Annotated in this window: 50 protein-coding genes and 1 pseudogene (1 of these 51 running past the window's edge); 29 read left to right on the top strand and 22 right to left on the bottom strand. The window is 65.8% G+C overall.

Features of this window, described 5'->3' with window-relative positions:
• The 4 genes from ISS20_RS04715 to ISS20_RS04730 all read right to left on the bottom strand — a co-directional run.
• Positions 1–895 (bottom strand): TIGR03915 family putative DNA repair protein (locus ISS20_RS04715; protein ID WP_291434184.1); only part of this gene is annotated, 895 nt, incomplete at its 3' end.
• A 15-nt stretch (positions 896–910) separates the two neighbouring features.
• Entirely contained in the window at positions 911–2,185 is a 1,275-nt protein-coding gene (locus tag ISS20_RS04720) for a putative DNA modification/repair radical SAM protein (RefSeq protein WP_291434186.1), read from the bottom strand.
• Between the two features lie 136 nt (positions 2,186–2,321).
• Positions 2,322–3,167: a class III extradiol dioxygenase family protein gene (locus ISS20_RS04725; protein ID WP_291434188.1), complete on the bottom strand. Its 846-nt coding sequence runs from the start codon at positions 3,165–3,167 to the stop codon at positions 2,322–2,324.
• A 119-nt stretch (positions 3,168–3,286) separates the two neighbouring features.
• A complete protein-coding gene (locus ISS20_RS04730) occupies positions 3,287–3,637 on the bottom strand; it encodes a protocatechuate 4,5-dioxygenase subunit alpha (protein WP_291434189.1) in 351 nt (116 codons plus the stop codon).
• 58 nt (positions 3,638–3,695) lie between these two features.
• Here ISS20_RS04730 and ISS20_RS04735 point away from each other — a divergent pair, with 58 nt between their 5' ends.
• Entirely contained in the window at positions 3,696–4,637 is a 942-nt protein-coding gene (locus tag ISS20_RS04735; protein ID WP_291434192.1) for a LysR family transcriptional regulator, read from the top strand.
• A 9-nt stretch (positions 4,638–4,646) separates the two neighbouring features.
• On the opposite strand, the gene ISS20_RS04740 is transcribed toward ISS20_RS04735, so the two are convergent.
• On the bottom strand, positions 4,647–5,522 hold the full coding sequence (locus tag ISS20_RS04740; protein WP_291434194.1) for a gamma-glutamyl-gamma-aminobutyrate hydrolase family protein: 876 nt from the start codon (positions 5,520–5,522) through the stop codon (positions 4,647–4,649).
• A 293-nt stretch (positions 5,523–5,815) separates the two neighbouring features.
• On the opposite strand from ISS20_RS04740, the gene ISS20_RS04745 reads away from it, so the two are divergent.
• The 3 genes from ISS20_RS04745 (at position 5,816) to ISS20_RS04755 (ending at position 11,820) form a co-directional block, all read left to right on the top strand.
• Positions 5,816–9,391 (top strand): TonB-dependent receptor, encoded by a 3,576-nt coding sequence (locus tag ISS20_RS04745; RefSeq protein WP_291434197.1) that lies wholly within the window; start codon positions 5,816–5,818, stop codon positions 9,389–9,391.
• Complete coding sequence (locus ISS20_RS04750) at positions 9,363–11,381, top strand: adenylate/guanylate cyclase domain-containing protein (RefSeq protein ID WP_291434198.1); 2,019 nt, start codon at positions 9,363–9,365, stop codon at positions 11,379–11,381. Before ISS20_RS04745 ends, ISS20_RS04750 begins: the two co-directional genes overlap by 29 nt.
• Before the next feature lie 85 nt (positions 11,382–11,466).
• Positions 11,467–11,820, top strand: coding sequence for an HPF/RaiA family ribosome-associated protein (locus ISS20_RS04755; protein WP_291434200.1), 354 nt, complete (start codon positions 11,467–11,469; stop codon positions 11,818–11,820).
• A 183-nt stretch (positions 11,821–12,003) separates the two neighbouring features.
• Here ISS20_RS04755 and ISS20_RS04760 read toward each other — a convergent pair whose 3' ends face one another.
• Both ISS20_RS04760 and ISS20_RS04765 read right to left on the bottom strand, forming a co-directional pair.
• A complete protein-coding gene (locus ISS20_RS04760; RefSeq protein WP_291434202.1) occupies positions 12,004–12,969 on the bottom strand; it encodes a PDR/VanB family oxidoreductase in 966 nt (321 codons plus the stop codon).
• Positions 12,966–14,021, bottom strand: a complete 1,056-nt coding sequence (locus ISS20_RS04765; protein ID WP_291434205.1) for an aromatic ring-hydroxylating dioxygenase subunit alpha — start codon at positions 14,019–14,021, stop codon at positions 12,966–12,968. The genes ISS20_RS04760 and ISS20_RS04765 overlap by 4 nt, the downstream gene beginning before the upstream one ends.
• 270 nt (positions 14,022–14,291) lie before the next feature.
• Between ISS20_RS04765 and ISS20_RS04770 the strand changes: the two genes are divergently transcribed.
• From ISS20_RS04770 to ISS20_RS04805, 8 genes and pseudogenes are all read left to right on the top strand, one after another.
• The gene (locus ISS20_RS04770; protein WP_056742974.1) at positions 14,292–15,068 is read left to right on the top strand and encodes a GntR family transcriptional regulator; all 777 of its coding nucleotides are present in this window, start codon (positions 14,292–14,294) and stop codon (positions 15,066–15,068) included.
• Positions 15,069–15,210: 142 nt separating this feature from the next.
• Positions 15,211–16,398 (top strand): annotated as a pseudogene (locus ISS20_RS04775) (ABC transporter substrate-binding protein); the annotation flags it as partial.
• Between the two features lie 244 nt (positions 16,399–16,642).
• Positions 16,643–17,515: a branched-chain amino acid ABC transporter permease gene (locus ISS20_RS04780; protein WP_060984885.1), complete on the top strand. Its 873-nt coding sequence runs from the start codon at positions 16,643–16,645 to the stop codon at positions 17,513–17,515.
• Positions 17,515–18,510, top strand: a complete 996-nt coding sequence (locus tag ISS20_RS04785) for a branched-chain amino acid ABC transporter permease (protein WP_291434214.1) — start codon at positions 17,515–17,517, stop codon at positions 18,508–18,510. Before ISS20_RS04780 ends, ISS20_RS04785 begins: the two co-directional genes overlap by 1 nt.
• A 1-nt stretch (position 18,511) precedes the next feature.
• Positions 18,512–19,285: an ABC transporter ATP-binding protein gene (locus ISS20_RS04790; protein WP_291434216.1), complete on the top strand. Its 774-nt coding sequence runs from the start codon at positions 18,512–18,514 to the stop codon at positions 19,283–19,285.
• Positions 19,278–20,003 (top strand): ABC transporter ATP-binding protein, encoded by a 726-nt coding sequence (locus ISS20_RS04795; RefSeq protein WP_291434218.1) that lies wholly within the window; start codon positions 19,278–19,280, stop codon positions 20,001–20,003. The genes ISS20_RS04790 and ISS20_RS04795 overlap by 8 nt, the downstream gene beginning before the upstream one ends.
• An 8-nt stretch (positions 20,004–20,011) precedes the next feature.
• The gene (locus tag ISS20_RS04800; protein WP_291434220.1) at positions 20,012–20,989 is read left to right on the top strand and encodes a tripartite tricarboxylate transporter substrate binding protein; all 978 of its coding nucleotides are present in this window, start codon (positions 20,012–20,014) and stop codon (positions 20,987–20,989) included.
• A gap of 68 nt (positions 20,990–21,057) precedes the next feature.
• Positions 21,058–21,972 carry an NAD(P)-dependent oxidoreductase gene (locus ISS20_RS04805; RefSeq protein ID WP_291434222.1) on the top strand — a complete coding sequence of 305 codons (915 nt, stop codon included), beginning with the start codon at positions 21,058–21,060 and terminating at the stop codon, positions 21,970–21,972.
• A 118-nt stretch (positions 21,973–22,090) separates the two neighbouring features.
• Here the strand turns inward: ISS20_RS04805 and ISS20_RS04810 are convergent, their stop codons facing one another.
• The gene (locus tag ISS20_RS04810; RefSeq protein ID WP_291434224.1) at positions 22,091–23,056 is read right to left on the bottom strand and encodes a LysR substrate-binding domain-containing protein; all 966 of its coding nucleotides are present in this window, start codon (positions 23,054–23,056) and stop codon (positions 22,091–22,093) included.
• 169 nt (positions 23,057–23,225) lie between these two features.
• Here ISS20_RS04810 and ISS20_RS04815 point away from each other — a divergent pair, with 169 nt between their 5' ends.
• From ISS20_RS04815 to ISS20_RS04850, 8 genes are all read left to right on the top strand, one after another.
• Positions 23,226–23,918: a substrate-binding domain-containing protein gene (locus ISS20_RS04815; RefSeq protein ID WP_291434226.1), complete on the top strand. Its 693-nt coding sequence runs from the start codon at positions 23,226–23,228 to the stop codon at positions 23,916–23,918.
• A 35-nt stretch (positions 23,919–23,953) separates the two neighbouring features.
• Positions 23,954–24,988, top strand: a complete 1,035-nt coding sequence (locus ISS20_RS04820) for an amidohydrolase family protein (protein WP_056742987.1) — start codon at positions 23,954–23,956, stop codon at positions 24,986–24,988.
• Position 24,989: 1 nt separating this feature from the next.
• Entirely contained in the window at positions 24,990–25,673 is a 684-nt protein-coding gene (gene ligK / locus ISS20_RS04825) for a 4-carboxy-4-hydroxy-2-oxoadipate aldolase/oxaloacetate decarboxylase (RefSeq protein WP_056067987.1), read from the top strand.
• A gap of 90 nt (positions 25,674–25,763) precedes the next feature.
• The gene (locus tag ISS20_RS04830; RefSeq protein WP_291434231.1) at positions 25,764–26,768 is read left to right on the top strand and encodes a tripartite tricarboxylate transporter substrate binding protein; all 1,005 of its coding nucleotides are present in this window, start codon (positions 25,764–25,766) and stop codon (positions 26,766–26,768) included.
• Positions 26,769–26,803: 35 nt separating this feature from the next.
• Complete coding sequence (locus ISS20_RS04835; RefSeq protein ID WP_291434233.1) at positions 26,804–27,733, top strand: amidohydrolase family protein; 930 nt, start codon at positions 26,804–26,806, stop codon at positions 27,731–27,733.
• Between the two features lie 4 nt (positions 27,734–27,737).
• The gene (gene ligA / locus ISS20_RS04840) at positions 27,738–28,178 is read left to right on the top strand and encodes a protocatechuate 4,5-dioxygenase subunit alpha (RefSeq protein WP_291434235.1); all 441 of its coding nucleotides are present in this window, start codon (positions 27,738–27,740) and stop codon (positions 28,176–28,178) included.
• 2 nt (positions 28,179–28,180) lie between these two features.
• The gene (locus tag ISS20_RS04845) at positions 28,181–29,047 is read left to right on the top strand and encodes a class III extradiol dioxygenase subunit beta (RefSeq protein WP_291434238.1); all 867 of its coding nucleotides are present in this window, start codon (positions 28,181–28,183) and stop codon (positions 29,045–29,047) included.
• Positions 29,048–29,060: 13 nt separating this feature from the next.
• Positions 29,061–30,014: a Gfo/Idh/MocA family oxidoreductase gene (locus tag ISS20_RS04850; RefSeq protein WP_291434240.1), complete on the top strand. Its 954-nt coding sequence runs from the start codon at positions 29,061–29,063 to the stop codon at positions 30,012–30,014.
• A 232-nt stretch (positions 30,015–30,246) separates the two neighbouring features.
• On the opposite strand, the gene ISS20_RS04855 is transcribed toward ISS20_RS04850, so the two are convergent.
• Together ISS20_RS04855 and ISS20_RS04860 are read right to left on the bottom strand one after the other, a co-directional pair.
• Positions 30,247–31,563: a flavin-dependent oxidoreductase gene (locus ISS20_RS04855; protein ID WP_291434242.1), complete on the bottom strand. Its 1,317-nt coding sequence runs from the start codon at positions 31,561–31,563 to the stop codon at positions 30,247–30,249.
• A 277-nt stretch (positions 31,564–31,840) separates the two neighbouring features.
• Positions 31,841–32,950, bottom strand: coding sequence for an FAD-dependent oxidoreductase (locus ISS20_RS04860; RefSeq protein ID WP_291434244.1), 1,110 nt, complete (start codon positions 32,948–32,950; stop codon positions 31,841–31,843).
• Positions 32,951–33,341: 391 nt separating this feature from the next.
• Here ISS20_RS04860 and ISS20_RS04865 point away from each other — a divergent pair, with 391 nt between their 5' ends.
• Complete coding sequence (locus ISS20_RS04865; RefSeq protein WP_291434246.1) at positions 33,342–34,352, top strand: aldo/keto reductase; 1,011 nt, start codon at positions 33,342–33,344, stop codon at positions 34,350–34,352.
• Positions 34,353–34,496: 144 nt separating this feature from the next.
• Here the strand turns inward: ISS20_RS04865 and gap are convergent, their stop codons facing one another.
• The gene (gene gap / locus ISS20_RS04870; protein WP_291434248.1) at positions 34,497–35,495 is read right to left on the bottom strand and encodes a type I glyceraldehyde-3-phosphate dehydrogenase; all 999 of its coding nucleotides are present in this window, start codon (positions 35,493–35,495) and stop codon (positions 34,497–34,499) included.
• Positions 35,496–35,586: 91 nt separating this feature from the next.
• The gene (gene tkt / locus ISS20_RS04875; RefSeq protein ID WP_291434249.1) at positions 35,587–37,674 is read right to left on the bottom strand and encodes a transketolase; all 2,088 of its coding nucleotides are present in this window, start codon (positions 37,672–37,674) and stop codon (positions 35,587–35,589) included.
• 123 nt (positions 37,675–37,797) lie between these two features.
• Here tkt and ISS20_RS04880 point away from each other — a divergent pair, with 123 nt between their 5' ends.
• The 4 genes from ISS20_RS04880 to ISS20_RS04895 are packed head-to-tail and all read left to right on the top strand — an operon-like array spanning position 37,798 to position 41,160.
• Positions 37,798–38,187: an S-adenosylmethionine decarboxylase family protein gene (locus tag ISS20_RS04880; protein ID WP_291434251.1), complete on the top strand. Its 390-nt coding sequence runs from the start codon at positions 37,798–37,800 to the stop codon at positions 38,185–38,187.
• Positions 38,184–38,960: a nucleotidyltransferase family protein gene (locus tag ISS20_RS04885; RefSeq protein ID WP_291434253.1), complete on the top strand. Its 777-nt coding sequence runs from the start codon at positions 38,184–38,186 to the stop codon at positions 38,958–38,960. Before ISS20_RS04880 ends, ISS20_RS04885 begins: the two co-directional genes overlap by 4 nt.
• On the top strand, positions 38,957–40,354 hold the full coding sequence (locus ISS20_RS04890; RefSeq protein ID WP_291434255.1) for an aminopeptidase P N-terminal domain-containing protein: 1,398 nt from the start codon (positions 38,957–38,959) through the stop codon (positions 40,352–40,354). The genes ISS20_RS04885 and ISS20_RS04890 overlap by 4 nt, the downstream gene beginning before the upstream one ends.
• A 14-nt stretch (positions 40,355–40,368) precedes the next feature.
• On the top strand, positions 40,369–41,160 hold the full coding sequence (locus ISS20_RS04895; RefSeq protein ID WP_291434257.1) for a CPBP family glutamic-type intramembrane protease: 792 nt from the start codon (positions 40,369–40,371) through the stop codon (positions 41,158–41,160).
• 339 nt (positions 41,161–41,499) lie between these two features.
• On the opposite strand, the gene ISS20_RS04900 is transcribed toward ISS20_RS04895, so the two are convergent.
• The 8 genes from ISS20_RS04900 to ISS20_RS04935 form a co-directional block, all read right to left on the bottom strand.
• Positions 41,500–43,086, bottom strand: coding sequence for a gamma-glutamyltransferase family protein (locus ISS20_RS04900; RefSeq protein WP_291434259.1), 1,587 nt, complete (start codon positions 43,084–43,086; stop codon positions 41,500–41,502).
• Between the two features lie 19 nt (positions 43,087–43,105).
• Positions 43,106–43,942: a sulfite exporter TauE/SafE family protein gene (locus tag ISS20_RS04905; RefSeq protein ID WP_066784088.1), complete on the bottom strand. Its 837-nt coding sequence runs from the start codon at positions 43,940–43,942 to the stop codon at positions 43,106–43,108.
• A 12-nt stretch (positions 43,943–43,954) separates the two neighbouring features.
• Positions 43,955–45,010, bottom strand: coding sequence for an ABC transporter ATP-binding protein (locus ISS20_RS04910; RefSeq protein WP_291434263.1), 1,056 nt, complete (start codon positions 45,008–45,010; stop codon positions 43,955–43,957).
• 10 nt (positions 45,011–45,020) lie between these two features.
• Positions 45,021–45,962, bottom strand: a complete 942-nt coding sequence (locus ISS20_RS04915) for an ABC transporter ATP-binding protein (protein WP_291434265.1) — start codon at positions 45,960–45,962, stop codon at positions 45,021–45,023.
• Positions 45,959–46,861, bottom strand: coding sequence for an ABC transporter permease (locus tag ISS20_RS04920; protein ID WP_291434267.1), 903 nt, complete (start codon positions 46,859–46,861; stop codon positions 45,959–45,961). The genes ISS20_RS04915 and ISS20_RS04920 overlap by 4 nt, the downstream gene beginning before the upstream one ends.
• On the bottom strand, positions 46,851–47,837 hold the full coding sequence (locus ISS20_RS04925; protein ID WP_291434269.1) for an ABC transporter permease: 987 nt from the start codon (positions 47,835–47,837) through the stop codon (positions 46,851–46,853). Before ISS20_RS04925 ends, ISS20_RS04920 begins: the two co-directional genes overlap by 11 nt.
• 13 nt (positions 47,838–47,850) lie before the next feature.
• The gene (locus ISS20_RS04930) at positions 47,851–49,476 is read right to left on the bottom strand and encodes an ABC transporter substrate-binding protein (protein WP_291434270.1); all 1,626 of its coding nucleotides are present in this window, start codon (positions 49,474–49,476) and stop codon (positions 47,851–47,853) included.
• Between the two features lie 122 nt (positions 49,477–49,598).
• Positions 49,599–50,276, bottom strand: coding sequence for a GntR family transcriptional regulator (locus ISS20_RS04935; RefSeq protein WP_291434272.1), 678 nt, complete (start codon positions 50,274–50,276; stop codon positions 49,599–49,601).
• A gap of 369 nt (positions 50,277–50,645) precedes the next feature.
• Between ISS20_RS04935 and pyk the strand changes: the two genes are divergently transcribed.
• Positions 50,646–52,082: a pyruvate kinase gene (gene pyk, locus ISS20_RS04940; RefSeq protein ID WP_291434288.1), complete on the top strand. Its 1,437-nt coding sequence runs from the start codon at positions 50,646–50,648 to the stop codon at positions 52,080–52,082.
• A 13-nt stretch (positions 52,083–52,095) separates the two neighbouring features.
• Here the strand turns inward: pyk and ISS20_RS04945 are convergent, their stop codons facing one another.
• Together ISS20_RS04945 and ISS20_RS04950 are read right to left on the bottom strand one after the other, a co-directional pair.
• Positions 52,096–52,656, bottom strand: a complete 561-nt coding sequence (locus tag ISS20_RS04945) for a phosphatase PAP2 family protein (protein ID WP_291434274.1) — start codon at positions 52,654–52,656, stop codon at positions 52,096–52,098.
• Complete coding sequence (locus ISS20_RS04950; protein WP_291434276.1) at positions 52,649–53,410, bottom strand: phosphatase PAP2 family protein; 762 nt, start codon at positions 53,408–53,410, stop codon at positions 52,649–52,651. The genes ISS20_RS04945 and ISS20_RS04950 overlap by 8 nt, the downstream gene beginning before the upstream one ends.
• A 103-nt stretch (positions 53,411–53,513) precedes the next feature.
• Between ISS20_RS04950 and ISS20_RS04955 the strand changes: the two genes are divergently transcribed.
• The 3 genes from ISS20_RS04955 to fba form a co-directional block, all read left to right on the top strand.
• Entirely contained in the window at positions 53,514–54,218 is a 705-nt protein-coding gene (locus tag ISS20_RS04955; RefSeq protein ID WP_099732317.1) for a response regulator transcription factor, read from the top strand.
• Entirely contained in the window at positions 54,215–55,606 is a 1,392-nt protein-coding gene (locus tag ISS20_RS04960) for a histidine kinase dimerization/phospho-acceptor domain-containing protein (RefSeq protein WP_291434277.1), read from the top strand. Before ISS20_RS04955 ends, ISS20_RS04960 begins: the two co-directional genes overlap by 4 nt.
• A 91-nt stretch (positions 55,607–55,697) precedes the next feature.
• A protein-coding gene (gene fba, locus ISS20_RS04965) for a class II fructose-bisphosphate aldolase (protein WP_291434280.1) crosses the window boundary here: on the top strand, positions 55,698–56,738 show its 5' portion. 24 nt of this gene lie beyond the right edge of the window; 1,041 of the gene's 1,065 nt are visible here — the first part of the coding sequence; the start codon lies at positions 55,698–55,700; its stop codon lies beyond the right edge, outside the window.

Genomic DNA, 56,738 nt, shown 5'->3' on the forward strand with positions numbered 1-56,738 from the left:
GCGCTGGACTGAGTGGCGCACCACCAGCGGGCAGCGCACGGGGTGTCGTTGTCCCCGCAATGCGCCTGCGCGGCACGGTGGCTTCGGCCTCCACCATCTGCCCGCTGCGCTCGTGCGCCGTCTGCGCCAGCTCGGTGACGAGCGCCGCCTCGGGCAGGTTGCGCCAGTAGCGCGTGGGCATCTCTTTTTTCATCATGGCCAGCTTGAGCCGCGCGGGGTTGAAGATGTGGCGGTAGTAGGTGAGCCACAGCGCCTCGCCCGCATCGGGCGGCGGTGCGTCGCTGCGCTGCGCGCCGGGGCCGGTGTGCAGCTGCTGCCCGTCCCAGCGCACGCTGGCGTCGGGTGTAAGGATGGCCCAGCGCATCTGCGTGAAGCGGCGGATGAAGAAGCCCGCGTTGGCCACGGTGATGTAGTGGTCTGGCTCGAACCAGGCCATATGCAGAGTCTGGCCATCGGGCTCCACCACAGGCCGAAAGCGCACAAAGGCGTGCATCTTGTGGATGTCCCGCCGCACGCTGCGGACCATGTGGTGTGCCAACATGCGGTCGGCGTCCAGCGGGTCGTGCCGCGCGGCTTCGGCTTCGTTGCCGCCCAGCGCCATGCGCCACAGCAGGCGGTACATCAGCGCAAAGCGGGCGGGGTCGCGGTGCAGGATGAGCTGCTCACACAGGTGCACAAAGTCGGGGGGCACGCGTAGCGGCAGCGCATCGGGGGCTGGGCTGGGCAAGGTGTCGCTGGCAGCAGGCTCGAGCGCGAAGAGGTCTTCAGCGGCATCCGCCTGGCAGCGCCAGTCCACCGCCTGGGGAGGCACGTTGGCTTGCACCAGGGCGCGTGCCGCTTGGCGAAAACCGGGCCAGTCGGTGGCGTGGTCCAGCGTGATGGTGTGGCGCTGCATGCGGGCCTCTCCAGCTCAGAACAGGCTGCGCTGCACCGGCGGCGGCGTCAACTGCGCGGCGAGGTCGGCAGCGTCCAGCGCACGGCCGGGGCGGTAGTCGGCCGCCTCCACAAAGGGCAGCACTTTTTTCAGCGGCACGTGCAGCCGCGCCAGGTCCGCATGCCGCAGGCGGCGCACGCGGCGGGCGGCCAGCAGGCGGTCCACCGTCTGCACGCCAAAGCCGGGCACGCGCAGCAGCAGTTCGCGCGGGGCGGTGTTGAGGTTGACCGGAAAACGCTCGCGGTGCGCCAGCGCCCAGGCCAGCTTGGGGTCCATGTCCAGCGCCAGCATGCCCACTTGGGAGGGCGGCACGATCTCGTCGTGGGTGAAGCCGTAAAAGCGCATCAGCCAGTCGGCCTGGTACAGCCGGTGCTCGCGCACCGTGGGTGGTGCGGCCAGCGGCAGGGCGTGGGCCGCGTCGGGGATGGGGCTGAAGGCTGAGTAATACACGCGCCGCAGCTGGTGCGCGCCATACAGCCGCGCGCTGGTGGCGAGGATGGTGCGGTCGCTGGTGGCATCGGCCCCCACGATCATCTGCGTGCTCTGCCCGCCTAGCGCGAAGTGCGGCACGCTGGCGCGGCGTGTGGTGCGCGACTGCGGCATGGACACGATGGTCTGCGCGGCTTGCTCCTTGCGGGCCGCACGCGATTCGCCAATGTGCACCGCCATGCGGGCCATGGACCGGTCGATGGCGGCGCTGTCTTTCTCAGGAGCCAGAGCCTTCAAGCCCTCGGCGGTGGGCAGCTCGATGTTGATGGAGAGGCGGTCGGCATAGCGGCCGGCGCGTTCCATCAGCTCGGGCGATGCGTCGGGGATGGTCTTCAAGTGGATGTAGCCGCGAAAGTCGTGCTCTTCGCGCAGCACGCGGGCCACCTCCACCACCTGCTCCATGGTGTAGTCAGGGCTCTGGATGATGCCGCTGGAGAGGAACAGCCCCTCGATGCAATTGCGGCGGTAAAAGTCCAGCGTGAGCCGCACCACCTCATCGACCGTGAAGCGCGCCCGGGGCACGTTACTGGTCACGCGGTTCACGCAGTACAGGCAGTCGTACTGGCAGAAGTTGGTGAGCAGAATCTTGAGCAGGGAGATGCAGCGCCCGTCCGGCGCGTAGCTGTGGCAGATGCCCATGCCCTCGGTCGAGCCCATGCCGCGCCCGCCCACCGAGTTGCGCGGCGCAGCGCCGCTCGATGCACACGAGGCGTCGTACTTGGCGGCGTCGGCCAGGATGGCGAGTTTGGACTGTAAATTCACTGGATGAATTTACAGTATTTTGATTGCCTGACGCCAGTCTGGGGTCAAGCGATGTCTGCTGCTTGCTCCTAATTTGATAGCTTCAGGTGCTTGTAAATCAAGCGCTTGCAGTCAAAAACCCCCCAAATCTGCTGGATTACACCGTTTCGAGGGCCATCACCGCCGTGGCCGTGTTCGAAATGGGGATGTGGTAGTTGCTGTGCACCCGCCGCACGCCCGCGCTGGCGGTGGACAGCGCCCCGCGCATCGCCAGCCACATCAGCAGCTCCACGCCCTGGGTGCCGGTCTTTTCCACCAGCTCGTGCACGCTGTACTGCGTGGCCCATTCGGGGTTGGTGGTCAGGCTCTCGATGAACTGCAGGTCAAACGCCTTGTTGATAAAGCCTGCGCGCTCGCCATCGAGCTGGTGGCTGAGGCCGCCCGACGCAATCACCGCCACCTTCTTGTCGCTGTCCCAGCTCTGGATCGCCTGGCCCACGGCCTTGCCCAGCGCGTAGCAGCGTTTGGCCGAGGGCAGCGGAAACTGCACGGTGTTGATGCACACAGGGACCACCGTCACCGGGCAATCGCCCTCGGGCCAAAAGAGCTTGAGCGGCAGCGTGCAGGCGTGGTCCACCAGCATCTCCTGGCAGGTGGTCACATCAAACTCCTGGTCGATCAGCGTGTTGATGAGGTGCCACGACAAATCCACCTCGCCTTTGAACGGCGGCAGCGTGGGGATGCCCCAGCCCTCGTCGGCGTTGTTGTATTGGGCCGCTGCGCCCACGGCAAAGGTGGGCATCTTGTCGAGGAAGAAGTTCAGGCCGTGGTCGTTGTAGAACATCACCACCACGTCAGGCTGCTTCTCGCCCAGCCACTGGCGGATGGGCGGAAAGCCGTCGAAGAAGGGCTTCCAGTACGGCTCGTTTTGCAGGCCCTTGTGGATGGCGTTGCCAATGGCCGGGATGTGCGAGGTGCCGAGGCCGCCGATGAGTTGTGCCATTTCGTTTTCCTGATGAAGGTTGTTGTGGCGTGTGTTGTTCAGGCGGCGCCGGGCCGCCCCAAGCCGCCTGAGGCCCCCCTGGGGGGCAGCGAACCACACGCAGTGGGGAGCGTGGGGGCTCAGTCTTTTCCTGCGGCCACGAGCATGGCCTTGAATTCGTCTTTGGTCATGCCCGTCTGCTGCGCGCCGATGTCCTGCATGTCCAGCTTGAAGATGCCGGCAAACTTGGCCAGGTAGTACGCGTTGCCGCCCGCGGCAATCAGCTGCAGAACGTTCTTGGCGCGGATGGCGGCGGCCTGCTGCTCGTTCAGACCGTACTTGCGCATGTACGCCTCTTCGTCGGCCACAAAGGCCTTGCGGTTGGCCTCAACGTTGAACGAAAAGCACATCTTGTTCAGCGCATAGCCCTTGCGGGCTTGGTCGCCATCGAACGGCGTGGTGCCGGGGATCGGGGGGTTGCGGGAAGGCATGGAAGTCTCCGGGTCTTGATGTAAGTCAGTCCGCAGTGTCGCGACGCCATTGCCAAAGATGAAGCCTGAAAACATCATCGAATGCATGAGCAATTTCGATGGATCAGCGCTGGACGGCCACCTGCTGAAGCTGCTGCTGGCGGTGCTGGAGACGGGCAGCATCACGGCGGCGGCCGAGCGCCTGGGCGTGACCCAGTCGGCGGTGAGCCACTTGCTCGACAAGTTGCGCGCCATCACCGGCGACCCGCTGTTTGTGAAACGCGGGCGCGGCATCGTGCCCACCGCGCGCGCCGAGGCCCTGGCCCAGCCCGCGCGCGACATGCTGCACCAGATGCAGCTGTTTGCCCAAGGGGCCGAGTTTGACCCTGCAGCGTGGCAGGCCGAGATGACGATTGCGGCCAACGACTTCCAGCGTGATTTGCTGCTGCCCGCGCTGGCGGCCCGCCTGCGCTGCGCAGCGCCGGGCGTCACGCTGCGCATCGTGCCCAGCGGCGCGCCCAGCGCGGAGCTGCTGCGGTCTGATGCATGCCAGCTCGTCATCAGCCCCCGTCCGCCCGAGGGCACCGACATCGTGCAAAAGCGCTTGTTGGAAGACCAATACCGCGTGTTCTATGACCCGGCCGTGCGCAGCGCTCCGGCCTCAGAGGCGGAGTACCTGGCGGCGGACCACGCCACGGTGGCTTACGAGGCGCACCGGGGGCTGGAACTGGACCGGCAACTGGAAGCACGTGGCGTGCGCCGCCGCTTGGTGGTGCGCGTGCCGGGCTTTGCTGCGCTGCCAGCGTTTGTGCGGGGCACTTCGCTCCTCACCACCGCGCCGTCGCTGATGGGGCGCACTGCATTGGCTGCGCTGGCGGGTGTACCGGTGCCTGTGGCCTGCCCCAGCCTGCCCATGTACCTGATCTGGCATGTGCGCTACCAGCAGGACGCGGCACACCGCTGGCTGCGGGCGCAGCTGCAGGATGTCTCGGCCGCTGTGTTGCCTGTGGAAGGAGCCTGACCCGCAGGGTCAGTCGCGCTGCCGTGACAGCGCCTTGCGCAGCCGCCGCGCCGCCCGCTCCCGCAGCGATGGCGCGGGGCGCGACACAGGTCGCGGGTGCGCCTTGGCCTGCTCACAGGCCGCCAGAAAGTCATTCAGGATGGCCGTGTCGTCCAGCGTATCCGATCCCTGCTTGTGGAACTCCGGGTGCCACTGCGTGGCGGCGATGTAGCCGCGCCCTGGCGCGGGTTGGAGGCGGATGGCTTCGGGCACTCCGTCGGGCTCGCTCAGGGCCTCAACCACAAACTCGGGCGCCACGCGTTTGATGCCCTGGTGGTGAATGCTGTTGACCCGAGCGCGTGGCGTGTTGGGGTACAGCTTGGCCAGGTGCGAGTCGGGAAGGATCTGGATGTCGTGGAAATGCTGGTCGTAGGTGGTGGCGTTGCGGTGCTGCTGCGCGCCGGGGTGCTGTGTCTCGATGTCCTGGTACAGCGCGCCGCCAAAGGCCACGTTGATGAGCTGCAGGCCCCGGCACACGCCGAAGATGGGCTTGCCCACCTGGGCAAAGGCTTTGACCACGGCCAGGTCGTACAGGTCGCGCACGCGGTCGCCCACCCACTCCTCGCGCAGGGGCTCCTCGCCATAGTTGCCCGGCCACACGTCGGCGCCGCCGTGCATCACGATGCCGTCCAGCCATTCGGCATAGTGGTCCAGCGTCACATCGCCACGTGCCGTCTCGCCCGTGGGGCAGGGCACCATCACCACCATGGCACCGGCCGACATCAGCCAGTGGGCGATGGACTGCTCGACGTACTGCAGCGTCTTGCCCTTGAACAGCGGGCGCGCAGGGTCGGCGTGTTGAAAGCAGGCGGACAGGCCAATCTTGAGGCGGGGGGCAGCAGGCATGTGGGAAAGCTCCGGGCAGCGCTTGTGCGCGCGATCAGTGCAGTTGTAGCACCGCGCGCCCTACGGCGTCTGTAGGAAAGGGCCGTGCGGAGCGCCGCCGCGCCCTCCCCGGGTTGACGGGGCGCGCCATCTGTCACAACCTGCTGCGAAATGTGGCTTTCTTCATGAATTGTGTCTGTATGGCTCTTGGGGGCTGGCGAATTTTGTGGGGGTGCTGGCCATAATTTCGGCTCACCCAGCGCGAGGGAGGGGCGCCCGGTGGAGCGATGCATGCCTTCCCCGAAAGCAGAAAAATGTCCCATCCAAGATTCCGTTTGTCCGCCGTGGCTGCGCTGGTGGCCGCGACAGCGGTCGCCTGCCCGCTGGTGGCCCAGGCCACCGTGCCCGCCGGTGCGGCGGCCGAGATCATCAGCCTGCAAGGCACCGGCGACCAGCGTGCCGCCACCGCAGCCGACTGGGGCCCTGCCCGACTGGCCCAGGCGCTGGCCCAGGGCGACTTTGTGCGCACGCGCCAGGCCGCCAAGATGGCGCTGCTGTTCGCGGACGACACCCAGCTGCGACTGCACCAGAACACGGTGCTGCAGGTCAAGGGCGTGGCCACCCCGGCACAGCCCGTGACCACCTTGCTGCTCAACGCCGGCCGCGCCTGGACGCAGACCAAACGCGCCAACGGCAGCCGCCTGAACCTGGAGACACCGGCCGCGACCGCAGCGATCCGTGGCACTGATTGGGACATCAGTGTCGAAGACGATGGCCGCACGCTGATAACGGTGCTCTCGGGCACGGTGGAGTTTTCCAACGCGCAGGGCTCGGTGTCGGTGGGCGCCAACGAAGCGGCGCTGGCCGAAGTGGGCAAGGCCCCGGTCAAGCTGGTGCTGAGCCAGCCGCGAGACCGCATCCAGTGGGTCAACGCGCTGCGGGCCGACCCGGTGCCCCATCTGTCGGCCGAGCCCGTACCTGCAGTGATGGTGCCCGTACGGGATGCCCTGGCGGCGCGCGACCTCGCGGCGGCCCGTGCCGCGCTGGCGCAGGCGCAGGCGCGCACTACCGCAGCGCTTGTATGGGTGGATGTGTTTGATGCGGCCGTGGCCCTGCAGGCGGGCGACCTGCTGGCCGCACGCGGGTCGCTGGCGCGGCAGGTGGCTGCGGTGGACGCCGCGCCGCTGCCCGCGTGGCTCATGCAGTCCGACGTGCAGCTCATGGAGGGCGAAGGGGCTGCAGCGGCCGGTACGCTGCGCACCGCGCTGCAGCGCTGGCCGGCCCACCCGGCCCTGGTGGCGCAGCTTGCGCGGGTGCAGATCCTGAGCGACCGTATGGACGAAGCCGCAGCCACCCTGGCCCCTGCGCAAGGCACAGCCCATGCCGATCTGGCGCTGGTGCGTGCAGAGCTGGCCCGGCGCCGGGGCGATGCGCCCGGCACGCTGGCCGCGTACGCCGAAGCCCAGACGCTGGCACCTGGCGATGCGCGCGCCTGGCAGGGCCTGGGCAGTGCACACACCGAGCGCGAAGACCCACGCCCCGCCCGCGAAAACCTGCGGCGAGCCCTGCAGCTGTCACCGCAGTCGCCCGGCGCCTGGGGCGAGCTGGGCACGCTGGAAACCTTTGTGAACCAGTTCACCGAAGCGGGCCAGGCATTTGCCACCGCGCTGGGCGACAACCCGGCGGATTACGTCGCGCACACCGGCCAGGGGCTGCTGCACCTCAAGCAGGGGCAGCCGGATGCCGCACTGGATGCCTTCTTGCGGGCGGGCGTGATGGAGCCACGCTATGCCCGCGCCAAGACCTGGACCGCCGTGGCGTACTACCAGCTGGGCCGCCATCAGGATGCGCTGACCACTTTGCAGCAGGCGACCGTGTTGGACGACAAGGACCCGGTGCCCTACATGCTGCTTGCGCAGATCCACACCGATCTGTTCCAGCCCGGCGAAGCGGTGGAGGCTGCGCGCGCGGCCGTGGTGCGCATGCCGTACCTCAAGTCGCTCAACCAGGTGGCCAACGACCAGAAGGGCAGTGCCAACCTGGGCGCATCGCTCGCGTTCTTTGGCATGGAGGACTGGGCGCTGGAGATGGCGCAGCAGAGCTTCTACCCCTACTGGGGCGGCAGCCATTTGTTCATGGCAGACCGCTATGCGGGCGAATTCAACAAGAACTCGGCGCTGTTCCAGGGCTTTCTGACGGACCCCATGGCGTTTGGGGGCAGCCAGCGTTATTCGCCGCTGCTGCAGCAGCCCGGCAGCCACGGGTCTGTGGGTATGACCCTGGACCGCGAGTTTTACCGCATGCGTGCGCCAGCGGTCACGCTCAACGGCCTGGACAACAGCCATGTGCCCGTGTCGTGGTTCTTCAAGGCGCAGACGGCGGATGTGAGTGCCTATCCGTTCGACCTGCAGGTCAACCGACTTCCTGCCATGCGCGCGGGCGAGGGAGACCTGCGTGCCCATGCCATCACCGCTGGGGTGGGCATGCAGCCCACCGAGCGCATCAACCTGTTTGCCTACGCCAACCAGTTCAGCATGCGCCTGCGCGGCCAGAACGCGCAGGAGACGGCGCTGGACGACACCGTCACCCAGGGGGCCCTGGGTATGGCCTATCGATGGGGGCCGACCGAGCAGACCTGGATCAAGCTGGGCCGCAGCGTGGACAACCTGCAATTGCTGCGCTACCCCACGGCCTACATCGAGCCACCTTTCCTGACCGTCATGGGCGTGAGCAGTGCCCCTCGCAAGGACTTCAGCGACATTCAGCTACGCCACACCGTGGACACCACCCCCGGCAGCCGCTGGAGCGTAACGCTAGAGCATGTGCGCGAGCGCCAGAACAACCTTTTGGCGGGCGAGGCCGCTGTGGTGGCAGACATTCCCGGCGTGGGCCTGTACCGCGACTACCTCGTCCTGGCAGGCTACAACCGCATTGACCGTCGTTACACCGGCCTCACGCTGGCGACTACCCAGCGGCTCGACCCGGCGCTGACCCTGGACGCAGCCCTGGGCCTGCAACAGATCCGCCACCGTGTGGACGGCCTCACGCAGAGCTATCTGGTGGGGCTGGATGCTCTCAGTGAAGACCAGGCCCGCCGCGCGGACACCGAGCGCGTGGTCACGCCGCGCCTGGGCGCGGTGTGGCAGCCCGCTGCGGGCACCACGTTGCGTGTGGCCTACCAGGACTGGTTGCGGCCCCTGAGCGTCTCCACCCTTGCCAGCGTGGAGACCGCAGGCATCCCTGTCGAAGATCGGCTGGTGGAAGCCGGTGGCCGCCACAAGCGCACAGTGGCGCAGCTGGGCATGGAGGTGGGAGCCAACACCTTCTTGGGCCTGCGCGCTGACCATCTGCGGGTGAACAACCCGGGTACCGTCGGGGTGGACCTGCGCACGCCCAGCCTGCCGTTCCTCGAAGAGATGCGCAACGCGCAGCTCGTCAACCTGTCCACCAGCGACCTGCTGGAAGACACGCCGAGTTTTGAGCGTGGCACGCTGCAGACCTTGGGTGGCACGGTCAACCACATGTTCAGCCGCCGCTGGTCGGGCTACGCCAAGTACCTGTACCAGCACAGCGAAAGCCGCTTGCTCGACGTTGGTGCCGAGGTGGTGGGGCGCATTCCCTACATCCCGCGCCATACCGTGGCACTGGGCGCCACCTGGGCCAGCGCGCAGCGCCTGTACCTGAGCGCGCGCGCGGTGTACCGGTCCGAGCGGTTTGAGGACAAGGAGAACCTCACGCGCCGCGCGCCGGGCTGGGGCGTGGACCTGATGGGTTTCTGGGAAACCCAGGACAAACGCTGGGTGGTGGGCTTTGCTGCCTTGAACCTGTGGGCGCCCAAGTCCGACCGGCAAAAGACCCGCTATGTTCTGGATGCGCGCTACCGCTTCTGATCTGGCGACGGTGCCGCACACCCGCCGCCAGCGGTGGCTCTCGCTGGCGGCGGGTGTGCTGGCGCTGCTGCTGGTGGGGGTCGCCACGCTCAGCCGCACCTGGCACGTGCTGGAGTTCAAGACCTTCGATGTGCTGACGGCGTGGGCGGCGCCCCATCGCACGGCCGTGCCGGTGGTGATTCTTGCGATCGACGAGCCGACGTTTCAGGAGCTGCAGCAGACTTGGCCGTTTCCGCGCAGCGTGCATGCGGCGCTGCTGGAGCGGTTGCGCGCAGACGGCGCCCTGGCCGTGGGGCTGGACATTGTTTTTGCCGAACCCACCACCGAGGCCGAGGACGCAGCGCTGGACCGCACGATTGCCCAGGCGGGGCATGGTTTGCCCGTGGTGCTGGCCTCCACCCGCGAGAAGATCGACAGTGCCAATGCCGCGCTGTGGATGGACATCCAGCCGCTGCAGCGGTTTCTCGATGCGGGCGCCGATGCGGGCGATGCCGGGGTGGAGCCGGACGACGACTTCGTGGTGCGCCGCGCCCCCGTCGCGCGCGAAGGCTTTGCGCTGCGGCTGGCCCAGCGCGTGACCGAGGCGCGCGGCCAGACACCGGCGCTGCACCACTTCGACTGGATCGGCTACCGGGGACCGCGTGGCACGTTCGACACGCGCTCGTTCTACCAGGCGCTGGAGCCGGGGTTGCTGCCTGCAGGCTTCTTCAAGGGCAAGATCGTGCTGGTGGGGCGCTCGGCGCGCACCGCCACCGAGCTGGCGCACTCGCAGGCCGACCTGTTCAATTCGCTGTTTGGCACGGCGGGCGGTGAGCGGCTTTTCCCGGGCGTGGAGCTGCAAGCCACGCTGCTGGACAACTATCTCTCCGGCGGCGGGCTGCGCAGCATGTCGGACGCATGGACCCTGGCGATCACCGTGCTGCTGCTGCCGGTGCTGCTGTGGGCCAGCCGACGCCTGCATCCGGCGGGCGCGGCGGCACTGACTGCAGCGCTGGTGGTGGCGATGGGCGCGGTGTCTTGGGGGCTGTTTGTCAGCTTGCGCCTGTGGTGGCCGCCGCTGCTGCCTGCGGTGGCTGCGGTGGCCATCTATGGGGCGGCTGCGTTGGTGGGCTATGCGGTCGTGCGCCAGCGCGCGCGCCAGACCCGGGCGATGTTTGCACAGTACGTGCCGCCCGCCGTGGTCTCGCGCCTCATTGCCCAGCCCGAGCTGATGCGCCTGGGCGGCGAGGCACGCGAGGTCACGCTCATGTTCACTGACCTGGCCAACTTCACCACGCTGTCCGAGCAGCTCAGTGCCGAGCAGACGGTGGAGGTCCTCACCGGCTACTTCAACGCCATGACGCCCATCGTGCACGCCACGGGCGGCACCGTGGACAAGTTCATTGGCGACGCGGTGATGGCCTTCTGGGGTGCGCCGCTGGACGACCCGCAGCATGCTGAACACGCCGTGGCCGCTGCCATCGCCATGCAGCAGGCCATGCAGGCGCTGGTGGCCGACCTGCGTGCGCGCGGGCTGCCGCCTATCCACATGCGCATCGGCCTGCACACGGGGCGTGTGGTGGTGGGCAACGTGGGTTCGGACCAGCGCTTTTCGTACACAGCCATTGGCGACGCGGTTAACCTGGCTGCGCGGCTGGAGGGCGCCAACAAGGCGTTTGGCACCGGCATCCTGCTGTCGGCCGCCACCGCAGCGCAGCTGCCGCCGACAGTGGCATTGCGCGCACTGGACGATGTGATCGTCAAAGGCAAGACCGAGCCCGTGCGCGTGTTCACACCGTGCGACGATGCAGCCGTGCGCGATGCCAGCCTGACCGCGCTGACCACCTTCCATGCGCGCGACTGGGCCGAGGCCGAGTCGCAACTGCGAACGGTGCTGGAGCGGCTGCCCGGCGACCTGGCTGCCACGCGCCTCTTGGAGCGTGTGGACGAAGCGCGGGCGGTGTCCGCCGATACCCCCTGGCAACCCGCCGTGGCGCTGGACAAACTGTAAACATCCTTTGACATGTATTTACCGGGGGTATGGATACGGGTGCCATGATGGGGGCTTCGCAACTTCATCAGGAAGGACTCTCCCCATGCAAGTACAAGTCAACACAGACGACCACATCCACGGCGGCGAATCACTGACCCACTGGATCACTGACGAGTGCAAGAGCCGGCTGTCCCGCTTTCAGGACCATGTGACGCGGCTGGAGGTGTTTCTCTCCGACGTGGATGCGGGCAAGTCCGGCGCCAATGACAAGCGCTGCCGCATCGAGGCACGCGTCACCGGTCGCCAGCCCGTCACCGTGACCGATGAGGCCGACAAGATGGCCAACGCCTTCATCGGCGCGGCCGACAAGCTGGCCCGCGCCCTTGACACCGACCTGGGTCGCGCCAAGGACCGCAACGGCCGCGACACCATCCGCACGGCGGTGGCGGAAGAGTAGTGAAAGTAGCGCTGCACAAGCCTCTCGCCCGCAGCGCATCCCTGGCTGGGGGGCCTTGCAGCGTTGTTTTGAGCTAAAAAGGCCGCAGGCGCATGATTGATGTGCGCTGGCAGCTATTAATTCAGGAGTAAATGCAGAAGGCGCTGCAGCCAAAAAGTTGCAGCGCCGTTTGTTTTTCGCCGCCTACAAATCCAGCACCAGCAGCTTGCTGCGCGCGCGAGAGCAGCAGGGCATGAACTGCTCGTTGGCTGCCTTTTCCTCGTCCGTCAGGTACATGTCGCGGTGGTCCACCTCGCCCTCCAGCACGCGCGTGAGGCAGGTTCCACACACGCCCTGCTCGCACGAGGTCAGGATGTCGATGCCTTCAACGCGCAGCGCTTCCACCACCGACACGTCGGGTGCAATGGTGTAGACCTTGCCGGTGCTGGCAATGCGCACCTCAAAGCCCTGATCGCCCGAGGTGTCCTGCGCGGGGGCACCAAAGTATTCAAGGTGGATATGGTCCTGCGCCCAGCCCAGGGCCTTGGCGGTGGTCACCACATGGTCGATGAAGCCTGCCGGGCCGCACACATACAGGCGCTTGTCAGGGTCGGGCGCAGCCAGCACGGCGGCGGTGTCCAGCTTCTGCTCGGGGGCGCCGGCATCAAAGTGAAAGTGGGCGTGGGGCGCAATCGCCGATGCGGCAATTTCGGCGGCAAACGCCGTGCGTTCGGCAGAGCGTGTGCAGTAGTGCAGCGCAAAGTCAGCACCCGTGCGCGCCAGCCGATCGGCCATGCACAGCAGCGGCGTGACGCCAATGCCGCCTGCCAGCAGCAGGGTGTGCTGTGCAGGGTGCAGCGCAAAGTGGTTGCGCGGCGTGCTGATGGCGATCACGTCGCCCTCATGCACGCTGTCATGCATGGCGACCGAGCCGCCGCGCGATGCCGCGTCGCGCAACACGGCGATGCGGTAGCGGTGCGACTCGTGCGAGGCGTTGCACAGCGAGTACTGCCGCGTCAGCCCGCCTGGCAAGTGCACATCGATGTGCGAGCCTGCGCTGAAGGGCGGCAGCGCAGCGCCATCCACGCGCGCCAGCTCATAGCTGGCGATGCCTTCGGCTTCGATCTGCTTCTTGACGACGCGGACCTGCAGGGTCTCCTGCGCGGTCATGCGGCCACTCCCTGCGATGCGGCAGGCGCGCGTTCTGCCGCCAGCAGGCGGTCCAGGATCTTGCGCGACTGCACGCCACCCGCATCGATGTTGAGCATGAGCAGCTTGCGGTCGGGGTAACGCAGCAGGTTTTCCTGCTGCAGCTCCAGCATCTGCTGGTCCTCCGCAAAGATCTTGCCCTGGCCGTCACGGATCTGGGTGGTGAGCGACGGGTCCTGCGGCTTGAAGTTGCGCGCCATGCCCCAGAAGTAGTGGATGGAGGTCTCGGTCTCGGGTGTGATGAAGTCCACCACGATGCTCGATGCCTTCTTGTCGGCCGGGGCGTTGTAGCCGCCGTGGCCCGCCAGCGCCACGCCCACCTCGATCAGCACATGGCTGGGCGGCGTGAAGTGGCAGATCTGCCAGCGGTCCACCGGCTGGTCGTCGGGCAGGCCGTTCATGCGCAGCGCCATCTTCCAGAACGGCGGTGCCTCGATGCCTTCCATGAAGCGGCTGGTGATCACCTCCTCACCCTCCACGCGGGTTTTGCAGGGCACCTCGTCGATTTCCTTCTGGCCGATGCTGGTGGAATGCACATAGGTCTCGTGCGTCAGGTCCATCAGGTTGTCGATCATCAGGCGGTAGTCGCAGGCGATGTGATACAGCCCGCCACCGTAAGCCCATTCGGGGTTGTTCGCCCAGGGCAGGTGGTGGATGGTGGCGGGGTCGGCCTTGTCGACTTCACCCGGCCACACCCAGATGAAGCCATAGCGTTCCACCACCGGAAAGCTGCGCGCCTTGGGGAACCCCTGCACGCGCTGGCCGGGCATGGACACCGACTTGCCCGTGCATTCCACCCGCAGGCCGTGGTAGCCGCACTGCAGGTGGCCTTCGCATACCGTGCCCAGCGACAGCGGGGCGCCCCGGTGGGGGCAGAAGTCGTCCAGCGCGGCGACCTGATCGGGCGCGGGGCGGTAGAACACGATCTTCTCGCCGCAGATGGTGCGGCCCAGGGGCTTGTCCGCGATCTCGTCGGGCGTGCAGGCTACGTACCAGGCGTTCTTGGGATACATGGTTGTCTCTCTCCGTGGGTGGATGGTGTCGTTGCAGGCTTGGTATACAGCCCGCTCGCAGATCGCAGGCTAGGTGGGGCGATTGTGCGAAAAAGGCGAGTTTATGTATACATAGTAAAGGCGTAAAGCAGCTATTGCACTCTGGCATATCTTCTAACTTGTTGTTTTGTAATGTGTTGAAGTGTTTTTGAGTGGATGTTGTTTTGGTTTGTGTATACATTGCGCTGACTGACTCTCTCCCCCTCGCTGGTCGTATCGCTCCCTATCGCCATGAACCCTCCCGAACCCCTGACTATTGCTCTACCGGCCGAGGCCGCCGAGGCAGGTACCTCGCAGGCCGTCAAGGCGCAATTGCGCCTGCGCGAGATGATCCTGGCGGGCGAGCTGCCCGGCGGCGCCCGCATTGCCGAGCTGACCCTCGTCGAGAAGCTGGGGGTGTCGCGCACGCCCATTCGCGCCGCGCTGATGCGGCTGGAGCAGGAGGGCCTGCTGCACCGCCTGCCCGGTGGCGGCTACGCCGTGCGCACGTTCTCTGAAACCGATGTGGCCGACGCCATTGAACTGCGCGGCACCATGGAAGGCCTGGCCGCCCGGCTGGCTGCAGAACGTGGCGTGGCCCCCGCCCTGCTGGCCGAGGCCCACGCTTGCCTGGACGCCATTGACAGTGCTCTGGCCCCGCCCACGCTGGATGACGAAGGTTTTTCGCGCTATGTGGAGCTGAATGCACGGTTTCACCTGCTGCTCAGCCGCATGGTGGGCAGCGATGTGGTGGCGCGGGAGCTGGACCGGGTCAAGGGCCTGCCGTTTGCGTCGCCCTCTGCGTTTGTGGTGGTGCAGACGCATTCGGCCCAGGCGCGTGACATGTTGGTGGTGGCGCAGGACCAGCACCGCCAGGCGCTGGACGCCATCGAGCGGCGCGAAGGCGCGCGGGCCGAGGCCATCCTGCGTGAGCACTCGCGCATCACCCGGCGCAACCTGCTGGCGGCGGTGCAGGCGTCGCAGGTGCAGGGCTTGCCCGGTGTACAGCTGATCCGCGAGCGGGCATAACGGTCAGTACGGGCCTGCTGCACCCCGTTAGTTATTGCATTTGGCGATACCTGAATGCTTGAATTTGCGCTTGTGAAATAACCCAGCCCACGCGAAACTCCCGCCAGCATTTTCTGTATACAACGACTTTCCACAGGAGACAACGATGCAAAAACGCCACCTTCTTCGTGCCTCGGCTGCCGCCGCCATCGCGCTGTCCACCGGCCTGACCGTGTTGCCCGCCGTGGCGCAGGACAACGTGTTCAAGATCGGCCTGGTTCTGCCCATGACCGGCCAGCAAGCCACCACCGGCCGCCAGATCGAAGCCGCAGCGCGCCTGTACATGGCCCAGAACGGCGACATGGTGGGTGGCAAGAAGGTCCAGCTCATCATCAAGGACGACACCAGCCTGCCTGACGTGACCCGCCGCCTGGCCCAGGAGCTGGTCGTCAACGAAAAGGTCAACGTGCTCGCCGGCATGGGCATCACGCCCTCGGCCATGGCCACCGCCCCGCTGGCCACGCAGTCCAAGACCCCCCTGGTGGTGATGGCTGCCGCCACGTCCAGCATCACCGAGGCCTCGCCCTATGTGGTGCGCACCAGCTTCACGCTGCCGCAAGTGTCGGTGGCGCTGGCCGACTGGGCACCCAAGAACGGCATCAAGAAGGTCGTGACCCTGGTGAGCGACTACGGCCCCGGCATCGACGCCGAAAAGTTCTTCAACCAGCGCCTCACGTTCAACGGCGGCCAGGTGACCGAAGCCCTGCGCGTGCCGCTGCGCAACCCCGACTTCGCTCCCTTCCTGCAGAAGGTGCGCGACGCCAAACCCGACGCACTGTTTGTCTTTGTGCCCTCGGGCGCGGGCGCTGCGGTGATGAAGCAGTTCCTGGAGCGCGGCATGGACAAGGCTGGCATCAAGCTCATCGGCACCGGCGACGTGACGGACGACGATCAACTCAACGACATGGGCGACGGCGCCCTGGGCGTGGTCACCTCGCACCACTACTCGGCGGCGCACCCCTCGCCCATGAACAAAAAGTTCGTGGAAGCCTTCGAGAAGGCGAACAAGGGCCTGCGCCCCAACTTCATGGCCGTGGGCGGCTATGACGGCATGCGCGTGATCTATGAAGCGCTCAAGACCACCAAGGGTGCCGGCGGCGGTGACGCCCTGCTGGCCGCCATGAAGGGCCAGATCTTCGAAAGCCCGCGCGGCAAGGTGTTCATCGATGCGCAGACCCGCGACATCGTGCAGGACGTGTACCTGCGCAAGGTGGAGCGTGTGAACGGCCAGCTGTACAACGTGGAGTTCGACGTGATCAAGGACGTCAAGGACCCCGGCAAGACTAAATAAGCCCCCCTGAGCCGCTGCGCGGCTTCCCCCGGAGGGGGACGCCGCCAGCGCGGCGGGGCGGCCCTTGTGCGGCGGCCGCTGGTCTGGGCCGCGCCAGTATTTACGGGCAGGCTCCCTCTCGATCCGTTCGGGCTGAGCCTGTCGAAACCGGGGGCCGCAGGTTGAACGTCCGGCTTTGGTGATTCGTCGCACTTCCACAGCCCTGAGCAGGGTGGTGCACTTTTGTCTTCAATGAAGTGATTTCATGCTGACCATTCTTTTCGACGGCGTTGCCTACGGCATGCTGCTGTTCATCCTGGCAGTCGGCCTGGCCGTGACCATGGGGCTGATGAACTTCATCAACCTCGCGCACGGGGCCTTTGCCATGGCGGGGGGCTACATCACCGTGCTGCTCATGCAGCGGCTGGATGTGCCCTTCCTCGTCTGCCTGCCCATCGCCTTTGTCGGTACGGCCTTGCTGGGCGGCGTGCTGGAGCGCACGCTGTACCGCCCGCTGTACCACAAGGCCCACCTGGACCAGGTGCTGTTCTCCATTGGCCTGGTGTTCATGGCCGTGGCCAGCGTGGACTATTTTGTGGGCTCCACGCAGCAGATCATGCAGCTGCCCGAATGGCTCAAGGGCCGTACCGAGATCGGCAGCGGCGCATTGATGCTGGGCATGGGTCACTACCGCCTTTTCATCATCGCGGTGTGCGCGGCGCTCACCGTGGGCTTGCAGTACGTGCTGACCAAAACGCGCTTTGGCAGCCGCCTGCGCGCCAGTGTGGACGACCAGCGCGTGGCTGCGGGCATGGGCATCAACGTGAACATCGTGTTCCTGTCCACCTTTGCGTTTGGCTCGGGTTTGGCGGGGCTGGGTGGCGCGCTGGGTGCTGAAGTGCTGGGGCTCGACCCGAGCTTCCCGCTCAAGTTCATGATCTACTTTTTGATCGTGGTGGCTGTGGGCGGCACATCCTCCATCACCGGCCCGCTGCTGGCTGCGCTGCTGCTCGGCATTGCCGATGTGGCGGGCAAGTACTACATCCCCAAGCTGGGCGCTTTCATTGTGTACAGCCTCATGATCCTGATCCTGATCTGGCGCCCCCAGGGCCTCTTTGTGCGCAAGGGGGGCAAGTGATGACGAACCCGCAAAACACCTTGCTGCAGGCCCGGCGCTTTCGCTGGTGGGAGCCCGTGCTGTGGCTGCTGGCCTTTGCCGCGCCCCTGGCGTTGCCGAGCCACGCGCTCATCATCAACGAGATCGCCATTGTGGCGCTGTTTGCGATTTCGCTGGACCTCATCCTGGGATACACGGGCATCGTCTCGCTGGGCCACGCGGCTTTCTTCGGGCTGGGCGGCTACGCGGCCGCGCTGTTTGCCAAGCATGTGATGCCCGACCCGCTGGTGGGCCTGGCCGTGGGCATTGGCGCGGCCACCGTGCTGGGCGCCGTGGCGTCGCTCACCATCATGCGCGGCACCGATCTCACCCGCCTCATGGTCACGCTGGGTGTGGGCCTGGTGATGCTGGAGCTGGCCAACAAGCTCGACTGGCTGACCGGCGGTGCCGACGGCCTGCAGGGCGTGATGATGGGCCCGGTGCTTGGCAAATTTGAGTTCGACCTGTACGGCCGCACGGCCGCGTGGTATTCGCTCACCGTGCTGCTGGTGTTCTTCCTCATCGCGCGCCGCATCGTGCAGTCGCCTTTTGGTGCCACGCTCAAGGCCATCCGCGACAACCGGCTGCGCGCCATGGCCATCGGCATTCCGGTCACGGCCAAGCTGGCGCAGGTGTACACGCTGGCCGCTGCGCTGGCCGGTGCTGCGGGCGCACTGCTCACGCAGACCACGGGCTTTGCCTCGCTCGATCTGTTCGAGTTCCACCGCTCGGCCGACGTGATGCTGATCCTGGTGATCGGCGGCGTGGGCTGGCTGTACGGCGGCATCCTCGGCGCCATTGGCTTCAAGCTGCTGCAGGACGTGATCTCGTCCATCACACCGCAGTACTGGACCTTCTGGGTGGGCTTGTTCCTGGTGGTGCTGGTACTCGTCGGGCGCGACCGTCTGTTCCGCCCCTGGACCTGGTTTGGCGCCGGTCGCAAGGCCGGGGTTGCCTCCAAAGCGGGAGGCCATTGATATGAACACGACAACCTCCACCACCGTGCTATCGGCCAAGGGTCTGGTCAAGCGTTTTGGCGGCATCACAGCCACCAACAACGTTACGCTGAACCTGCAAAAGGGCGCACGCCATGCGCTCATTGGCCCCAATGGCGCGGGCAAGACCACGCTCATCAACCTGCTGACCGGCGTGCTGGAGCCCACCGAAGGTTCCATCACCCTCGAAGGCCAGGACATCACGCGCCTGGCGCCACACCAGCGCGTGCAGCGCGGCATGGTGCGCACGTTCCAGATCAACCAGCTGTTCGACACCCTCACGCCGCTGGAGACACTGGCGCTCACCGTGTCGCAGCAGCAGGGCCTGGGCGGCAAGTGGTGGCAACCGCTGGGTGCGCGCAAGGCGGTCACCGAACGTTGCGAGCAACTGCTGGAGCAGTTTCACCTGACCTCCGTCATGGCCGAGGAAACGCGCGTGCTGGCCTACGGCAAGCGCCGCCTGCTGGAGATTGCGATTGCGCTGGCCTGCGAGCCGCGTGTGCTGCTGCTCGACGAGCCCGTGGCTGGCGTGCCTGCGGGCGAGCGCGAAGAACTGCTGCAGACCGTGGCGGCCTTGCCCGCCGATGTGTCAGTGCTTTTGATCGAACACGATATGGACCTGGTTTTCAGCTTTGCCAACCGCATGACGGTCCTGGTCAACGGCACGGTGCTCACCGAGGGCGACCCGGACACGATTGCCAACGACCCGCAGGTGAAGGCTGTCTACCTCGGCCATGGGGAGGACACCCATGTCTGAGTTGCTGCGCATTGAAGGCCTGAGCGCAGGCTATGGCGAGGCGGTGGTGCTGCAAGGGGTTTCACTGGCCCTGCCCGAAGGCGACACGCTGGCCCTGCTGGGTCGCAACGGCACGGGCAAGACCACGCTCATCAATACGCTGGCCGGGGCCACGCGCCAGCACGCTGGCAGCGTGACCCTGGGCGGTGTGGCGCTGCACAAGTTGGCGTCGCATGAACGTGCAGCGGCCGGCATCGGCTGGGTGCCGCAAGAGCGCAATATCTTCAAGTCGCTCACCGTGCACGAGAACCTCACGGCCGTGGCGCGCCCGGCACGTAAAGGCTCGACCGCGCGGCAGTGGACGCCCGAGCGCGTGTACGAGATGTTCCCTCGCCTGGCCGAGCGCAAGACCAATCTGGGCACGCAGCTGTCGGGTGGCGAGCAGCAGATGCTGGCCGTGGGCCGCGCGCTGGTGCTCAACCCGCGCCTGCTGCTGCTCGACGAGCCGCTCGAAGGCCTGGCGCCCATCATCGTGGAAGAGCTGCTGCGCGCCATCCGGCGTATCACGCGCGAAGAGGGCCTGTCGGCCATCATCGTGGAGCAGCACCCGCAAGCCATCCTGGCCATCTCCGACCGCGCGGCTGTGCTGGACCGGGGCACGGTGGTGCACACCGGCAGCGCTGCCGAGCTGAGCGCGCAGCCCGAGCTGCTGGACCGCCTGCTGGGCGTGGCACGGTAGCGCGCGCCATGCAAGCCGTGCACCGCAGAACCCTTCTGGCTTGGCTGGCAGCGTCGTTCGGTGGTGCGGCCAGCGCGCAGGCCGCCTTCCCTTCACGCCCGTTGCGCATCGTCGTGCCCAATGCGGCGGGCGGCGCGGCCGACATCACGGCGCGCACGGTGGGCCAGAAGATCGCCGGCCCGCTGGGGCAAAGCGTGGTCATCGAGAACAAGCCCAGCGCCGGCGGCGTGGTGGCAGGCGACCTGGTAGCGCGCGCCGAGCCAGACGGCCACACGCTGCTGCTGGTGAGCAGTGGCACGGCGGTGAGCGCCGCGCTGTTCCAGTCGCTGCCGTTCGACACGCTCAAGGACTTTGCACCCGTCTCGCTGCTGGCCACCTTCGACCTGGCCGTGGTGGTGAAGGAGGGCGGGCGCTTCGCCACCCTGGCCGAGCTGCTTGCCTACGCCCGTGCCCACCCGGGCAAGCTCAACATCGGCACCCCGCAGATCGGCACCACGCAGAACCTGGCGGCCGAGCTGTTCAAGGTGACGGCGGGCATCGATGCGCAGGTGGTGCCTTTCAACGGCACGCCGCCCGTCATCACGGCGCTGCGGGGCGGCGAGATCGACGTGATGATCGACATCCTGGGTGGCCTCATGCCGCAGATCGGTGCCAAGGCATTGCGGCCGCTGGCGGTGATGGGCGCGCAGCGTGCGGCGCAGCTGTCCGATGTGCCCACGGTGCGCGAAAGCGGCGGGCCGCTGACGGGCTTCAACGTCACGTCGTGGAACGGTCTGGCCGTGCCCGCCAAGACTCCTGTTGCGGTGGTGGAGCGTCTTTCGCGCGAGGTGCAGGCCGCACTGGCCCTTCCCGACGTGAAAAAGCGCCTGCTGGAACTGAACCTGAACGCCCAGGGCAGTACGCCCGCGCAGCTGGGCGAGCACCTGGCGGCCGATGTGCGCCTCTGGAGCGACGTGATCGCCAGGGCCAAGATCGCGCGGCAGTGAGCACCACCGCTGCATGTCAGCGGTACCGGCGGTGCCAGCGGTGATACAGGGGCTGAAAGGAACATCGAATGAACATCACACACATCGGCCTGGTGGGCTATGGCGAGGTGGGCAAGATCTTCAGTGCGGGCTTGCGCGTCCAGCCCGGCGTGGCCTCCGTCGCCGCATGGGATCTGAAGCTGGCCGATGCCGCGCACCGCGATGCCACGCGGCAGCACGCCGCGCAAGCGGGTGTAGTGGCCGTGGATGCGATGCAGGCGCTGTGCGCACGCTGCGATTGCATCATCTCGGCTGTCACCGCTTCGAACACGCTGGCCGTGGCGCAGGAGGCCGCGCAGCACATCCGCCCCGGCACCGTGTTCCTGGACCTGAACTCCGCATCGCCGGGCACCAAGCAACAGGCCGCTGCGCTCATCGAGGCGCGCGGCGCGCACTATGTCGAGGCGGGTGTGATGACCTCGGTGCCGCCCTACGGCATCCGCGTTCCCATGCTGCTGGGCGGTGCGCAGGCTGCAGCGTTGGCGGCTGTGCTGACCGGCTGGGGCATGGATGCCAACCCCGTGAGCGAGCAACTGGGTGTGGCCAGCGCCATCAAGATGTGCCGCAGCATCATGATCAAGGGCCTGGAGGCGCTGGTCGTTGAAAGCTACGCCACGGCCCGCCACTACGGCGTGGAAGACCATGTGCTGCCGACCCTGGCGGAGACCTTTCCGTCCATCGACTGGCACGAACAGGGCCGCTACTTCTTCAGCCGTGTCGTGCAACACGGCCAGCGCCGAGCCGAAGAGATGCGCGAATCGGCCCACACGGTGCGCGAGGCCGGCATGGAACCGCTGATGGCCTCGGCCATCGCCGCCAAGCAGCAGTGGGTGGCCGACCTGGCGCGCGAAGCCGTGTTTCAAGGCCTGCCCAAGGACGCACGCTGGCAGGACTATGCAGACCGGGTGCTAGGTAGTTTGCCCACCGCACCCGCGAACGACTGAGCCCAGCAATTCGCCACCTGCCGGTGAAACTGGCGCGGCGCAATGCCAGAGGCGCCAAGCAAGGGCCGCCCCGCAGCGACGGCGCCGTCCCACCTCTGGGGGGAGACCGCGCAGCTGCTCAGGGGGGAGACCTGTACAACGCCTGCAGCGTAGTGCGGATCAGCTCCGCCATCGCCTGCTGTGTGAGCGTGGCCGGGCGCTGTGAGCTCACGGCCATGAACAGCTTGCTGCGCAGGCGGGTGCTGCCGCCCTCGCCCTCGCCATCCCCATCGCTGCCCGCGCCGTGAATGGGCCGGGTGCTGAACACCTCCGATTTGCCCGAGGTGGTGACTGCATTCATGGGCAGCACCGCGCAGCCCGCGCCATCGGCCACCAGGTCCAGGATGGCGGCCACGCCGTCGATCTCCAGGCTGATCTGCGGGCGTTTGCCGCGTGCGGCCAGCTCAGATTCCACCAGCATGCGGATGGAGTTGGGGCGGGTGGGGATGACCAGCGGAAAGCGCGGCAGCTCGTCCAGCGGCAGGGGCGTGCGTGCCAGGGCGTCGGCTTCTGCCTCGCTCTGGCCTACGGCGCGGCGCTGCACCAGAAACAGGTCTTCCTCCAGCAACGCCGTGGTCTCGATGCCCGGCGCGGGCGTGGTGTTGTAGAGCAGCGCGATGTCGAGCAGGCCGGTGGTCAGCGACTCGCGCATGGCCACCGACAGCCCCTCGCTGATGGCCAGCGCCGCATCGGGCATCTTCACGCGGAAGGCACGGGTCAGCGGCACTGTCAGCACCTTGGCAATGCTGGGCGGCAGGCCGATGGCCACACGCCCGGCCAGCGCGCCGCGCACGCGGCCCAGCTCCTCGCGGGCGCGCTCCACCTGGTGCAGGATGCCGCGCCCATGCTCCAGCAGCAGTTTGCCCGCCTCGGTGGGCGTGGCACCCCGGCCATTGCGCACCAGCAGGTTCTGGCGCAGCTCCACCTCCAGCAGGCGCACCTGGCGGCTCAGCGCGGGCTGGGCAATGTCCAGCACCACTGAGGCGCGGGTGAAGCTGCCCAGCTCGGCCACCCGCACAAAGTACTCGATCTGTTTGAGGTCCATGGCAAGGCTCTCTGCTATTTGCAATAGCTGTGGGTCAACGATCACGGAATGATATATCTGGTAGTGCTGGTGCCGCCTTCATGTTTGGGCCGGTGCTGCCCACAATCGACGGCATGTATACAACTGCACGCACCGCCTGGGCCATCCGCAGCCCGGCAGGAGACAACGCATGAAGGCGCCTGTGATCCGAGGCATTTCTTCCATGGCCACGCGCCAGGTGCTGGCCGACCTGGTGGTCGGTTTTGCGCAGCAATCGGGCACGCAGGCCGCCATCGAATCGGTGGGCGGCGTGGACGCGGCCAAGCGCGTGGCGGCCGGTGAGGCGTTCGACGTGGTCATCCTTGCGTCCGACGCCATCGACAAGCTTTTGGCTGCGGGCCATCTGGTGCCCGGCAGCAAGGTGGACTGGGTGCACTCTGGCGTGGCCGTGGCCGTGCCTGCCGGCGCGCCGCTGCCCGACCTGTCGAGCGAAGACGCCGTGCGCAATGCCGTGCTGGCTGCGCCCAGCATCAGCCTGTCCACCGGCCCCAGCGGCGTGGCGCTGGCCAAGCTGTTCGAGCGCTGGGGCATTGCCGATCAGATCGCCCCGCGCATGGTGCAGGCGCCCCCAGGCGTGCCCGTGGGCTCGCTGGTGGCCAAGGGCGAGGTGGCGTTGGGCTTTCAGCAACTGAGTGAGCTGCTGCACGTGCAGGGCATCCAGATCGTGGGCCCGCTGCCACCGGCCATCCAGATCACCACCACGTTTTCCGCAGGCGTTGGCGTGCATGCGCAACAGGCGGATGCAGCACGTGCGTTGCTGGCTTACCTGGCTTCTCCCGCTGCGGCAGACGCCAAGCAAAAGCAGGGCATGACCCCCGCCTGACCGATCACAAGAACACCTTCCAGGAGCACCCAAAAATGAGCCTTATCATCGACTGCCACGGCCACTACACCACGGCCCCCAAGGCGCTGGAGAACTGGCGCAACGCGCAGATCGCCGGCATCAAAGACCCAGCCGCCATGCCCAAAGTGGCAGACCTGCACATCAGCGACGACGAGCTGCGCGAGTCCATCGAGACCAACCAGCTGAAGCTGATGAAAGAGCGCGGCAGCGACATCACGCTGTTCAGCCCGCGCGCCAGCTTCATGGCCCACCACATCGGCGACTTCAATGTGTCCAGCACCTGGGCCGCCATCTGCAACGAGCTGTGCTACCGCGTCTCCACGCTGTTCCCCGACCACTTCGTGCCCGTGGCCATGCTGCCGCAAAGCCCCGGCGTGGACCCGGCCACCTGCATCCCTGAGCTGGAAAAGTGCGTGCATGAATACGGCGCCGTGGGCATCAACCTGAACCCCGATCCCTCGGGCGGCCACTGGACCAGCCCCCCGCTGACCGACAAGCACTGGTACCCCATCTACGAAAAGATGGTGGAATACGACCTGCCCGCCATGATCCACGTGAGCACCAGCTGCAACGCGTGCTTCCACACCACCGGCGCGCACTACCTGAACGCCGACACCACTGCCTTCATGCAGCTGATCCAGGGCGATCTGTTCAAGGACTTCCCCACGCTCAAGTTTTTGATTCCGCACGGCGGCGGTGCGGTGCCCTACCACTGGGGCCGGTTCCGTGGCCTGGCGCAGGAGATGAAGAAGCCGCTGCTCGACGAGCACCTGATGAACAACGTGTACTTCGACACCTGCGTGTACCACCAGCCTGGCATCGACCTGCTCAACACCGTGATCCCGGTGAAGAACGTGCTGTTTGCCAGCGAAATGATCGGCGCGGTGCGGGGCATTGACCCCACCACCGGCAACTACTACGACGACACCAAGCGCTACATCGAGGCGTCCACGATCCTGAGTGCCGACGACAAGCACCAGATCTACGAAGCCAACACGCGCCGCGTGTTCTCCCGACTCGATTCACGCCTGAAGGCAAAGGGGCTCTGACATGTTTGAACTTGGCGTTGTCTACCGCAACATCACCCGCGCCGACCGCGCAGCCGCCGACGGCCTGGCCGCTCTCGGCTCGGCCACCGTGCACGAGGCCATGGGCCGTGTGGGCCTGCTCAAGCCCTACATGCGCCCCATCTACAGCGGCCAGCAGGTCAGCGGCACGGCGGTCACCGTGCTGCTGCAGCCCGGCGACAACTGGATGATGCATGTGGCGGCCGAGCAGATCCAGCCCGGCGACATCGTGGTGGCGGCCGTCACCTCGGAGTGCACCGACGGCTACTTTGGCGACCTGCTGGCCACCAGCTTTCAGGCCCGGGGCGCGCGCGCGCTCATCATCGACGCCGGTGTGCGCGACGTGAAGACGCTGCAGGAGATGAACTTCCCCGTCTGGAGCCGCGCGATCAGCAGCAAGGGCACCATCAAGGCCACGCTGGGCTCGGTCAACATCCCCGTGGTGTGCGCCGGTGCACTGGTCACGCCGGGCGACGTGATCGTGGCCGACGACGACGGTGTGGTGTGTGTGCCCGCCGCCCGCGCGGCCGAGACCCTGGCCGCTGCGCAAAAGCGCGAGAGCTTTGAAGGCGAAAAACGCGCCAAGCTCGCCAGCGGCGTGCTGGGCCTGGACATGTACAACATGCGCCCCGGCCTGGAGAAGGCGGGCCTCAAGTACATCGACTGAGCGGATTTTTTCAGTCTTTTGGGCTGCAAGCGCTAGTGAATCATGTGCTGGCAGCTATGTAATTCATAGCAAATAGATTCTCTTCTCTCCATGCGTTGTTCCGTGTCTCCCGTCTCCCTCTCCCGCCGTGCAGGCCTGGCTGTGGGCCTGGCCGCTGCCTTGGGCTGTGTGCCCCAGATCGCATCGGCGCAGGCGTTTCCGTCCAAGCCCGTGCGCATCATCACGCCGTTCCCCGTGGGCGGTGGCCCGGACGGTGTAGCCCGCCTCGTGGCCGATAAGCTGTCCAAGAGCTGGGGCCAACCCGTGGTGGTCGAGAACCGCCCCGGCGGCAACGGCTTCATCGCCATCGATGCGTTCAAGCGCGGCGCCAAGGACGGGCATGACCTGATCGTGCTCGACAACGTGCATCTGGCCGCCTACCCCAGCCTGTTCAAGAAGCTGCCGTACGACACGGCCAAGGACTTCGACACGCTGCTGCCGCTGTTCAAGACCTATTTCTTCTTCACGGTGGCCGCCAACAGCAAATACAAAACCGTGGGCGACATCGTGGCCGACGCCAAGGCCAACCCCGGCAAACTCAACTACGGATCCTGGTCCATCGGCAACCCGGTGCACCTGGGCTCCGAGCTGTTCGAAAGCGCGACCGGCACGCAGATGGAGCATGTGCTCTACAAAGAGACCACGCAGCTCTACACCTCGGTCTCCACCGGCGAGCTTTCGTTTGCGCTGGGCAGCGCCGCCACCGCCGGGCCGCTGCAGCGCGCGGGCAAGCTGCGCTTTCTGGCCGTCACTGCGCCGCAGCGCCTGGCCAGCTTTCCGGATGTGCCCACCGTGGGCGAATCGGGTGGCCCCAAGGGCTTTGAGGTGACCGGCTGGAACGCCATCGCCGTGCCGCCCGGCCTGCCCGCAGCGGTCACCGACAAGATCCGCAAGGACATCGAGCAGGCCCTCGCCGGCGCCGATGTGCAGGAAAAGTTCAAGAGCTTTGGCTACGAGCCCTTCCCCACCACCCGAGCGCAGTTCGCCCAGTTCGTCAAGGACGAGAGCCAGCGCTTTGGCGAGGTGATCAAGAAGGCCAACGTGTCCCTCGACTGATCCGCGCCACCCCAAGCAACCAAGGACCCAAGCCCATGAGCGAATTCACCAAGACCCCTGGCTGGTTGGACTGGTACGCCGGCCCCAGCAAGCCCCGCTTTCAGGTGCCTGCAGGCGCTGTGGACGCGCACTGCCACGTGTTCGGCCCCGGGGCCGAGTTTCCCTACGCGCCCGAGCGCAAGTACACGCCCTGCGACGCCAGCAAGCACCAGCTGTACGCGCTGCGCGACCACCTGGGCTTTGCGCGCAACGTGGTGGTGCAGGCCACCTGCCACGGGGCCGACAACCGCGCCATGGTCGATGCGCTGGTCCACTCCGGCGGCAAGGCGCGTGGCGTGGCCACCGTCAAGCGCTCGGTCACGGACGAAGAGCTGCAGGCCATGCATGACGCTGGTGTGCGCGGTGTGCGCTTCAACTTCGTCAAGCGCCTGGTGGACTTCACACCCAAGGACGAGCTGATGGAGATTGCCGCACGCATCCACAAGCTGGGCTGGCACGTGGTGATCTACTTCGAGGCGGTGGACCTGCCCGAGCTGTGGGACTTCTTCACCGCACTGCCCACCACCGTGGTGGTGGACCACATGGGCCGCCCCGATGTGAACAAGCCTGTCGATGGGCCTGAGTTTGAGTTGTTCCTCAAGTTCATGCGCCAGCACCCCAATGTGTGGAGCAAGGTGAGCTGCCCCGAGCGCCTGTCTGTGACCGGCCCCAAGGCCCTGAACGGTGAACAGAACGCCTACACCGACGTGATTCCGTTTGCCCGCCGTGTGGTGCAAGAGTTTCCCGACCGTGTGCTGTGGGGCACCGACTGGCCGCACCCCAACCTCAAGGACCACATGCCCGACGACGGCCTGCTGGTGGACTTCATTCCGCACATTGCGCCCACGGCCGAGCTGCAGCACAAGCTCCTGGTGGACAACCCCATGCGCCTGTACTGGCCCGAAGAAGACACTGTGGAAGACTGACACCATGTCTCTTGATAAACCCTACCTGGACGTGCCCGGCACGACCATCTTTGACGCCGAGCAAAGCCGCAAGGGCTACTGGCTCAACCAGTTCTGCATGAGCCTGATGAAAGCCGGCAACCGCGAGCGTTTCAAGGCCAACGAACGCGCCTACCTGGACGAGTGGGCGATGACCGAAGAGCAGAAGCAGGCTGTGCTGGCACGTGACCTCAACTGGTGCATCCGCCTGGGCGGCAACATCTACTTTCTGGCCAAGATCGGCGCCACCGATGGCAAGAGTTTCCAGCAGATGGCGGGCAGCATGACCGGCATGACCGAAGAGGAATACCGCAACATGATGATCAACGGCGGCCGCTCGGCCAACGGCAACCGCGTGATCGGCGAAGACGGCGATGCCCAGGCGCACCGCCAGCCGCAAGGTGCGGCGGGCAAGAAAGGAAACTGACCATGGCCAAGATCACCGCCTCCGTGTTCACGTCGCACGTACCTGCCATCGGCGCCGCGCTGGACCTGGGCAAGACGCAGGAAGACTACTGGAAGCCGCTGTTCGCGGGCTACGACTTCTCCAAGCAATGGATGAAGGACAACAAGCCCGACGTGATCTTCCTGGTCTACAACGACCACGCCACGGCCTTCAGCCTGGAGATGATCCCCACGTTCGCCATCGGCACGGCCGCGCAGTTCCAGCCCGCCGACGAGGGCTGGGGCCCCCGCCCTGTGCCTGTGGTGCAGGGCCACCCCGACCTGGCCGCGCACATCGCCCAGTCGGTCATCCAGCAGGACTTTGACCTCACCATCGTCAACAAGATGGACGTGGACCACGGCCTCACCGTGCCGCTGTCTCTGATGTGCGGCCAGCAAGACCCGAAGACGGGCGCCTGGCCCTGCCCGGTGATCCCGTTCGCAGTCAACGTGGTGCAGTACCCGGTGCCCAGCGGCCGCCGCTGCTACAACCTGGGCCAGGCGATCCGCAAGGCCGTGGAGAGCTACGACGAAGACCTGAATGTGCACATCTGGGGCACGGGCGGCATGAGCCACCAGCTGCAGGGCCCGCGCGCAGGCCTCATCAACAAAGAGTTTGACAACGCCTTCCTCGACAAGCTCATCAACGACCCCGAGGCCGCTGCCAGCATCCCGCACATCGACTATGTGCGCGAAGCCGGCAGCGAAGGCATCGAACTCGTGATGTGGCTCATCGCCCGCGGCGCCATGGCCGACGTGGCCGGTGGCAAGCCACCGCGCGTTGCGCACCGCTTCTACCATGTGCCCGCGTCCAACACCGCCGTGGGTCACCTGATTCTCGAGAACACGTAAAAGGACACACACCATGACCATCAAAGTCGCACTCGCAGGCGCTGGCGCCTTCGGCATCAAGCACCTGGACGGCATCAAGAACATCGACGGCGTCGAGGTCGTCTCCCTCATCAGCCGCGACCTGGCCAAGACCCAGGAAGTGGCCGACAAGTACGGCATCCAGCACGTCACCACCAAGCTGGAAGACAGCCTGGCCATCAAGGAAGTGGACGCCGTGATCCTGTGCACGCCCACGCAGATGCACGCCAGCCAGACCCTCGCCTGCCTGGAAGCCGGCAAGCACGTGCAGGTGGAGATCCCGCTGTGCGACGTGCTGGCCGATGGCGAGAAAGTCATCGCCCTGCAAAAGCAGACCGGCCTGGTGGCCATGTGCGGCCACACCCGCCGCTTCAACCCCAGCCACCAGTACGTGCACCAAAAGATCACGGCGGGCGAGTTCAACATCCAGCAGATGGATGTGCAGACCTACTTCTTCCGCCGCACCAACATGAACGCGCTAGGCCAGGCCCGCAGCTGGACGGACCACCTGCTGTGGCACCACGCTGCCCACACCGTGGACCTGTTCGCCTACCAGGCCGGCAGCCCCATCGTGAAGGCCAACGCCATCCAGGGCCCCATCCACCCCACGCTGGGCATCGCGATGGACATGAGCATTCAGCTCAAGGCCGCCAACGGTGCGATCTGCACGCTGTCGCTCTCGTTCAACAACGACGGCCCGCTGGGCACCTTCTTCCGCTACATCGGCGATACGGCGACCTACATCGCGCGCTACGACGACCTGGTGAACGGCAAGGAAGAAAAGATCGACGTGAGCAAGGTGGATGTGAGCATGAACGGCATCGAGCTGCAGGACCGCGAGTTCTTCGCCGCCATCAAGGAGGGCCGCGAGCCCAACGCCAGCGTGGCCCAGGTGCTGCCGTGCTACCAGGTGCTGCACGACCTGGAGCTGCAGCTCAACGCTGGCTGATTTCAGGTCAAATCAGCCGGTAGCGCTGATAAATCATGTCCCGATAGCTATTAATTTGATAGCTATCGGCATTGACGCGTTCAGCGTGTTCCTACGCTGTCTCCGTGCGGGCGCAGTTCAGATTTGTGCTGGATGGTGCGAGACACCAGGCCGTAGTCCACCGCTTCTTTGGCCGGCGGCACGTACAGCGGTGTGGCTGCCAAATGGCCTCGCATGGGTCCCCTGGGATGGCTCAGTCTGTGGCCACGCGCTGCCCCAGCGCAATGGTGGGCGGTGCCGCATTCAGCGTCTCGATCGCAAAGCCCGCCGCCGCCTTGTAGCGGGCCATGAAGGCCTCGCGCTCCTCGCGCGGCAGCACGTCGTCTATGTGATCGAAGACCCCGCCACAGCGCTCGTCCACCAGCCCCAGCAGGCCAAAGGGGCCAGAGCCCCGGTTGCGCAGCACCAGCGCCGAGATGTCCTTGCACAGCTTGTCGTCGTAGGCGCGCAGTGCCTGCGGGCCCACGCCATGCGCCACCAGCTGCGCCCCCAGCACACGCGCATCCACAATGGCCTGGCTCGCACCGTTGGAGCCCACGGGGTACATCACGTGCGCTGCATCACCCAGCAGTGCCACGCGGCCATCCACCCAGGTGGGCACGGGGTCGCGGTCGATCATGGGGTACTCGAAGATGTCCTTGGCGCCGCGCAGCATGGCGGGCACATCCAGCCAGCTGTAGTTCCAGCCCTCGAAGTGGTGGATGAACTCCTCCAGCGCCACGCGCCGGTTCCAGTCGCCTTGCTGCCAGCCGCCCTGGTTGTCCACGGTGATCTCGGCGATCCAGTTGATGGTGGCCAGGCCCGTGGCCGGGTCGGGCGGCGTGATGGGGTAGAACACCACGCGGTGCCGCAGCGAGCCCACGCCCACGAACGACGCGCCCGTGCGCACCGGCACACCCGGCGTGGTGCCGCGCCACATGATGGCGCCGCCCCACTGGATGGGCGGCTGGGTGGGGTGCATCTGCGACCGCACGGCCGAGTGCAGGCCATCGGCGGCCACCAGCAGCGAGCCGGCCACTTCCCGGCGCTCACCGCTCCGGGTTTCGATGAGTGCGGTCACGCCGTCGGCATCCTGCCGATAGCCCACCACGCGCTGCCCCAGCTGCACGGCGCCGTCGCCCAGGCGTTCTTTCACGGCATTGACTAGCATCATCTGCAGTTGGCCACGGTGCACCGAATACTGCGGCCAGTGGTAGCCTGCCTGCAGGCCGCGTGGCTCGGCGTATACCTCGTTCCCGTTGCGGCCTACCAGCGCCCATTCGCGCGCCTGCAGGCCGATGGTGTCCAGCACATCGTTGCCAAAACCGAGGTCGTGCAGTTCCCGCACGGCGTTGGCCTGCAGATTGATGCCCACGCCCAGCGGCAGCAACTCTGGCACCGATTCATAGACGATGCAGGGCACGCCGATCTGGTGCAGGGTGAGGGCGGTGGCCATGCCACCGATACCGCCGCCGGCAATCAGCACGGGGCGGGGCGAAGAGGTGTGTGAAGTAGTAGGTGCGCCAGACATGCCTAGATTGTCCATGCAATGACCGAAGGCAATGGGCGCGGATGCCGCTGGCGATATCAGCTAACTGTTTTGTAGCGGGAAGCGCCCGTTCCGTCCGAACTTTCCGGCCTGTCCGAGTCGTTTTGCGATCTCTGGGCGTCCCCCGGTTTCAAGGGCCTCACCAGCGCCATGAGAGCCCCGTCAGTGGCAGCGGCACGCCGATGCCCACCAACGACCACCCATCCCGTGTCCCGGCCCGCCCGGGGGCTGGACACTGGCATGGCGCAGCAGGTGCCGTTCATCGCGCGGCTTCGCTTGTGACGCCAAGGGCCTGCACACCGAGTGTCGCGGCTTCAATGGCGCCAGCGACATAGCCCGAGAACTGGGGTGACCACTCGCTGGCGACGCCCCAAATCCGGTGCGCCCAAGGGCCTTCAGCGGGATGAGACGGCGGCGCTGTGCCGTGGTGGCCAGCAGCGTTGGCATCGGCCGGGGTGGCCGTGTCGGGATCTTGGGCCCAGTCCTTCAAAAACTCGTGGCTCGGTTGGCCAGCCTGGTGCCCGAACAATCGTTCGAGTTGCGCTCGGCAATGCGCCTTGAGGGTTTCCTCAGACATGCGACTTCTGTGAGGCGCTGAAAGCCCCAGAAACCCGAACAACGCGGCAGGTCCGCCGGGTGCTGAGGCATCGTGGATCTCGACCATCGGACCCACAGCGCTGCGTGCCTGGCCGGACAGGCCTTGTTCGCGCCAGAACGGCGTGTCGTAGACAGCCAGGTATTTGGAATGGGGTGCCATCCAGGTCGGGGTGTTGCGCCAGGCTTGCAGCAAACCCGGCGGTAACTCGGGTGTGAAGTGGATTCGGTGGATGGCCAACCGAGGGGGAATCGCCAGCAACACCCGATCCGCACGGTACACGCTGGATTCACCATGGCCATCTTGGGCGTGAACTTCAACCTGTGTCCCCTCTTGAACGAGGCGGTGCACAGTCTGGCCCATGATGAGTCGCTGAGGATCACAACCCTGTCGTATGGCATCCACCAGAGCTGTCATACCCCCCACCACACGCATCGACACGGGAGAGGACGGATAGCCTCGAACACGGGCCGGCAGCCCATCCAGCGAACGTTCGATCACGGTGTCGCCGGCTTCGTGCTGAGCGAAGACCTCCAACCCCAGTTCATCAATCCGTTGGGCGAGCTGCGTCTGAAAGTCGGGCCAGAACCACGTCGGTCCGAGGTCGAAGCGGTGGTTGTGGATGCCACCGCTCACCGTCGCCGACGCGATGCGTCCACCCCAGCCGGTCCGGGATTCCAGAAGCCGGTAGTCCTTGCCTTGCTGCTGCAGCAGATGGGCGGCATACAAACCGCTGAGACCACCGCCAACGATCAGTGTTTCGGTGGTTCTCATGGTGTTGAAGAAGCCAAATCCGTATGGCTTTGACCGATGTCAGCTGCTTCAGATGGACTGGAGCGATGCATGGGTGATGTCGGTTGATCTTTTGCAGGCATTTTCGAGGCGCTCGAAGAGAGCGGCCATATTGTGGTGCCCCGTGGGGGAATATGCGCCCCATGCCGCCAATGGGCCTTCAGCTCCATGGATCATTGTGGAGGCCGTTCACCTCTCGCAATCCTGACGGGCCTGTCGCCCAAGCCAAAGCCGTTGCCATAACGACACCTCCCACCGCGTAGTGCATCGACAGGCTGGATGCATTGGTGAGCGTCTACCCTGGCTTGGCTTGGCTTCTGGCGCCAAGCCCGACCCACCCGCCGGGTTGCCGCGCTTGCCGTAAGCTTGCGGCATGCAACAAAGAACTCTTGGACCTTTCTCCGTCTCGGCCATCGGCCTGGGCTGCATGAACCTGTCGCACGCCTACGGCGCGCCGGTGTCTGCCGAGCAGGGCGAGCGCGTGCTGCTGGCCGCGCTCGATGCGGGCGTGACACTGTTCGACACCGCAACGCTCTACGGCTTTGGCGCCAACGAGACCCTGGTGGGCCGTGTGCTGAAGCCCCACCGCAACCGCTTCACCCTGGCCAGCAAATGCGGCATGCAGGGCGTGGATGTGAACGGCGACGGCAAGCTGGTGCGCGTGATCGACGGCCGCCCCGCTACGCTGCGCCAGACCTGCGAAGACAGCCTGCGCCGCTTGCAGACCGATGTGATCGACCTGTACTACCTGCACCGCTGGGACAAGACGGTGCCCATTGAAGACAGCGTGGGCGCGCTGGCCGACCTGGTGCGCGCGGGCAAGATCCGCAGCATCGGCCTGTCGGAGGTGTCGGCCGCCACGCTGCGCCGGGCGCATGCGGTACACCCCATTGCGGCGGTGCAGACCGAGTATTCGCTGTGGACGCGCAACCCCGAGATTGCAGTGCTGGACGCCTGCCGCGAACTGGGCGTGGCGTTTGTGGCCTTCAGCCCGGTGGCGCGTGGCTTTCTGTGTGGCGATCTGCGCGATGTGACCACGCTCGACGCCAAGGACATCCGCCGCACCATGCCGCGTTTTGCGCCCGACAACTATGCGGCCAACCTGAAGCTGATGGATGGCTACCGTGCCATTGCCCAGGAGGTGGGTTGCTCGCTGGCGCAGCTGGCCATTGCATGGCTGCTGCACAAGGGCGAGCACATCATTCCCATCCCCGGAACGACGAGCGTGGAACATTTGCACGACGACCTCGGCGCTGTCAACGTGCAGCTGGATGCCGCAACCCTGCAACGCGTGGAGGCACTGATCAATGAGCGCACGGTGGTAGGCGGCCGTTACAACGCGCAGAGCGCGAGCGAAGTGGATACAGAGACTTTCCCTGGCTGAGGGCGTCCAGACAGGGGGTGGCGAGGGGTAGGTGCCGCCCCCGCAGCCGCAAAAAAGCCGGTGGCCCTTGCGGGCGACCGGCTTGAACAAGGTCGCTGTTGCTAGCGTACCTTCATTCTCAAAAGCGGTATGGCTTGCGATGGATTACTTGGCCACCACGCGCACCATCTCCAGGCACTTGTTCGAGTAGCCCCATTCGTTGTCGTACCAGCTCACGACCTTCACGAAGGTGCCGTCCAGCGCGATGCCAGCGTCGGCATCAAAGATCGACGTGCGGGTGTCGCCACGGAAGTCGGTAGCCACCACCTTGTCTTCGGTGTAGCCCAGCACGCCCTTCAGAGCGCCTTCGGACTGGGCCTTCATCTCGGCCTTGATTTCTTCGTAGGTGGCGGCCTTGTCCAGCTCCACCGTCAGGTCCACCACCGACACGTCGGAGGTGGGCACGCGGAAGGACATGCCGGTCAGCTTCTTGTTGAGCGCAGGAATCACCACACCCACGGCCTTGGCAGCGCCAGTGCTCGAAGGAATGATGTTTTCCAGAATGCCACGGCCACCGCGCCAGTCCTTGTTCGAAGGGCCGTCCACGGTCTTTTGCGTGGCGGTGGCGGCGTGCACCGTGGTCATCAGGCCGCGCTTGATGCCCCACTTGTCGTTCAGCACCTTGGCCACGGGGGCCAGGCAGTTGGTGGTGCACGAGGCGTTGGAGATGATGGCCTGGCCAGCGTACGTGTCGTGGTTCACGCCGAACACGAACATGGGGGTGTCGTCCTTGGAAGGTGCCGACAGGATGACCTTCTTGGCGCCAGCGTCGATGTGCTTTTGCGCGGTGACCTTGTCCAGGAACAGGCCGGTGGATTCGATCACCACGTCGGCGCCGACTTCGTTCCACTTCAGGTTGGCGGGGTCGCGCTCTTGGGTCAGGCGGATCTTCTTGCCGTTGACGATCAGGGTGTTGCCTTCCACGGCCACGGTGCCCTGGAAGCGACCGTGCACCGAGTCGTACTGCAGCATGTACGCGAGGTAATCAGGCTCCAGCAGGTCGTTGATGCCCACGACTTCGATGTCGCTGAAGTTCTGGATGGCCGAGCGCAGCACGTTGCGGCCGATGCGGCCGAAGCCGTTGATACCAATCTTGATCGTCATAGGGTGCCTCTTCAAAGTTGCAAAGTCGAAATCAGGAATCTGCCGGAGCGCGCCCGCTACAGCCGTGGGCGCTCAGCGGGCGGGAGGGGACTCAGTGGGCCTTGGCCTTCTTGGCGGGCTTCAGGCGTGCAGCGCCGATGGCCACCAGCACGGCATCGGCCACGTTCTCTTCGGTGAAACCGAAGTGCTTGAACAGCACGGGCGCAGGGGCCGATTCGCCGTAGGTGTCGATGCCCACCACGGCAGCGCAGCCGTACTTCCACCAGCCGTCGGTCACGCCCATTTCCACGGCCACGCGGGGCACGCCGGCGGGCAGCACGCTGCTCTTGTACTTGGCGTCTTCGCGGTCGAAGGTCGTGGTGCTGGGCATGGAGACCACGCGCACGCCGATCTTCTTGTCGGCCAGCAGGCGCTGGGCCTTGAGGGCCAGCTGCACTTCAGAGCCTGTGGCGATGATCACGGCCACGGGCTTCTTCTTGATGCCCACATCGGCAGGCTCGCTCAGTACATAGGCGCCGCGCGAGATGTCGCCCAGGTCGCGCTTGGGGGCATAAGGCAGGTTCTGGCGCGACAGGGCCAGCACGGTGGGCTTGTTGCGGTTGGAGAGGGCCACGCTCCAGGCCACGGCGGTTTCGGCCGTGTCGGCAGGGCGCCAGACGTCCAGGTTGGGGATCAGGCGCAGGCTGGCCACGTGCTCGATGGATTGGTGCGTGGGGCCATCTTCGCCCAGGCCAATGGAGTCGTGCGTGAACACGTGGATCACGCGCTGCTTCATCAGCGCGGCCATGCGGATGGCGTTGCGGCTGTAGTCGCTGAACGTGAGGAAGGTACCGCCGTAGGGGATGAAGCCGCCATGCAGCGCCACGCCGTTCATGATGGCGGCCATGCCGAATTCGCGCACGCCGTAGTTGATGTGGCGGCCGCCGATCTTCTGGCCGTTTTCCAGCGTGGTCTGCACCACGTTACCCTGCATGTCAAAACGCAGGTTTGGTGTGCTCTTGGTGTTGGTCAGGTTGGAGCCGGTCAGGTCGGCGCTGCCGCCCAGCAGTTCGGGCAGCGCAGCGGTGAAGGCTTCCAGGGCCAGCTGGCTGGCCTTGCGGCTGGCTACGGTCTCGCCCTTGGTGTGCGCGGCCACTACGGTGTCCACGGCCACTTGCGCAAAGTTGGCGGGCAGGTCGCCCTGCATGCGGCGGGTGTATTCGGCAGCCAGCTCGGGGAAGGCTGCGCTGTAGGCCGCAAAACGTTCGTTCCAGGTAGCCTCAGCGGCGGCGCCTGTGGCCTTGGCGTCCCAGCCAGCGTACACCTCTTCAGGGATCACGAAGGGCTCGCTGGTCCAGCCCAGGGCTTCGCGCGTGAGCTTGATTTCTTCGGCGCCCAGAGGTTCGCCGTGGGCCTTGGCCGTGTTCACGCGGTTGGGGCTGCCCTTGCCGATGTGCGTCTTGCACACGATGAGCGTGGGGCGCTCGGTCTGCTTCTTGGCTTCTTCGATGGCGGCGGCCACCTTGTCAGCATCGTGGCCATCGATGGGGCCAATCACGTTCCAGCCGCTGGCCACAAAACGCAGGGGGGTGTTGTCGGCAAACCAGGGCAGCACCTGGCCGTCGATGGAGATGCCGTTGTCGTCGTACAGGGCGACCAGCTTGTTCAGCTTCCAGGCGCCGGCCAGCGAGATCGCCTCCTGGCTGATGCCTTCCATCAGGCAGCCGTCGCCCAGGAACACAAACGTGTTGTGGTCCACCACGGCATGGCCTTCGCGGTTGAATTCGGCGGCCAGCAGCTTTTCAGCCAGTGCAAAACCCACAGCATTGGTGATGCCCTGGCCCAGCGGGCCGGTGGTGGTCTCCACGCCGGGGGTCACGCCCACTTCGGGGTGGCCGGCGGTCTTGCTGTGCAGCTGGCGGAAGTTCTTCAGCTCGCTCATCGGCAGGTCGTAGCCAGACAGGTGCAGCAGCGCGTACAGCAGCATGGAGCCGTGGCCGTTGGAGAGCACAAACCGGTCGCGGTCAAACCACTGGGGGTTGGTGGGGTTGTGCTTGAGATGGCGGCTCCACAGTGCCACGGCCATGTCGGCCATGCCCATGGGGGCGCCGGGGTGGCCGGAGTTGGCTTGTTGAACGGCGTCCATGGCCAATGCGCGGATCGCATTTGCCATCTGTTGGGATTGCTGGGTGTTGGCCATGGGGGGAGGGTTCAGGGTGGGTGAGTCGGGGGAAACCCGGCATTTTACCGGGGCGGCTTTCGCCCGCCTGAATTCGCGGCCTGCGGGCCCGGTGTGCCACCACAATGCACTACAGTGCGGCCCATGCAAGGACTGCATCTCACCGCCGATCTCCATGGCTGCCGTTGTGCCCCCGCCTGGTTGCTGGACGCCACCGCCCTGGGCCTTGCCTGTACCGATGCGGTGCGCGTCGCCGGGCTGCAGCCTGTGGGGCAGTTGTTTCACGAATTTCCGGCCACCGCGCAGGGCCCGGGCGGGGTGACTGCCACGGTGTTGCTGGCCGAGTCGCATCTGTGCGTGCACACGTGGCCCGAGCAGCGCGGCGTGACGCTGGATGTGTATGTGTGCAATTTCGGCGCCGACCATTCGGCCAAGGCGCGTGCCTTGATGGACGCCCTGCTCGCCCTGTTCGACCCCACCACCGTGGAGCGCCATGCGCTGCAGCGGGGCGTTGTGAACGGGGTGGCGTCATGAGTACCGCCCGCCACCCGATTCCTGCCCTGCTGCTCGCCGCAGGCCGGGGCGAGCGCATGCGCCCCCTGACCGACGTGACCCCCAAACCCCTGCTGCAAGTGCAAGGCCAGCCGCTGTTGCAGTGGCACCTGCAGGCACTGCTGGACGCAGGCGTGGGGCGGGCTGTGATCAACACCGCATGGCTGGGGGGGCAGATCAGTGCGTATTTTTCCAGTGTTTTTGCCTCCAGGCGCAGGTTTAATATGCCTGAGCAGCTATCAATTTCATACTCGCACGAAGGGGTGGACTTTGGCGGCGCGCTGGAAACCGCCGGGGGCATTGCCCGTGCATTGCCCCAGCTCGGCCCGGTGTTCTGGCTGGCCGCGGGCGATGTGTTTGCGCCTGATTTTGTGTTCGACACCGCGGCGGTGGCCGCTTTCGAGGCCAGCGACCATCTGGCTCACCTGTGGCTGGTGCCCAACCCGGCCCACAACCCGCGCGGCGACTTTGGCCTGTCGGCCGGCGGCCTGGCGCTGAACCTGCCCGCCGACGACCCCGCGCCGCGTTACACCTACAGCACCATCGCCTTGCTGCGCGCCGAGCTGTTTGCGGCGCCCTGGTGTGACATTCCACCGGGCAATCCTGGCGGCATCAAAGCCCCGCTGGCGCCGCTGCTTCGCCGTGCGATGGACAATGGCCGCGTCAGCGCGCAGCTCTACACCGGTCGCTGGACCGATGTGGGCACGCCCGAACGGCTGGCCGAACTCAACTCCCTTTCTTCCGACGCGCCATGAACACCACCGTGCCTGCCTCCGTCTACGCCCAGCGCCGCGCGCACCTGGCTGCCCAGCTGGGCCCTGGGGGTATCGCGATCATTCCCACGGCGCTGGAGCGCCCGCGCAACCGGGACAGCGATTTTTTGTTCCGCCATGACAGCTACTTCTACTACCTGACTGGCTTCACCGAGCCCGGCGCCTGCCTGGTGCTGGCGCACGATGGCCGCAGCACGCTGTTTTGCCAGCCCAAGGACCTGGAGCGCGAGATCTGGGACGGCTATCGCCTCGGCCCGGCCGCTGCGCCCGCAGCCTTGGGCGTGGACGCGGCGCATTCGATGGCGGAGCTGGACAGCAAGCTGCCGCGCCTGCTCGAAAACACGGCCTGCGTCTGGTACCCGTTTGCCACACACAGCGGCCTGGCCGCGCGGGTGGAAGGCTGGCTCAACGGGGTGCGTGGCCGTGTGCGCTATGGCGCCATCTGCCCTGCCGAGCAGAACGATCTGTGCACCTTGCTCGACGAGATGCGCCTGTTCAAGGACGCGCACGAGCAGGACATCATGCGCCGCGCCAGCGCCATCAGCGCGCAGGCCCATATCCGCGCCATGCAGCGCTCCGCCCGCATGCTGCGCGCAGGCGAGGATGTGCGCGAGTACCACCTCGACGCCGAGCTGCTGCATGCGTTCCGCGACGCCGGCTCGCAGTACCCGGCCTACAGTTCCATCGTGGCGGCCGGCGCGAACGCCTGCGTGCTGCATTACCGTGCCGATGCGGCTCCGGTGCGCGATGGCGAGCTGGTGCTGATCGACGCGGGCTGCGAGTTGGACAGCTACGCCAGCGACATCACCCGCACCTTCCCGGCCAACGGCAAGTTCACGGGCCCACAGCGCGCGCTGTACGACCTGGTGCTGGCCAGCCAGGATGCGGCCGTGGCAGCCACCAAGGCCGGGGCGCGCTTCAACGACCCGCACGATGCCACGGTGGCGGTGCTGGCGCAGGGCATGCTGGACCTGGGCCTGCTCGACAAGAACAAGGTGGGGTCGGCGCAGGACGTGGTCGAAAAGCGCGCCTACTTCCAGTTCTACATGCATCGCACCAGCCACTGGCTGGGCATGGACGTGCACGACTGCGGCAGCTATGTGGAGCCCGGTGAGGTGGGGCAGGTGAGCGAGCGCAAGGACCCGCTTTCGGGCGAGACCATCACCAACCGCCCCAGCCGTGTGCTGCGCCCCGGCATGGTGCTGACCATCGAGCCCGGCATCTATGTGCGCCCCGCCGAATGGGTGCCCGAGCAGTTCCACAACATCGGCATCCGCATCGAAGACGATGCCATCGTCTCCGAGACGGGTTGTGAGCTGATCACGCGCGGTGTCCCGGTGAAGGCCGATGAGATCGAAGCGTTGATGCGCGCCTGAGCGCGGGCAAAACCATGGCCGTGGACAACGCTGCCGAGGCAGACGCGGCGCGTGCTCCGGTGCAACCCAGTAAGTGGCGGCTGGGCGGCGCGCTGTGGCTGCTGGGCATGCCCGGCGTGGTCGCAGTGGTCTGGGCACTGTTTCCTACCTTGAAGGCCAACGAGGCCCTGTTGCCGTTGCCGCTGCCACTGGGGGCTGTGCTGCTGCTCAGCGGGCTGCAGACCGCCATGCTGTTGGCTCTGGCCGTGACGCTGGGGGTGTGGCTGGCACCCCGCGTGGGCTTGCGTGTACCCGCAGTGTCTTGCTTGCTAGTCGGCCAGCCCATCGGTCCGGCGCTGCGCGCGCAGCTTGTGCCCGGCATGGTGGGCGGTGTGGCGGGTGCTGCATGGCTGTGGGCGCTGTCCCAGGTGGCACCCACGGCGCTCCAGCCGTCAGACCCCGCAAGTGCCATGCCGCTGGGGGTCAAGCTGCTGTATGGCGGCATCACCGAAGAGCTGCTGGTGCGCAGGGGCATGATGACCCTGCTGCTGTGGCTGGGCTGGCGCGTGCTGCAGCGCGGGCAGCGCCAGCCGGGCAAGGTGTTGGTGGTTGTGGCGGTGCTGCTCAGTGCCCTCTTGTTTGCTTTTGGGCACCTGCCTGCAGCGCAGGCGCTGGCTGGAGTGTTGACCATGCCGGTCGTGGCGTTCGTTCTGGTGGGCAACACGGTCTTTGGCCTGGTGGCTGGCTGGCTTTATGCGCGCCATGGTCTGGAGTCAGCGATCATTGCGCACGTGCTGGCGCATCTGTTGTCATTCCCGGTGCTCTAACGGGGCGCTGAGTCACAGAGCGGATGCAAGGGGTAACTCCCAAGTAACCGCTTCGTGTGAAAATTGCAACTCTATTACGTATCCAACGGCCGAGAGAAAAGAGACATGTCCATGTCTACCCGCCGCGCCACCAAGATTGTTGCTACCCTGTGCCCCGCATCGAGTGGCGCAGCACTTCTGGATGCCATGATCTGATCGGTAGAGCTTGCCAGCCGGCCTGCGCGCTCTCGTGCCGGCTGGCGTTCGGGCTCCTCCAGTGCGAATGCCTGGCCTGTGAGGTCAAAGCAAGGCTGGTTAACGGGGCTGCACCCCACGGTTACACAACGCGCGGTCCAGGGTTCAGAGCGCAGCCACTGCGCCGTCGCTGCGTGGGTCTGCCGCGCCTTCGATGAGTCCATTTGGGTGGCGCACCAAGGCACCCGCGTGGCCCATGGTGTCACTGAAGGCTTCGGGCAGCACTTCCACCGCATGACCTGCTGCCTTGAGGGCTTGAACCAGCGCCGGATCGAAGCGGCTCTCCAGCTTCAGCGAAGTGCTCACATCGCCCCAGGTGCGCCCCAACAGCCAGCGTGGCGCGCTGACCGCTTGCTGCAGTGGCTGGCCAAAACGTGCGTACCGGGTAAACACTGCGGCTTGCGTCTGGGGTTGCCCCTCGCCGCCCATGGTGCCGTACGGCATGACGCGCCCGTCGTCAAATAGCGCCAGGGAGGGGTTGAGCGTATGAAAGGGCTTGTGGCCAGGCCGCAGGCTATTGAGCGCTTGCGGGTCCAGCGAAAAGCTGGTGCCGCGGTTTTGCCAGCACACACCGGTGTCTTGCAGCACGGTGCCTGAGCCAAACTCCCAGTAAACACTCTGGATAAAGCTGACCGCGCGGCCCTGCTGGTCGATACAGCCCATCCAGATAGTGTCGCCCGGCTTGCCCTGGTCGGGCCACGCCAGCGCACGCGCCGGATCGATTTGGGCGGCTAGCTCGTCCAGCGCCTGCGGGGCAAGAAAGCTCTGGGGCTCTGCGGGCAGGCGCTGCGGATCGGTCACGACGCGATCGCGCACCCGAAACGCGCGTTTGGTGGACTCCACCAGCCCGTGCAGGTGGGCAAAACCTTCGCCTTCGGTCACGCCCAGGCGCTCGAAGAGCCCCAGAATCATCAGCGCCGACAGGCCTTGCGTCGGGGGCGGCAGGTTGTACACCGCGCTGTCGCTCAGACGCACGCACAAGGCTTGCACCACTTGCGCCCGGTAAGCCGCCAGGTCGCTGGCCCGCACAGGGCTGCCCACACGCTCCAGCTCGGCGGACATGCGGGCCGCTAGCTCGCCGCGGTAAAAGTCGTCCAGCCCGCGTTCGGCCAGCTGTTGCAGCGTGTTGCCCAGCGCGGGCTGCTGCAGGACATGCCCCGGCTCGGGCGGGGCGCCGTTGACGAGGTAGGTCTGTGCAAAGCCCGGGGAGTCTTTCAGGCCGTCGAGCTTCAGGCGCGTGAGTTCGCTCTGGCTCCTGGTCACCGCCACGCCTTCGTGGGCGTGGCGAATGGCGTCTTGCAGTAGGCGCGGCAGTGGCAGCGCTGGGCCCCAGGCGCTGGCGATTTCCAGGGCCTTGGCCCAGCCCCCGATGGTGCCTGCAACGGTGAGTGCCGCCTTGGGGCCCCGGGAGGGAATGGCCTCCAGCCCTGCATAAAAATCAGGCGTAGCCATCGCAGCAGATGGGCCACATGCATCAATGGCCACCGGGGGCTTGCCGGGTTCGTGGATAAGCCAAAAGCCGTCGCCACCGATGGCATTCATGTGGGGGTACACCACAGCAATTGCGGCAGCGGCGGCCACCATGGCCTCCACTGCGTTTCCGCCGTCACGCAGGACGTCTCGCCCCGCTTGGGCTGCAAGATGGTGTGGTGCGACATGCATGCCGCCCAAAGCTTTGAGTGTGTGGATCATTCGTTGTCTCTTGGAAGTTTTAGTTGAATAGGGTGTAGGTCATGTGCAGCGCGGTCAGTGCCAGGAAGCAGGCGAATTCCATGCGCAACAGTCGGGCGTCAACGCTGGGCGCAAGCTTTGTACCCAGTGCAGCCGCGGCCATACTCGCAGGTGCGATCAGCGCTACGGCAAGGAGGTTGACGTACCCCCAACTCCACGGTGGCAGGCCGGCCACATGGGTGCCATTGATGATGAAGGCGAGCGTGCCCGCAATCCCGATCACGATGCCCAGCGTGGCACTTGCGCTGACTGCGGTGGGCAGCGGCACCCGCAACGCATGAAAAATGGGTGCCGACAGTGCGCTGCCGCCCATGCCAGTGAGGGTGGCCAGGCTGCCTATACCACCACCGATGAGCGTAGTGCCGACCGATCCTGGCAAGCCTGCGCCCAGCGCAAAGCCGGCAGGCCAGAAGGCCATATTCGCCGCTATCGAAATCGCTACACAGGCAAATAGGCCTGTGAGCCAACCACTGCCCAGGTAGTGGCTGGCCAGTGCCGACAGCATCACCCCCATGATGAGACCCGGTATCAATTGCTGGATCAGCATCTTGTCCAGATTGCCTTGCTGCGTGAGCGTCCAACGGGACACGATGGTCACTGGAATACTGGCCGCCAGGGAGGTGCCCACCGTCAGATGCATCCGTACCGATTCATCAATGCCTTGCAGGGTGAACAGGTGGTAGAGGACGGGCGCGATCACGAGGCCACTTCCTGTTCCGAGCAAGCCAGCTAACAGGCCCGCAATGGCCCCCACTGCGAGCAAAGCAGCGACTGACCCGACAAACTCGGCGGTTGCTTGGGCGTACAGCAGGTCCATGGTATGAGCCTCCTATGCAGGCACCACTGCAGCAAGGGGTGTCAGGGGGGTCAGGCAGGCCACCTGGCGTAACGCCGAGTAGCTCATCTGTGCAGGATCCGTTTGCTGGCATTCTTCGCTGGCAAAAACACAGCGCGAGCGAAACCGGCAGCCCTTGGGTAAGTTGGACGCGCTGGGTATTTCTCCTTGCAGGCTGACCGACAGAGGTGCGTCAAAACGCGGAAACGCATTCATCAGCGCCTGCGTGTACGGGTGCAGCGGAGCCTGGAGTACCTCGCGGGTCGGACCGGTTTCCACAATGCGGCCCAGGTACATCACGGCGACGCGCTCGCACAGATAAGCGGCAACCCCCAGGTCGTGCGTGACAAACACCATGGCCAAGCCATGGTCGCGCTGCAGATCCCGTAGCAAGTTCAGCAATTGCGCCTGTACGGACACATCCAGCCCGGCCACCGATTCGTCTGCGACGATCACCTTGGGCTCACAGGCCAGCGCCCTTGCCACTGCCACCCGGCGCACCTGCCCGCCAGAGAGTTCGCTGGGAAATTTGTGGCGCACGTCGGTGGGCAGGCCCACCATGGCCAAGAGCTCATCGACCCGCGCCGGGATTTCGCCCTCATCGCGCAGGGCGTGCAGGCGCACCGGCTCCGCCAGCACCTCGGCCACCGACATGCGGGGGTTCAGCGAGCCCCTGGCGTCCTGGTAGATATAAGCTACCTCGCGTGCAAAGCGCCGGTGCTGCGCGGCACTGAAGGAGGCAGGCTCGTTGGCGCCATACAGCACGCGGCCGTTGGTGGCGGACTCCAGGCCCAGCATCACGCGCACCAGGGTGGATTTGCCGGAGCCGCTTTCACCCACCAGCGCCAGAGATTCCCCGGCTTGGAGCGTGAGACGTATACCGTCGAGCGCCCGCAGCTGCCGGCGGCCACCATCGACCGGAAAGCTCTTTTCCACGTCCAGCAAGGAAAAGAGGGGCAGGGCTTGATGGGCGGTTGGCGCGTTCGAGCCTGTTGGGGCTGTGCGGGCTGTGGAGACGGGCAGGGCCAGTGGCTGGGTATCGGGTTTCATAGCGTATCACTCACAGGTTCCAGCAAGCCACGCGCACGGTGTCGTGCGCAGCAAGCTCGGGCTTTTCAGCGCTGCAGCGGGCACTGGCCAGGGCGCAGCGTGGGGCAAAACGGCAGCCCCCTGGCATGGCGGACAGCGGGGGAACCACGCCAGCAATGGGTTGCAGGCGTTCGGCATCGAACTCGATGGCGCTTGCCCGTAGCCCTTGGGTGTAGGGGTGGCGCGGGTGGTTGAGCACTTCTGCGGCGGGCCCCTCCTCAACGATCTGGCCGGCATACATAACGGCTACGCGGTCGGCTACCTGCGTTGCCAATGCGAGGTCGTGCAAGACAAAAATGGCCGATGCACCCAGTGCACGCACCCGGTCCAGCAGCAGCGCCATGATCTGGGCCTGTATGGTCACGTCCAGGGCGCTGGTGGGTTCGTCGGCGATGAGCAGCTGCGGCTCGCAGGCCAGTGCCATGGCAATCATCACGCGCTGCTGCATACCGCCCGATAGCTCGTGCGGGTAGGCCTGCAGGCGGGATACGGGGTCTGCAATGCCCACGCTGGCCAGCAGTTCGATGGCCCGCGCCTTGCACGCGGCTTTGGACAAGCCCCGGTGCCGTTGCAGCGGTTCTGACAGATGGCTGAGCACGCTGAAGCAGGGGTTCAGCGCTGCGGAGGCATCCTGAAAGATCATGCCCATGCGCACGCCGCGCAGGGGCCGCAGCACGCGTTCGGGGGCGGTCACCACGTCCACGTCACCCACCATCAGGCGGCCTTGCAGCTGCACCTCTGGCGGGCGCACCAGGCCCATGGCGGCATAGGCCAGCGTGGATTTCCCAGCACCAGATTCCCCGATGAGTGCTAGTGTCTGGCCTGCGGGCAGATGCAGTGACACGTCATCGAGCACAGCCACGCCGTTGCGGCGCAGCGTCAGGTGCTCTACTTGCAAAGAGGCTTGGCTCATGGCTTGTCTCCCCGGGTCTTCGGGTCGAGCGCATCGCGCAACCCCTCGGCCATCAGGTTCAGGCCGATCAGTAGCGTGGCCAGGGCCAGGCCGGGCATGCCGGCCATCCAGGGCGCCATGCTCACAAAGCCGCGCCCCTCGGCAATCATGAGACCCCAGTCGGGTGTGGGCGGCACCACGCCCAGGCCCAGGAATGACAAGCCCGAGGCCAGCAAAATGGCAATCGATATGCGCATGCCGGCCTGGATGAGGATCGGCGAGGCGATATTGGGCAGCACATGGCGGCGCACGATCTCGCGCTCGGGCACGCCCATGAGCCGAGCGGCTTCAATGAACGGGCGCGCCTTGACCTGCAGCACATCCGCGCGCACGGTGCGCGCAAAAGGGCCCACAAACGACAGCGCCAAAGCCAAAATCACGTTGTTCATGCCCAGCCCCAGCACCGCCATGAACGCCATGGCCATGATGAGTTCCGGGAAGGCCAGCAGGCCATCCACCACGCGCATCAGCACCCACTCGGTACGGCCACCGCGCAGGCCGGCGAGCAGGCCCACCGCCACGCCCACCACCAGGCCCAGTGCGACCGATGCAAACCCGATCCACAGTGCTGAGCGCGCCCCGTAGAACACGCGCGACAAAATGTCTTGGCCAAAGGAGTCGGTGCCCATCCAGTGCTGGGCACTGGGGCCCTGCATGGCATCCATGAAGTTTTGTTCGGTGGGCGGGTACGGTGCCAGCACGGGGGCAAACACCGCCGCCACCACAAAGGCCAGCACGATGCCCATGCCTGCCATGGCTTTTTGCTGGCGCCGCAGCAGTTGCCACGAACGCATGAGGTGCCGGGTCAGGCGCTGCCACGGCGAAGGGCCGCTGGCCCGGATGTTGGAGTCAGCGAGCATTTTTGCGCAACCTGGGATCAAGAAGGGAATAGGTACGGTCTACCGTGAAGTTAACCGCGATGAACAGCAGGGCCGTGATCATGATGCCGGCCTGCACCACCAGGTACTCTCGCGTCTGCACGGCGCTGGTGATCATCATGCCCAGGCCGGGCAGGGTGAACACCACTTCGGTCATGACCGCGCCGCGCAGCATGCCGCCCAGCTGCAGGCCAATGATGGTGATCAGCGGCATGAGTACGTTGCGCATGCCGTGGACCCAGATCACCCTCCAGCTAGGCTCGCCGCGTGCGCGTGCCGCTGCCATATAGGGCTGCTCCAGCACCTCCAGCAAGCTCGAGCGCGTCACCGTGGCGATCAGCCCCACATACCACGCACCCAGCGTGAGCGCGGGCAGCGCCAGATGCCACAGGCCGGTGAGCGGTTCAGACCAGGGAGACACATAGCCCATGCTGGGAAACCAGCCAAACGCCACGCTGAAGATCCAGATCAGCACCACGCCCAGGTAGAAGCTGGGGATGGCATTGCCGCCAATGGCCACTGCACTGGCAAGCAGATCCATCCAGCTGTTGCGCCGTACTGCGGCCAGAACACCCAGCGGAATGCCCACCAGCAGGGCCACCGCCAGCGACAGGGCCGCTAGCGTCAAGGTGACGGGTAGCGCCTGCAGCACCGATTGCTCGAAGATGTCCTGCTTGCTCACATAGCTCATGCCCCAGTCGCCGCGCACAAAGCGACTGAGCCACTGGACGTACTGCTGAAACCATGGCTGGTCCAGGCCCAGCTGGCGGTACAAGAGGTCGTAAGAGTCGCGTGAAAAATCAGAGCCCAGCATGATGGCCACCGGATCACCCGGCGACAGCTTCAGGAACATAAAGCTGATGCCTGATACGACCAGCAGCACCAGCGCGGTTTGGGCGATCGCGCCAAGCGGCCGCCATAACCGGTGGGCGCCCATCGCAAGGGAGGGGTAAACCATCATCGTGCTCCCATCAGGCCAGTGACACGGTGTGCAGGTTCAGCAAATCGGCGGGGATGTATTCAAAACCCTTGACTTTTTTGCTGAGAATCTTGAACACCTTCATGTGTGCCAATACCGCGAGGGGAGCGTCTGCCATGAGTGCATCCTCGGCCTCGATATACAGCTTGCGCCGCACCGCCACGTTGGTGGTGTCGGATGCCGCAGATACCGCTTTATCGAACACCGGGTTGCTGTAGCCCACATAGTTCCAGGGGCGTCCCGTGGACCACTCGGGGGTGATGGTTTCATCGGGGTCGAGGTCGGCCACCCAGGCTTCGTCGTACATGTCGAAGTCGCCGCTGTTGCGCCGCTGCAGCCAGATGGCGCGGTCTACCAACTCAATCTTGGGCTTGATGCCGATCTGCGCCAGCATGGGGGCAATGAGCTGGGCATTGCGGGTACCCAGGCCGCCGGAGCCAGTGAAGCCGTCGGTGACGATGTAGGTGGGGTTGATCTCGCCTTGCACCTTGGACTTGGCGCGAAACGCCTTGGCCTTGGCCAGGTCGAAGAACTGACCGCGCCCGCTTTTGGCAATGTTGGCGTCGTAAAAGCCCGTCATGGGGGGCGAGATGCAGGTGTAGGCCGGAATCGCCTCACCAAAATAGCTCTGCTCGACGATCACCTTGCGGTTGATGGCGAAGGCCACGGCCTGGCGCATGGCCATATCGTCAAACGGGGCGCGCTTGTTGTTCATGCCCACGAACGAGTAATTGCCCTCGACCTGGCCAAACACCTGGATGTTGGGGTTTTTGCGCAGCTGCGGAATGAACTGGAAGGGGCACACCGACAGCCCATCGACCTGGCCCGACATCATGGCAGCCACGGCCGCGCTGGGCTCCCGGATCAGGCGGATCACGACGCGGTCGAGGTGGGGCATTCCGGCTTCAAAGTAAGACGGGTTGCGCACCAGCTCGATGGAGTCGTTTTCTTTCCAGCTGGCCAGCTTGAAGGGGCCGGTGCCCACAGGTGCCCGGCCAAAGGCGGCACCCGATGTGTCTACCGCCCGCTTGCTCACGATGGTGCCTGCGCGGCCTGTGCTGCCGGTCAGTGCCACGGGCAAGAAAGCAAACGGCTTTTTGAAGCGCAGGCGCACGGTCAGTGGATCCACGATGTCGATGCCGTCGAGTTGCTCGAGCTTCCAGGCGTGCGGGGACTTGAGTGCGGCAGACTTCACGCGCTCCAGGCTCCACTTCACGGCCTCAGCATCGCAGGGGTCATCGTTGTGGAATTTCACGCCGGCCCGTAGCTTGAAGACGTGGGTCTTTTCATCAACCATGTCCCACTTCTCAGCCAGATCAGGGGCAAAGCTCACGGCCTTGCCGTCAAAGGCCACCTTGAGCAGGCCGTTGTAGATGTTGTTGATGATCTTGATCGAGCCGGCCGATGAGGTCAGATGCGGATCGAGAGTGTCGATGGCTTCGACCCACGCCAGCGTGAGCGAGCCGCCTTTTTTGGCTTGCGCATGGGCCGTGTTGATGCCGACGGCGGAGGCCGCCATCAAGCCCACGCCCGCCGCTGCGCCTTTCAAGAGGTCGCGACGGCCAAACTGGACGGCTAAGGTAGCGGCCAGGGCCGCTTTGTGGTCGGGGATAGACATATCAAAACTCCGGTGGGGGTTACAAAGCAAGGGCGAAAAATCGGGAAAAAACGGTGCCCACCCCTCCATTTCTGGGGGGAATAGACGGCGATGGATTGGTAAAGTAGCGCTTGAGGCTGGGGCTATGGCCCGTGCGCCAGCGGCAGTGCTTGCATCAGGTCCGGCAGCGTGTCGAGAACATGTTTGCGCATCGCCAGTTCGCAAGCGAGTGGATCGCCGTCGCGGATGACTTGCAGCAGCCGGTCGTGGTGTTCGCGGGTGCCGACATGCCGGTTGTCCATGGACGCCCATCTGCGCATGTGCGGTTCGACCACAGTGTGCAGGCTCGAAATTTGGCGCAGCAGGCGTGGTGCTTCGCTTTTGGCGCAGAGCAGTTCATGGAAATTGCGGTGCACAGTGGTCCAGTCGGCCTGGTTTTCGGGGTGGGGCTCCATCGCCTCCAGCAGTTGTTCCAGGTGTCGCAGATCGTCCGCTGTGAGGTGGGGCACCGCCATGCGCACGGCCAGGCCCTCCAGCACTGCACGCATCTCGAATACCTCATTCATTTCCTGAACGTTGGGGGCTGCGGCGGTCACGCCCCGATTGGCCTTGATGGTGACCAGTCCCTCGGCGGCAAGCCGCCGCAGGGCTTCGCGCACTGGCATGCGGCTGGTGCCGATTTCGGTGGCAATGTTGTCTGCCACCAGCCGCTCCCCGGCCCGGTACTTGCCCGAGCGCAGCGCGCCGAGAATGTACCCATATGCCTCGTCGTGCGCTGCGACGAGAGAGGCATCGGCCTTGTAGCAGTTCAACGTGGTCATAGGGCAGGCGTTTGTAAGAGTGGATCCAAGGATGTAAGAATCCATTTGCACAAAGCGTGCCAATGCGCGCGCGGACTGCAACGGGCTTTCCGGCTATGTTGATTGAGCCCTGTGCGCCTTAACGGCGCAGCCGATGGGCTGGTATGCACCACGCTGGGGTAGGCCAAGGCTTGGCATCCCCGCCACTGCAAATTGGCGCGCCTGTCTGGTGCGCGCGATGCTTGCTAATTGCCGACCAACGGGTTCCGAGGGGGGAAGCTGGCCAGTGGGTATGCGTGTCCAGTGTGTTTGGCAAGTTTCTGTAACCACTTCGTGTGAGAATTGAAACTTGATTACATTCCCAACGACCGAGAGAAAAGAGACATGTCCATGCCTACCCGCCGCGCCACCAAGATTGTTGCCACCCTGGGCCCCGCATCGAGCGACCCGGCACTTCTGGAGGCCATGATCCGCGCGGGGGTGAATGTGGTGCGGCTGAACTTCAGCCATGGCAAGGCGCAGGACCATATCGACCGCGCCGCCACCGTGCGTGCCGCGGCCCAGCGCGCGGGCCGCGAAGTGGCCATCATGGCCGACCTGCAGGGTCCCAAGATCCGCGTGGGCAAGTTTGCCGAGGGCAAGGTGCAGCTGGAGCCGGGCGCTAAGTTCGTGCTCGATGCCTCCCGCACCGAGCTGGGCGACATCAACGGCGTGGGACTGGATTACAAGGAGCTGCCGCGCGATGTGAAGGCGGGCGACCTGTTGCTCCTCAACGACGGCCTGATCGTGCTCACCGTGGATGCGGTCCGCGGCGAAGAGGTGCACACCACCGTCAAGGTGGGCGGCGAGCTGTCCAACAACAAGGGCATCAACAAGAAGGGCGGCGGCCTCACGGCACCGGCCTTGACGGCCAAGGACATGGAAGACATCCGCACGGCCATGAGCTTCCAGGCCGACTATGTAGCGGTGAGCTTTCCCAAGAACGCGACCGACATGGAAATGGCGCGCCAGCTGTGCAATGTGGCCGCGTCCGAGTACCGCCACAAGCCGGGCCTGATCGCCAAGATCGAGCGCGCCGAGGCCATCCCGCACCTGGAGGCCATCTTGCGCGTTTCCGACGGCATCATGGTGGCGCGCGGCGACCTGGCGGTAGAAGTTGGCAATGCGGCCGTTCCCGCGCTGCAAAAGAAGATGATCCGCATGGCGCGCGAGCTGGACAAGGTCGTGATCACTGCCACGCAGATGATGGAAAGCATGATCACCAACCCCGTACCCACGCGTGCCGAGGTGAGTGACGTGGCCAACGCCGTGCTGGACGGCACCGATGCCGTGATGCTGAGTGCCGAGACGGCCGCAGGCCGCTACCCGCTCGAAACCGTGGAAGAAATGGCCACCATCTGCGCCGCGGCCGAGGCGGCGGAAGACCACCAGCTGGATGCCGACTTCACCGGCCAGACCTTTGGTCGCATCGACCAGTCCATTGCCATGGGGGCGTTGTTCACGGCGCACCACCTGGGCGCCAAGGCCATCGTGGCCATGACCGACAGCGGCGCCACGGCGCTGTGGATGAGCCGCCACAGCATCCGTATCCCCATCTACGCCCTCACGCCCAAGGTGGCTACCCAGCGCAAGATGGCCATGTACCGCAATGTGCGTCCCCTGCTCATGGACACCAGCGCCGACCGTGACACCGCGCTGGACCAGGCCGAGCGCCACCTCAAGAGCCGCAACATCGTGCAAAAGGGCGACGTGTATGCCATCACCTGCGGCGAGCCGATGGGCGCGCCAGGTGGCACGAACATGCTGAAGATCTGCGTAGCCAGCTGAGGCCAGCCGCAGGTCACGGTGCGTTGCCTTGCGGCGATTTGTGCAGCAGGGCTTGCCAGCGCGTTGCCCGCGCAGCCAGTGCATGCATGGCTGCTGCCGCCAGTCCACCGGTGAGCAGGCCTGCCAGTACGTCGGACGGAAAGTGCACGCCCAGGCACACGCGGCTCCACACCATGGCCGCTGTCACTGCGACGGCCAGCCAGGTCAGCCCCGTGACCGGCCGCAGGGCGAGGCTGGCCGCCAGCGCGGCGGCTCCTGCCACATGCATGCTGGGAAAGCCTGCCCGCGCGGCGTGTTCAATCCACTGCACGCCAAGGCCCAGTTGCGCCGGGCGTGGCGCCGGGACGGCCAGCCGCAAAAGTTGCACCCCCACCCACGCCAGGGCCATGGACGCGAGCGCCAGTGCAAGTGCGCGCCGCTGCCCCGCATTGCCCAGCACAAAGCTGCCGAGCAGCAGGCCGCCCATGGCGGTGGGCAGTTGCTGCGACACCCACCGGGCTACCGTCACCACTGCGGGCAAGGTGGCGGCGTCGGCATTGAGGGCCTGAAACAAGGCCAGGTCGAGTTCAAGCATGGGAGCTGTCCGGTGGCGTGGTGGTGCTGGCGAAATGTGGAAAGCGCGGGCGCAGTGCTGTGGCCGCCAGGTCGCAGAGCCAGCCGGTCGTCCAGCACAGCCAGCCTGTCCACAGCGTGTGGCTCATGAAATGGGCGCCACGCACCTGCTGCGCCGCGCCCAGCACAAACCCCGCCAGCAATGAGCCAGCCAGCCACCAGCGGGCTGCGGCGGGTGCCTTGTGGCGCAGCGCAAAGTAGCCCCCCAGAAATGCGAACCCGGCTGACGCATGGCCCGCCGGGAAGCAGCGACCGCTGCCGCCATCGAGCACGCCCAGCGCCCAGTGCGACACGTGGCGTGCCACGCCGCCAAACTGCGCAAGGTCCCAGGGGCAACTGGTGGCGCTGAGGTTTTTGGTGATGCTGACCACGGCCAGCGAGAGCAGGGCACTCACGGCCATCTGCAGGCGCTCGCTGGCGTCCAGCTTACGCAGAAAGCCGCGTGGCCACCACACGCTCAGGGCCAGCAGCAACACCAGCAACCATCCCAGGCGGCGGGCTCCTTCGTGCAGCACCTGCACAAAAAACCACTGGTCCCGCATCGGAAATCCGTTGGACGACCCAAACACCTGGGCAAACGCCAGGTCTTGCCCTGCGGCATCCCAGGTCACCACACAGGCCAGTGCTCCCAGAGTCCAGACAAGCAGTGTGTGGCGGTGGGAGGGGGTTCGGGACGCAATGGGTGCGGTGGACGGCGTGACGGGCGAAGGCTGCATGGGCTGCAAGATAGGCGGCCGTACTTAACGCCGTCTTAAAGCCGATGCTGCCCTTGTCCCGCCCTTGTCCCGCCCCTGTCCGATGGGCTGCGACAATGCCCGCATGCGAATACTCGTGGTCGAAGACGATGCGGGCATAGCCAGTGGCCTGCGCAGCAATCTGCAGCAACGCGGCTATGCAGTGGATGTCAGTGACGGCGTCGCCAGCGCCTGGAGTGCCCTGCGCGCCGAGCGTTTCGATGCCGTGCTGCTGGACCTGGGGTTGGTGGACGGTGATGGCAGTGAACTGCTGCGGCGCCTTCGCCTGAGCCCGCCCGCCACCGGGGCCGCGTCGTCCGCCTTGCCGGACCCCTCTACACCGGTGCTGATCGTCACGGCGCGTGACCAGGTGCACCAGCGCATCGCGGGGCTGGACCAAGGCGCCGACGACTACCTGACCAAGCCGTTTGATGTGGACGAGCTGGACGCGCGCTTGCGGGCGCTGCTTCGGCGTGCAGCAGGACGGGCGTCGCCCACCATCCGTCTGGGTGATATCGAGCTGGACCCCGCGACCCGCACGGTGCGCCAGCAAGGCAACCCCGTGGAGATGTCTCCGCGCGAGTTTTCCGTGTTGTTGGTGCTGCTGGAGGCGCGGGGTCGGGTGCTGTCGCGCCAGCAGATTGAGGAACGCCTGTACAGCTGGGATGCCGCGGTGGAGAGCAACGCGGTCGAGGTCCACATCCACCACCTGCGCCGCAAGCTGGGCAGCGCCTGTATCCAGACCATGCGCGGGGTGGGTTACTTCATGCCGCAGGAGAAGCCCGCGTGAACACGCCCGCATCTCCTCGCCCGGCGCCGGGGCACCGCCCATCGTTGACCCGGCAGCTGCTGCTGTGGTCGTTGGGCGCGCTGGCCATCGTCTGGGGCAGCTTCGTCTTCATTGGCTACCGGACCGGTGTGCATGAGGCCGATGAGCTGACTGACGGGCACCTGGCCAGCGTGGCCGCGCTGCTGCTCAACCTGCGGGCCACCGAGGCGATGGAAGGCCCACAGCGGACCGAGCGCACCCCCACACCCTGGCTCAAGACGCCCGACTATCAGCAGACCATCAGCGTGGTGCAGTGGGATGCGCAGGGGCGGGTGCTCTCGCTCACGGGCTCGGTGTCCGAGCCGCCTTTCAGCGATGCCGAGGGGTTTGCCGACCTGACACTGGGGCCCGACAAGGTGGCCTGGCGCAGCTTTTCGCAATGGGATGCCGGGCGCACCCGCAAGATCATGGTGATGCTGGAGCTGCGCGAGCGGGACGAGCTGGCGGATGACATTGCCGGGCAGCTCATCGAACCCGGCTTGTGGTTGCTGCCTGTGGTGTCCCTGGCCTTGGGGCTGGCGCTTTGGCGCGGCTTGCGGCCCCTTTATGCACTGTCGGCCGATGTGGCGGCGCTGGACCCGGCCAGCGCCCAGCGCCTGGCCTCGCGCCATGCCTGGAGCGAGTTCGAGTCGGTGGTGGCGTCGATCAATACGTTGCTGGACCGCCAGCAGGTCGCCATGGTGCGAGAGCGCCGCCTGGCCAATGAGGTGGCCCACGAGCTGCGCACGCCGCTGTCCTCCATCGCACTGCAGGCCAGCGCCCTGGCGGGGGAACTGACGGAAGAAGCCCGTGCCCAGGCGCTGGCGCGCATCGGCCAGGATGCTCTGCGCGCGGGTCACGTTCTCAACCAGCTGCTGGCCCTGGCCCGCGCCAGCCGGGCTGAGCTGCACGAAGCCAAGGCGCCCGTGGACCTGAGCGCACTGGCGCGGTCGGTGTGCGCCGACTATGCCCAGGCGGCGTGGAAACGCGGCGATGACCTGGCCCTGTCAGCCCCGCCTGCGCTCACCGTGCCCGGCCATGCGGTGTTGCTGGACATTGCAGCGCGCAATCTGGTGGAAAACGCGCTCAAGCACACGCCCGAAGGCACCCAGATCGCGGTCCAACTGGGCGCCACCGACACCGGTGGCGCGTGGCTGCAGGTGTGTGACGATGGGGCACGCCAGCAGGTGGGCAGTGCGGTGGGCCGTACTGCGGCCTCACCGGTGGACAGCCTGCACCTGGGTCATGAAATCCTGCGCCGCGTGGCGGACATCCATGGGGGGCACTTTGGTGCCGCACCTGCGCTAGCGCCCTTTACCACCTGCTACCGGTTGGATTTGCCATCGCCCTCCGTGTTGTCCCCCGGTTAAAATTGCGAGTTACGAAGCGGTTACCACCGCGTTGCCCGGTGCTACAGCGCCTCGCCCCCTCCTTCATCAACCCACCACGGACCCCACGACCATGCCCCTCGTTTCGATGCGCGAACTGCTCGACCATGCCGCTGCCAACAGCTATGGCATCCCTGCCTTCAACGTCAACAACCTGGAGCAGGTGCAGGCCGTAATGGCTGCTGCGGACGAAGTGGGCGCTCCCGTCATCCTGCAGGCCAGCGCTGGCGCACGCAAGTACGCGGGCGAGCCCTTCATCAAGCACCTGATCCAGGCAGCGGTCGAGGCCTTCCCTAACATCCCGCTGGTGATGCACCAGGACCACGGCACCTCGCCCAAGATTTGCCAGGGTGCGATCGACCTGGGCTTTGGCTCGGTGATGATGGACGGCTCGCTGATGGAGGACGGCAAGACGCCTTCGTCGTTTGACTACAACGTTGAAGTGACGCGCAAGGTGGTGGACATGGCGCACAAGGTGGGCGTGACGGTCGAAGGCGAACTGGGCTGCCTGGGCAACCTCGAAACCGGGGACGCGGGCGAAGAAGACGGCATTGGTGCGGTCGGCAAGCTCGATCACAGCCAGATGCTGACCGACCCCGAAGAGGCCGCGGTGTTCGTGAAGGCCACGCAGCTGGACGCACTGGCCATTGCCATCGGCACCAGCCACGGCGCCTACAAGTTCAGCCGCAAGCCCACGGGCGACATCCTGGCCATCAGCCGTGTGAAGGAAATCCACCAGCGCATCCCCAACACCCACCTGGTGATGCATGGCTCCTCGTCGGTGCCTGCCGAGTTGCTGGCCATCATCAACCAGTACGGCGGCAAGATGAAGGAAACCTACGGCGTGCCGGTCGAGGAAATCCAGGAAGCCATCAAGCACGGCGTGCGCAAGATCAACATCGACACCGACATTCGCTTGGCGATGACTGGCGCGGTGCGCAAGTTCCTGTTCGAAAACCCCGACAAGTTCGACGCCCGCGAATGGCTCAAGCCCGCTCGCGAAGCGGCCAAGCAGGTCTGCAAGCAACGTTACCTGGAGTTCGGCTGCGAAGGCCAGGGCAGCAAGATCAAGGGCCTGAGCCTGCAGGCCGTGGCTGCGCAGTACGCTTCGGGT

This window comes from Acidovorax sp. (assembly GCF_016783915.1).
Classification (GTDB): domain Bacteria; phylum Pseudomonadota; class Gammaproteobacteria; order Burkholderiales; family Burkholderiaceae_C; genus Acidovorax.

Coding starts and splice junctions, on each gene's coding strand:
- ISS20_RS04830 (WP_291434231.1), top strand. CDS start 25,764: ATGCGTTGTTCCGTGTCTCCCGTCTCCCTCTCCCGCCGTGCAGGCCTG.
- ISS20_RS04885 (WP_291434253.1), top strand. CDS start 38,184: ATGAGTACCGCCCGCCACCCGATTCCTGCCCTGCTGCTCGCCGCAGGC.
- ISS20_RS04910 (WP_291434263.1), bottom strand. CDS start 45,010: ATGAAACCCGATACCCAGCCACTGGCCCTGCCCGTCTCCACAGCCCGC.
- ISS20_RS04860 (WP_291434244.1), bottom strand. CDS start 32,950: ATGAGAACCACCGAAACACTGATCGTTGGCGGTGGTCTCAGCGGTTTG.
- ISS20_RS04845 (WP_291434238.1), top strand. CDS start 28,181: ATGGCCAAGATCACCGCCTCCGTGTTCACGTCGCACGTACCTGCCATC.
- ISS20_RS04945 (WP_291434274.1), bottom strand. CDS start 52,656: ATGCTTGAACTCGACCTGGCCTTGTTTCAGGCCCTCAATGCCGACGCC.
- ISS20_RS04730 (WP_291434189.1), bottom strand. CDS start 3,637: ATGCCTTCCCGCAACCCCCCGATCCCCGGCACCACGCCGTTCGATGGC.
- ISS20_RS04850 (WP_291434240.1), top strand. CDS start 29,061: ATGACCATCAAAGTCGCACTCGCAGGCGCTGGCGCCTTCGGCATCAAG.
- ISS20_RS04790 (WP_291434216.1), top strand. CDS start 18,512: ATGAACACGACAACCTCCACCACCGTGCTATCGGCCAAGGGTCTGGTC.
- ISS20_RS04905 (WP_066784088.1), bottom strand. CDS start 43,942: ATGGACCTGCTGTACGCCCAAGCAACCGCCGAGTTTGTCGGGTCAGTC.
- ISS20_RS04880 (WP_291434251.1), top strand. CDS start 37,798: ATGCAAGGACTGCATCTCACCGCCGATCTCCATGGCTGCCGTTGTGCC.
- ISS20_RS04805 (WP_291434222.1), top strand. CDS start 21,058: ATGAACATCACACACATCGGCCTGGTGGGCTATGGCGAGGTGGGCAAG.
- ISS20_RS04935 (WP_291434272.1), bottom strand. CDS start 50,276: ATGACCACGTTGAACTGCTACAAGGCCGATGCCTCTCTCGTCGCAGCG.
- ISS20_RS04750 (WP_291434198.1), top strand. CDS start 9,363: ATGTTCTGGATGCGCGCTACCGCTTCTGATCTGGCGACGGTGCCGCAC.
- ISS20_RS04810 (WP_291434224.1), bottom strand. CDS start 23,056: ATGGACCTCAAACAGATCGAGTACTTTGTGCGGGTGGCCGAGCTGGGC.
- ISS20_RS04745 (WP_291434197.1), top strand. CDS start 5,816: ATGTCCCATCCAAGATTCCGTTTGTCCGCCGTGGCTGCGCTGGTGGCC.
- ISS20_RS04920 (WP_291434267.1), bottom strand. CDS start 46,861: ATGCTCGCTGACTCCAACATCCGGGCCAGCGGCCCTTCGCCGTGGCAG.
- ISS20_RS04950 (WP_291434276.1), bottom strand. CDS start 53,410: ATGCAGCCTTCGCCCGTCACGCCGTCCACCGCACCCATTGCGTCCCGA.
- ISS20_RS04855 (WP_291434242.1), bottom strand. CDS start 31,563: ATGTCTGGCGCACCTACTACTTCACACACCTCTTCGCCCCGCCCCGTG.
- ISS20_RS04930 (WP_291434270.1), bottom strand. CDS start 49,476: ATGTCTATCCCCGACCACAAAGCGGCCCTGGCCGCTACCTTAGCCGTC.
- ISS20_RS04755 (WP_291434200.1), top strand. CDS start 11,467: ATGCAAGTACAAGTCAACACAGACGACCACATCCACGGCGGCGAATCA.
- gap (WP_291434248.1), bottom strand. CDS start 35,495: ATGACGATCAAGATTGGTATCAACGGCTTCGGCCGCATCGGCCGCAAC.
- ligA (WP_291434235.1), top strand. CDS start 27,738: ATGTCTCTTGATAAACCCTACCTGGACGTGCCCGGCACGACCATCTTT.
- ISS20_RS04800 (WP_291434220.1), top strand. CDS start 20,012: ATGCAAGCCGTGCACCGCAGAACCCTTCTGGCTTGGCTGGCAGCGTCG.
- pyk (WP_291434288.1), top strand. CDS start 50,646: ATGCCTACCCGCCGCGCCACCAAGATTGTTGCCACCCTGGGCCCCGCA.
- ISS20_RS04815 (WP_291434226.1), top strand. CDS start 23,226: ATGAAGGCGCCTGTGATCCGAGGCATTTCTTCCATGGCCACGCGCCAG.
- ISS20_RS04765 (WP_291434205.1), bottom strand. CDS start 14,021: ATGTATCCCAAGAACGCCTGGTACGTAGCCTGCACGCCCGACGAGATC.
- ISS20_RS04890 (WP_291434255.1), top strand. CDS start 38,957: ATGAACACCACCGTGCCTGCCTCCGTCTACGCCCAGCGCCGCGCGCAC.
- ISS20_RS04735 (WP_291434192.1), top strand. CDS start 3,696: ATGAAGCCTGAAAACATCATCGAATGCATGAGCAATTTCGATGGATCA.
- tkt (WP_291434249.1), bottom strand. CDS start 37,674: ATGGCCAACACCCAGCAATCCCAACAGATGGCAAATGCGATCCGCGCA.
- ISS20_RS04740 (WP_291434194.1), bottom strand. CDS start 5,522: ATGCCTGCTGCCCCCCGCCTCAAGATTGGCCTGTCCGCCTGCTTTCAA.
- ligK (WP_056067987.1), top strand. CDS start 24,990: ATGTTTGAACTTGGCGTTGTCTACCGCAACATCACCCGCGCCGACCGC.
- ISS20_RS04925 (WP_291434269.1), bottom strand. CDS start 47,837: ATGGTTTACCCCTCCCTTGCGATGGGCGCCCACCGGTTATGGCGGCCG.
- ISS20_RS04795 (WP_291434218.1), top strand. CDS start 19,278: ATGTCTGAGTTGCTGCGCATTGAAGGCCTGAGCGCAGGCTATGGCGAG.
- ISS20_RS04900 (WP_291434259.1), bottom strand. CDS start 43,086: ATGATCCACACACTCAAAGCTTTGGGCGGCATGCATGTCGCACCACAC.
- ISS20_RS04725 (WP_291434188.1), bottom strand. CDS start 3,167: ATGGCACAACTCATCGGCGGCCTCGGCACCTCGCACATCCCGGCCATT.
- ISS20_RS04915 (WP_291434265.1), bottom strand. CDS start 45,962: ATGAGCCAAGCCTCTTTGCAAGTAGAGCACCTGACGCTGCGCCGCAAC.
- ISS20_RS04770 (WP_056742974.1), top strand. CDS start 14,292: ATGAACCCTCCCGAACCCCTGACTATTGCTCTACCGGCCGAGGCCGCC.
- ISS20_RS04760 (WP_291434202.1), bottom strand. CDS start 12,969: ATGACCGCGCAGGAGACCCTGCAGGTCCGCGTCGTCAAGAAGCAGATC.
- ISS20_RS04955 (WP_099732317.1), top strand. CDS start 53,514: ATGCGAATACTCGTGGTCGAAGACGATGCGGGCATAGCCAGTGGCCTG.
- ISS20_RS04835 (WP_291434233.1), top strand. CDS start 26,804: ATGAGCGAATTCACCAAGACCCCTGGCTGGTTGGACTGGTACGCCGGC.
- ISS20_RS04865 (WP_291434246.1), top strand. CDS start 33,342: ATGCAACAAAGAACTCTTGGACCTTTCTCCGTCTCGGCCATCGGCCTG.
- ISS20_RS04785 (WP_291434214.1), top strand. CDS start 17,515: ATGACGAACCCGCAAAACACCTTGCTGCAGGCCCGGCGCTTTCGCTGG.
- ISS20_RS04780 (WP_060984885.1), top strand. CDS start 16,643: ATGCTGACCATTCTTTTCGACGGCGTTGCCTACGGCATGCTGCTGTTC.
- ISS20_RS04895 (WP_291434257.1), top strand. CDS start 40,369: ATGGCCGTGGACAACGCTGCCGAGGCAGACGCGGCGCGTGCTCCGGTG.
- ISS20_RS04820 (WP_056742987.1), top strand. CDS start 23,954: ATGAGCCTTATCATCGACTGCCACGGCCACTACACCACGGCCCCCAAG.